This window comes from Agathobaculum sp. TL06 (genome assembly GCF_054658635.1).
This window is the reverse complement of sequence record NZ_BAAGGY010000008.1, coordinates 1-57,080: the sequence shown is the minus strand read 5'-3', so window position 1 is coordinate 57,080 and position 57,080 is coordinate 1. Positions and strand designations below refer to the sequence as shown.

57 protein-coding genes, 1 pseudogene and 1 other annotated feature (1 of these 59 running past the window's edge) are annotated in these 57,080 nt (G+C 57.8%); of the genes and pseudogenes, 46 read left to right on the top strand and 12 right to left on the bottom strand.

The genetic code is table 11. The features are described from left to right. The 4 genes from ACYQ3S_RS06240 to ACYQ3S_RS06225 all read left to right on the top strand — a co-directional run. Positions 1–379 carry the final stretch of a M42 family metallopeptidase gene (locus tag ACYQ3S_RS06240; RefSeq protein ID WP_459687872.1) on the top strand. The gene continues 620 nt to the left of window position 1, outside the view, so only the last 379 of its 999 coding nucleotides appear in the window; its start codon lies beyond the left edge, outside the window; the stop codon is at positions 377–379. Positions 380–588: 209 nt separating this feature from the next. After that, entirely contained in the window at positions 589–1,428 is an 840-nt protein-coding gene (locus ACYQ3S_RS06235; protein ID WP_459687870.1) for a sigma-E processing peptidase SpoIIGA, read from the top strand. A 13-nt stretch (positions 1,429–1,441) separates the two neighbouring features. Then, positions 1,442–2,140, top strand: coding sequence for an RNA polymerase sporulation sigma factor SigE (gene sigE / locus ACYQ3S_RS06230; RefSeq protein ID WP_459687868.1), 699 nt, complete (start codon positions 1,442–1,444; stop codon positions 2,138–2,140). A gap of 115 nt (positions 2,141–2,255) precedes the next feature. Beyond that, positions 2,256–2,519, top strand: coding sequence for a phage holin (locus tag ACYQ3S_RS06225; RefSeq protein WP_459687866.1), 264 nt, complete (start codon positions 2,256–2,258; stop codon positions 2,517–2,519). Positions 2,520–2,567: 48 nt separating this feature from the next. On the opposite strand, the gene ACYQ3S_RS06220 is transcribed toward ACYQ3S_RS06225, so the two are convergent. Further along, on the bottom strand, positions 2,568–3,140 hold the full coding sequence (locus tag ACYQ3S_RS06220) for an N-acetylmuramoyl-L-alanine amidase family protein (RefSeq protein WP_459687864.1): 573 nt from the start codon (positions 3,138–3,140) through the stop codon (positions 2,568–2,570). 235 nt (positions 3,141–3,375) lie between these two features. Here ACYQ3S_RS06220 and ACYQ3S_RS06215 point away from each other — a divergent pair, with 235 nt between their 5' ends. The 5 genes from ACYQ3S_RS06215 to ACYQ3S_RS06195 all read left to right on the top strand — a co-directional run bounded on the left by ACYQ3S_RS06215 (position 3,376) and on the right by ACYQ3S_RS06195 (position 7,139). Next, a complete protein-coding gene (locus ACYQ3S_RS06215) occupies positions 3,376–4,245 on the top strand; it encodes an NAD(P)H-hydrate dehydratase (protein ID WP_459687862.1) in 870 nt (289 codons plus the stop codon). Between the two features lie 82 nt (positions 4,246–4,327). Then, on the top strand, positions 4,328–4,825 hold the full coding sequence (locus ACYQ3S_RS06210) for a hypothetical protein (protein ID WP_459687860.1): 498 nt from the start codon (positions 4,328–4,330) through the stop codon (positions 4,823–4,825). 19 nt (positions 4,826–4,844) lie between these two features. Beyond that, positions 4,845–5,966 carry an alanine racemase gene (gene alr, locus ACYQ3S_RS06205; RefSeq protein WP_459687858.1) on the top strand — a complete coding sequence of 374 codons (1,122 nt, stop codon included), beginning with the start codon at positions 4,845–4,847 and terminating at the stop codon, positions 5,964–5,966. A gap of 151 nt (positions 5,967–6,117) precedes the next feature. Further along, complete coding sequence (locus tag ACYQ3S_RS06200) at positions 6,118–6,480, top strand: type II toxin-antitoxin system PemK/MazF family toxin (RefSeq protein ID WP_054325835.1); 363 nt, start codon at positions 6,118–6,120, stop codon at positions 6,478–6,480. Between the two features lie 74 nt (positions 6,481–6,554). Beyond that, entirely contained in the window at positions 6,555–7,139 is a 585-nt protein-coding gene (locus ACYQ3S_RS06195; protein ID WP_459687856.1) for a hypothetical protein, read from the top strand. Here the strand turns inward: ACYQ3S_RS06195 and ACYQ3S_RS06190 are convergent. Beyond that, entirely contained in the window at positions 7,132–8,442 is a 1,311-nt protein-coding gene (locus tag ACYQ3S_RS06190) for a DUF1015 domain-containing protein (protein ID WP_459687854.1), read from the bottom strand. The two genes, ACYQ3S_RS06195 and ACYQ3S_RS06190, sit on opposite strands and share 8 nt — an antisense overlap. Before the next feature lie 387 nt (positions 8,443–8,829). Between ACYQ3S_RS06190 and ACYQ3S_RS06185 the strand changes: the two genes are divergently transcribed. Both ACYQ3S_RS06185 and ptsP read left to right on the top strand, forming a co-directional pair. Beyond that, complete coding sequence (locus tag ACYQ3S_RS06185) at positions 8,830–9,147, top strand: hypothetical protein (RefSeq protein WP_459687852.1); 318 nt, start codon at positions 8,830–8,832, stop codon at positions 9,145–9,147. A gap of 165 nt (positions 9,148–9,312) precedes the next feature. Next, the gene (gene ptsP, locus ACYQ3S_RS06180) at positions 9,313–11,025 is read left to right on the top strand and encodes a phosphoenolpyruvate--protein phosphotransferase (protein ID WP_459687850.1); all 1,713 of its coding nucleotides are present in this window, start codon (positions 9,313–9,315) and stop codon (positions 11,023–11,025) included. Between the two features lie 64 nt (positions 11,026–11,089). Here the strand turns inward: ptsP and ACYQ3S_RS06175 are convergent, their stop codons facing one another. The 4 genes from ACYQ3S_RS06175 to ACYQ3S_RS06160 form a co-directional block, all read right to left on the bottom strand. After that, on the bottom strand, positions 11,090–11,305 hold the full coding sequence (locus ACYQ3S_RS06175; RefSeq protein ID WP_054325839.1) for an alpha/beta-type small acid-soluble spore protein: 216 nt from the start codon (positions 11,303–11,305) through the stop codon (positions 11,090–11,092). A 350-nt stretch (positions 11,306–11,655) separates the two neighbouring features. Next, the gene (locus ACYQ3S_RS06170; RefSeq protein ID WP_459687848.1) at positions 11,656–12,114 is read right to left on the bottom strand and encodes a hypothetical protein; all 459 of its coding nucleotides are present in this window, start codon (positions 12,112–12,114) and stop codon (positions 11,656–11,658) included. Further along, a complete protein-coding gene (locus ACYQ3S_RS06165; protein ID WP_459687846.1) occupies positions 12,111–13,649 on the bottom strand; it encodes a Y-family DNA polymerase in 1,539 nt (512 codons plus the stop codon). Before ACYQ3S_RS06165 ends, ACYQ3S_RS06170 begins: the two co-directional genes overlap by 4 nt. Before the next feature lie 59 nt (positions 13,650–13,708). Continuing rightward, positions 13,709–15,862, bottom strand: coding sequence for an ATP-dependent helicase (locus tag ACYQ3S_RS06160; protein WP_459687844.1), 2,154 nt, complete (start codon positions 15,860–15,862; stop codon positions 13,709–13,711). 216 nt (positions 15,863–16,078) lie between these two features. Between ACYQ3S_RS06160 and ACYQ3S_RS06155 the strand changes: the two genes are divergently transcribed. Together ACYQ3S_RS06155 and ACYQ3S_RS06150 are read left to right on the top strand one after the other, a co-directional pair. Beyond that, positions 16,079–18,661: an NYN domain-containing protein gene (locus ACYQ3S_RS06155; RefSeq protein ID WP_459687842.1), complete on the top strand. Its 2,583-nt coding sequence runs from the start codon at positions 16,079–16,081 to the stop codon at positions 18,659–18,661. Between the two features lie 75 nt (positions 18,662–18,736). Further along, on the top strand, positions 18,737–19,165 hold the full coding sequence (locus ACYQ3S_RS06150) for an RrF2 family transcriptional regulator (protein ID WP_459687840.1): 429 nt from the start codon (positions 18,737–18,739) through the stop codon (positions 19,163–19,165). A gap of 35 nt (positions 19,166–19,200) precedes the next feature. On the opposite strand, the gene ACYQ3S_RS06145 is transcribed toward ACYQ3S_RS06150, so the two are convergent. Continuing rightward, a complete protein-coding gene (locus tag ACYQ3S_RS06145; RefSeq protein ID WP_459687838.1) occupies positions 19,201–20,619 on the bottom strand; it encodes a lipopolysaccharide biosynthesis protein in 1,419 nt (472 codons plus the stop codon). Next, positions 20,616–21,191 carry a phosphatase PAP2 family protein gene (locus ACYQ3S_RS06140; protein ID WP_459687836.1) on the bottom strand — a complete coding sequence of 192 codons (576 nt, stop codon included), beginning with the start codon at positions 21,189–21,191 and terminating at the stop codon, positions 20,616–20,618. The genes ACYQ3S_RS06145 and ACYQ3S_RS06140 overlap by 4 nt, the downstream gene beginning before the upstream one ends. 16 nt (positions 21,192–21,207) lie before the next feature. On the opposite strand from ACYQ3S_RS06140, the gene ACYQ3S_RS06135 reads away from it, so the two are divergent. The 15 genes from ACYQ3S_RS06135 (at position 21,208) to ACYQ3S_RS06065 (ending at position 34,310) form a co-directional block, all read left to right on the top strand. After that, entirely contained in the window at positions 21,208–21,399 is a 192-nt protein-coding gene (locus ACYQ3S_RS06135; RefSeq protein WP_459687834.1) for a hypothetical protein, read from the top strand. 15 nt (positions 21,400–21,414) lie between these two features. Further along, positions 21,415–21,654, top strand: a binding site (T-box leader). A 41-nt stretch (positions 21,655–21,695) separates the two neighbouring features. After that, the gene (locus ACYQ3S_RS06130; protein WP_459687988.1) at positions 21,696–23,231 is read left to right on the top strand and encodes a 2-isopropylmalate synthase; all 1,536 of its coding nucleotides are present in this window, start codon (positions 21,696–21,698) and stop codon (positions 23,229–23,231) included. A 19-nt stretch (positions 23,232–23,250) separates the two neighbouring features. Next, complete coding sequence (gene leuC / locus ACYQ3S_RS06125) at positions 23,251–24,513, top strand: 3-isopropylmalate dehydratase large subunit (RefSeq protein WP_459687832.1); 1,263 nt, start codon at positions 23,251–23,253, stop codon at positions 24,511–24,513. A 16-nt stretch (positions 24,514–24,529) separates the two neighbouring features. Next, positions 24,530–25,021 (top strand): 3-isopropylmalate dehydratase small subunit, encoded by a 492-nt coding sequence (gene leuD / locus ACYQ3S_RS06120; RefSeq protein ID WP_459687830.1) that lies wholly within the window; start codon positions 24,530–24,532, stop codon positions 25,019–25,021. A gap of 5 nt (positions 25,022–25,026) precedes the next feature. Continuing rightward, positions 25,027–26,103, top strand: a complete 1,077-nt coding sequence (leuB, locus tag ACYQ3S_RS06115) for a 3-isopropylmalate dehydrogenase (RefSeq protein WP_459687828.1) — start codon at positions 25,027–25,029, stop codon at positions 26,101–26,103. Between the two features lie 84 nt (positions 26,104–26,187). Next, positions 26,188–26,502 carry a phage holin family protein gene (locus tag ACYQ3S_RS06110; RefSeq protein WP_459687826.1) on the top strand — a complete coding sequence of 105 codons (315 nt, stop codon included), beginning with the start codon at positions 26,188–26,190 and terminating at the stop codon, positions 26,500–26,502. A 165-nt stretch (positions 26,503–26,667) separates the two neighbouring features. Then, positions 26,668–27,405 (top strand): WecB/TagA/CpsF family glycosyltransferase, encoded by a 738-nt coding sequence (locus ACYQ3S_RS06105; protein WP_459687824.1) that lies wholly within the window; start codon positions 26,668–26,670, stop codon positions 27,403–27,405. Between the two features lie 3 nt (positions 27,406–27,408). Next, entirely contained in the window at positions 27,409–28,185 is a 777-nt protein-coding gene (gene thyX / locus ACYQ3S_RS06100) for an FAD-dependent thymidylate synthase (protein ID WP_459687822.1), read from the top strand. A gap of 16 nt (positions 28,186–28,201) precedes the next feature. After that, positions 28,202–29,116: a DUF2156 domain-containing protein gene (locus tag ACYQ3S_RS06095; protein ID WP_459687820.1), complete on the top strand. Its 915-nt coding sequence runs from the start codon at positions 28,202–28,204 to the stop codon at positions 29,114–29,116. Continuing rightward, the gene (locus ACYQ3S_RS06090; RefSeq protein WP_459687818.1) at positions 29,113–29,910 is read left to right on the top strand and encodes a GNAT family N-acetyltransferase; all 798 of its coding nucleotides are present in this window, start codon (positions 29,113–29,115) and stop codon (positions 29,908–29,910) included. The genes ACYQ3S_RS06095 and ACYQ3S_RS06090 overlap by 4 nt, the downstream gene beginning before the upstream one ends. Before the next feature lie 16 nt (positions 29,911–29,926). Continuing rightward, positions 29,927–30,478 carry a DJ-1 family glyoxalase III gene (locus tag ACYQ3S_RS06085; RefSeq protein ID WP_459687816.1) on the top strand — a complete coding sequence of 184 codons (552 nt, stop codon included), beginning with the start codon at positions 29,927–29,929 and terminating at the stop codon, positions 30,476–30,478. Next, a complete protein-coding gene (locus tag ACYQ3S_RS06080; protein WP_459687814.1) occupies positions 30,462–31,037 on the top strand; it encodes a 5-formyltetrahydrofolate cyclo-ligase in 576 nt (191 codons plus the stop codon). The genes ACYQ3S_RS06085 and ACYQ3S_RS06080 overlap by 17 nt, the downstream gene beginning before the upstream one ends. After that, the gene (locus tag ACYQ3S_RS06075) at positions 31,024–31,911 is read left to right on the top strand and encodes a CPBP family intramembrane glutamic endopeptidase (RefSeq protein WP_459687812.1); all 888 of its coding nucleotides are present in this window, start codon (positions 31,024–31,026) and stop codon (positions 31,909–31,911) included. Before ACYQ3S_RS06080 ends, ACYQ3S_RS06075 begins: the two co-directional genes overlap by 14 nt. Before the next feature lie 31 nt (positions 31,912–31,942). Next, the gene (gene mltG, locus ACYQ3S_RS06070; protein WP_459687810.1) at positions 31,943–33,085 is read left to right on the top strand and encodes an endolytic transglycosylase MltG; all 1,143 of its coding nucleotides are present in this window, start codon (positions 31,943–31,945) and stop codon (positions 33,083–33,085) included. Beyond that, positions 33,078–34,310, top strand: coding sequence for a peptidase U32 family protein (locus ACYQ3S_RS06065; protein WP_459687808.1), 1,233 nt, complete (start codon positions 33,078–33,080; stop codon positions 34,308–34,310). The genes mltG and ACYQ3S_RS06065 overlap by 8 nt, the downstream gene beginning before the upstream one ends. Before the next feature lie 25 nt (positions 34,311–34,335). Here the strand turns inward: ACYQ3S_RS06065 and glpK are convergent, their stop codons facing one another. After that, complete coding sequence (gene glpK, locus ACYQ3S_RS06060; RefSeq protein WP_459687806.1) at positions 34,336–35,826, bottom strand: glycerol kinase GlpK; 1,491 nt, start codon at positions 35,824–35,826, stop codon at positions 34,336–34,338. A 185-nt stretch (positions 35,827–36,011) separates the two neighbouring features. Here glpK and trpS point away from each other — a divergent pair, with 185 nt between their 5' ends. From trpS to dcd, 17 genes are all read left to right on the top strand, one after another. Beyond that, positions 36,012–37,022: a tryptophan--tRNA ligase gene (gene trpS / locus ACYQ3S_RS06055; RefSeq protein WP_459687804.1), complete on the top strand. Its 1,011-nt coding sequence runs from the start codon at positions 36,012–36,014 to the stop codon at positions 37,020–37,022. A gap of 26 nt (positions 37,023–37,048) precedes the next feature. Further along, positions 37,049–38,182 carry an MraY family glycosyltransferase gene (locus ACYQ3S_RS06050; RefSeq protein WP_459687802.1) on the top strand — a complete coding sequence of 378 codons (1,134 nt, stop codon included), beginning with the start codon at positions 37,049–37,051 and terminating at the stop codon, positions 38,180–38,182. Further along, a complete protein-coding gene (gene wecB, locus ACYQ3S_RS06045; RefSeq protein ID WP_459687800.1) occupies positions 38,169–39,317 on the top strand; it encodes a non-hydrolyzing UDP-N-acetylglucosamine 2-epimerase in 1,149 nt (382 codons plus the stop codon). The genes ACYQ3S_RS06050 and wecB overlap by 14 nt, the downstream gene beginning before the upstream one ends. Next, a complete protein-coding gene (locus ACYQ3S_RS06040) occupies positions 39,314–40,087 on the top strand; it encodes a hypothetical protein (protein ID WP_459687798.1) in 774 nt (257 codons plus the stop codon). Before wecB ends, ACYQ3S_RS06040 begins: the two co-directional genes overlap by 4 nt. 2 nt (positions 40,088–40,089) lie before the next feature. Next, a complete protein-coding gene (locus ACYQ3S_RS06035) occupies positions 40,090–41,343 on the top strand; it encodes a methionine gamma-lyase family protein (protein WP_459687796.1) in 1,254 nt (417 codons plus the stop codon). Between the two features lie 105 nt (positions 41,344–41,448). Then, positions 41,449–41,940, top strand: coding sequence for a crossover junction endodeoxyribonuclease RuvC (gene ruvC, locus ACYQ3S_RS06030; RefSeq protein ID WP_459687794.1), 492 nt, complete (start codon positions 41,449–41,451; stop codon positions 41,938–41,940). Next, entirely contained in the window at positions 41,940–42,548 is a 609-nt protein-coding gene (gene ruvA / locus ACYQ3S_RS06025; RefSeq protein ID WP_459687792.1) for a Holliday junction branch migration protein RuvA, read from the top strand. The genes ruvC and ruvA overlap by 1 nt, the downstream gene beginning before the upstream one ends. 12 nt (positions 42,549–42,560) lie before the next feature. Then, on the top strand, positions 42,561–43,601 hold the full coding sequence (gene ruvB, locus ACYQ3S_RS06020) for a Holliday junction branch migration DNA helicase RuvB (protein WP_459687790.1): 1,041 nt from the start codon (positions 42,561–42,563) through the stop codon (positions 43,599–43,601). A 37-nt stretch (positions 43,602–43,638) separates the two neighbouring features. Next, positions 43,639–44,991 (top strand): phosphoglucosamine mutase, encoded by a 1,353-nt coding sequence (gene glmM / locus ACYQ3S_RS06015; RefSeq protein WP_459687788.1) that lies wholly within the window; start codon positions 43,639–43,641, stop codon positions 44,989–44,991. A gap of 314 nt (positions 44,992–45,305) precedes the next feature. Further along, complete coding sequence (gene glmS / locus ACYQ3S_RS06010; protein WP_459687786.1) at positions 45,306–47,150, top strand: glutamine--fructose-6-phosphate transaminase (isomerizing); 1,845 nt, start codon at positions 45,306–45,308, stop codon at positions 47,148–47,150. Positions 47,151–47,272: 122 nt separating this feature from the next. Then, entirely contained in the window at positions 47,273–47,890 is a 618-nt protein-coding gene (locus tag ACYQ3S_RS06005) for a sigma-70 family RNA polymerase sigma factor (protein ID WP_459687784.1), read from the top strand. A gap of 75 nt (positions 47,891–47,965) precedes the next feature. Then, positions 47,966–48,244 (top strand): zinc-ribbon domain containing protein, encoded by a 279-nt coding sequence (locus tag ACYQ3S_RS06000; RefSeq protein ID WP_054325859.1) that lies wholly within the window; start codon positions 47,966–47,968, stop codon positions 48,242–48,244. Positions 48,245–48,488: 244 nt separating this feature from the next. After that, positions 48,489–48,689 (top strand): DUF1858 domain-containing protein, encoded by a 201-nt coding sequence (locus ACYQ3S_RS05995; protein ID WP_054325860.1) that lies wholly within the window; start codon positions 48,489–48,491, stop codon positions 48,687–48,689. 52 nt (positions 48,690–48,741) lie between these two features. Beyond that, the gene (locus ACYQ3S_RS05990; protein WP_459687781.1) at positions 48,742–49,431 is read left to right on the top strand and encodes a tRNA (adenine(22)-N(1))-methyltransferase; all 690 of its coding nucleotides are present in this window, start codon (positions 48,742–48,744) and stop codon (positions 49,429–49,431) included. Next, positions 49,428–50,204 (top strand): Nif3-like dinuclear metal center hexameric protein, encoded by a 777-nt coding sequence (locus ACYQ3S_RS05985; RefSeq protein ID WP_459687780.1) that lies wholly within the window; start codon positions 49,428–49,430, stop codon positions 50,202–50,204. The genes ACYQ3S_RS05990 and ACYQ3S_RS05985 overlap by 4 nt, the downstream gene beginning before the upstream one ends. Positions 50,205–50,216: 12 nt before the next feature. Then, positions 50,217–51,992 carry an Rqc2 family fibronectin-binding protein gene (locus ACYQ3S_RS05980; protein WP_459687778.1) on the top strand — a complete coding sequence of 592 codons (1,776 nt, stop codon included), beginning with the start codon at positions 50,217–50,219 and terminating at the stop codon, positions 51,990–51,992. A gap of 44 nt (positions 51,993–52,036) precedes the next feature. Next, on the top strand, positions 52,037–52,567 hold the full coding sequence (gene dcd, locus ACYQ3S_RS05975; RefSeq protein WP_459687777.1) for a dCTP deaminase: 531 nt from the start codon (positions 52,037–52,039) through the stop codon (positions 52,565–52,567). A gap of 26 nt (positions 52,568–52,593) precedes the next feature. Here dcd and ACYQ3S_RS05970 read toward each other — a convergent pair whose 3' ends face one another. Next, positions 52,594–53,532: an Ig-like domain-containing protein gene (locus tag ACYQ3S_RS05970; RefSeq protein ID WP_459687775.1), complete on the bottom strand. Its 939-nt coding sequence runs from the start codon at positions 53,530–53,532 to the stop codon at positions 52,594–52,596. A 207-nt stretch (positions 53,533–53,739) separates the two neighbouring features. Here ACYQ3S_RS05970 and guaA point away from each other — a divergent pair, with 207 nt between their 5' ends. Further along, entirely contained in the window at positions 53,740–55,284 is a 1,545-nt protein-coding gene (gene guaA, locus ACYQ3S_RS05965; protein ID WP_459687774.1) for a glutamine-hydrolyzing GMP synthase, read from the top strand. An 86-nt stretch (positions 55,285–55,370) separates the two neighbouring features. Here guaA and ACYQ3S_RS05960 read toward each other — a convergent pair. Together ACYQ3S_RS05960 and ACYQ3S_RS05955 are read right to left on the bottom strand one after the other, a co-directional pair. Then, a pseudogene (locus ACYQ3S_RS05960) lies at positions 55,371–56,456 on the bottom strand (site-specific integrase). Between the two features lie 80 nt (positions 56,457–56,536). Continuing rightward, on the bottom strand, positions 56,537–56,737 hold the full coding sequence (locus tag ACYQ3S_RS05955; protein WP_459687772.1) for a helix-turn-helix domain-containing protein: 201 nt from the start codon (positions 56,735–56,737) through the stop codon (positions 56,537–56,539). Positions 56,738–57,080 lie beyond the last annotated feature (343 nt).

Here is a 57,080-nt window from a genome sequence, read left to right as displayed (position 1 = left end):
GGCGTTCGCGGTGGAACCGGATATCGCCGTTGCGGTCGATGTGACGGACACAGGCGACCTGCCCGAGCGGAAAACACCCATGGCGGTCGATATGGGCAGGGGGCCGGCGGTCAAGGTCATGGACCGGTCGGTGATCTGCACGCCGGAGGTCTGCGCGGCGCTCGAACAGGCGGCCGCAGCCTGCGGTATCGACGTCCAGCGGGAGATACTGCAGTTCGGCGGCACGGACACGGCCGCGCTGCAAAAGACGCGCGCCGGCGTGCAGGCGGGCGCGGTATCCATCCCGACGCGGTATATCCACTCGCCGAGCGAGATGTGCGCGGTGTCCGACGTGGAGGCGGCCGCAAGACTGCTGGAAAAATTTGCGCTGCAAAAATAAACGGCAATTCCGCCGTGTAAAAGGAACCGCAGGGGAGCCGGCTGTATCGAGCCGGCCCCCTGCTTTTTACGCCCAACGTTTGGTTATTCGGCTGCTCTCTGCCCATAACCGGCAGGGCGGGTCGGTTTTTCGACAGGAAACAGCCGCCCTCCATTCGGCAAATATTGTACAGGGTATGTGATAAGATAGTCCCCGAACGGAGGTGGAGCATGGTCGTCTATCTGGATGTCCTGTTTGGGGTAAACGCACTGATGGATTATACGACGCTGCTCGCCGCGGCCAGGCTGGGCGGGATATCCGTCAAACGGAGGCGGCTGCTGGGGGCGGCAGCGGCGGGCGGCGCCTATTCGGTTGCGGCGATTCTGCTCCCTGCGCTGGCGCTGGCTCCACTGCGGATTTTGTCCGGAATCGGCCTGTGCGCCGCGGCCTTTGCCGGACAGCGCGCGTTCGCGCGCCTGTGCGCGCTGTACTTTGTCGTCGCGGCCTCTTTCGCGGGGCTTGCGGCGGCGCTCGGTGCGGCGTCCGGCCGGCAGCTTTTGACAGGGGCGGGATACTATGCCGCTGTTCCGCTGCGCGTTCTGGTTTTAGCCGCCGCAGCCGGTTACGCGGTCAGCGGAATCCTTCTGCGCGGGGATGCGCTGCATGGGCCGATCCGGCGGGAGGTGGAGACGCTGCGGATCTGCTTTGCGGGAAAGGCGTGCGAGCTGCGTGTCCTGCATGACACCGGAAACGGGCTGTTTGAACCGGTTTCGGGAAAACCGGTGGTCGTGCTGGATCGAGCGGCCGCTGTGGAACTGCTGGGAGAGGCAGGGCGGCCGCTGCGGGATGACACAATGGCCGCATCGGAGGCGCTTGCCAGACTCCCGCCCAGGCTGGCAGGCCGGTTTGGGCTGCTGCCGTACCGCGCGGTGGGTACGGAGAGCGGCCTGCTGCTGTATTTCCGTCCGGACAACGTGTGCCGTGCAGATGGGAAACCGCTGGATTGCGTCTGTGCGGTTGGGCCGGATCAGATCGGACAGGGTGCGTATGACGGATTGATCGGTGTATGAAAGGGAGAGAAGCATGATATTCCAATGGATCATCAGAAAGCTGAAGAGCCTGTTTGCAAAGCAGCCGGTTTACTACATCGGCGGCAGCGAAGTGTTGCCTCCGCCGCTTTCCGCAGAGGAGGAGGCCGCCGCGGTGCTGGCCTGCCAATCCGGAGACGAGCAGGCCAGAAATACGCTGATCGAACACAACCTGCGGCTTGTCGTGTTTTTGGCGCGCAAATTTGAATCCAGCGGCGTGGGGACGGAGGACCTGATTTCGATCGGGACAATCGGGCTGATCAAGGCGGTCAGCACCTACCGGAGCGATAAAAACGTCAAGCTGGCGACCTATGCGTCCCGCTGCATCGAGAATGAGATATTGATGTATCTCCGCAAAATCGCGGGCCGCCGGACAGAGGTTTCGTTTGATGAGCCGCTTTCCTCGGACTGGGATGGCAACGAGCTGCTGCTGTCGGATATCCTGGGTACCGAGCCGGACAGCGTGATGCGGCCGCTGGAGGACGATGTAGACCGTACGCTGCTGCTGCGCGCGCTGGAACGCCTGCCGGCGCGGGAGCGGCAGATCATCTCCATGCGGTTTGGCATCAATATGCCGGAGGCCATGACGCAGAAGGAGGTCGCGGACCTGCTGGGCATTTCGCAGAGCTACATATCAAGGCTGGAAAAACGGATTATCGCGCGGATGCGGAAAGACATCCTGAAATGGGTCTGATGCGGGTGCTTGATTTCCCGTTTATCCGAAATTGGACAATGCGCGGCGCATAGAGATAAAAGCAGGAGGGCCGCCGCAGGGCGGTGTCTCAATATATACGGATGGGAGGCGGCATATGAATCTGAAAGTGCGGCTCAGGAACCCGATATTCTGGATACAGCTTCTGCTGGGGCTATTCGCCACGGCGTTGGCCTATGCGGGGCTGACAGCCTCGGATATGACGACATGGGGCGCGGTCTGGGAGGTGCTGAAAGGAGCGTTCACCAATCCCTACTGCCTGTTCCTGATGGCGTCCAATATTTGGGCGGCGCTCAACGACCCGACAACCGCGGGGATAACGGACAGCGCGCGGGCGAAAAACTACAAAAAACCGTCATAGGGCGGCGGTAAAAAAGCAGGCGGTCGTTAGACCGCCTGCTTTTTCCTGTCAAAGTGGGGCAAAGCCGAAATAGCTGAGCAGGCCGTTGTAGATCCCCTGGGCAAAGCCGTAAGGATCGTCGCGCAGCTTTTGGGCGTCCTCGGCGTTGCTGAGGTAGGCAAGCTCGACCAGGATCGCGGGCATGGAGGTGCGCCGCAGCACGAACAGACTGGGATTCAGCCGGACGCCGTTATCCTTGGTGCCGACGCGCTCGACAATGCCGATCAGGACATGCTGTGCAAGCCAGTAGGACTGCGTATTCTGCTGAAAAACATAGACCTCCGTGCCGTTGATGGCCGGATTGACGTTGGAATTGCAGTGGATGCTGATAAAATAATCGGCAGGCCAGCTGTTTGCCATGCGCACGCGCGCGGCAAGGCTGCTGGCGTTGCTGGTGCCAAGTATTTCGTCAGGGGAATTGCGGCTCAGGCGCACCTCGAAGCGAGGATCGGCGCGGAGCAGGTCGGCCAGATATACGCCGACGATAAAATTGACGTCCTGCTCGCGCAGGCCGTTGCCCTCCGCTCCGGTGTTGGGGCCGCTGGGATTATGCCCCTGGTCTATAAAAATGCGAATAGCCAATTGATCACACTCCTTCGGTTCAGTTTATTCCAGCACGGTGGCCGTCGGTGCCGGAAAAGAAAGAATGCCGCCGGATTCCTTGACGGGGGTCCGGTAAAAATGCTATGCTGTAGGGGGGAGCAGGAAAGGTTTGGATAGCGGGAAGCCCGTTTTTTCATAAACCAAGGGATATTGCGGATCCGGAAGACAAAATTATGACCATACCCGCAGGAGCGGGATAAAGGAGCCTTATAAAATGATGACAGAACTGGATCAGAGCTATGTGGACCGCATCATACCGGCGCGGGCTGCGGAGGCGAACAAGAATGATTTTGGCCGTGTGCTGTGCGTCTGCGGCTGTGCGGGATATACCGGAGCGGCTTATTTTGCCGCGCAGGGAGCGGTGCGTATGGGAAGCGGCGTGGTGACGCTGGCGACGCCGGAGCGCGCCTGGCCCGTGCTCGCGGTCAAGCTCAATGAGCCGGTCGTCCGGCCGATGCCGTGCGGCGCGGATGGGATGCTGTCGCGCGAGGCGCTGCCGGCGCTGCTGTCGCTCGCGGAAAAGGCGGACGCGCTGCTGATCGGCTGCGGCCTGGGGCGGTCTTACGCGGTTGCGGAAATTGTCGTGACATTGATCGAAAATGCAAAATGCCAGATTGTTCTGGACGCGGATGGCATAAATGCGCTGACCGCGCATAAGGATATACTGCGGCAGGCGGCACAGCCGGTCATCCTTACGCCGCACGCGGGGGAATTCGCCCGCCTGTCCGGCCTGGAAAATCCGCAGCCGGGCGAGTTGACGCTGTTTGCCCGCAAGATGGGCTGCATACTGCTGTACAAGGGACACCGCACGCTGATCGCGGCGCCGGATGGCAGGCTGTACCGGAACCATTCGGGAAATCCCGGCATGGCGAAAGGGGGCAGCGGGGATGTGCTTGCGGGTATGCTGGTTTCCCTGTGCGGACAAGGGCTGGATCCTGTGGACGCCGCCTGTGCGGCGGCCTGGCTGCATGGACGCGCAGGGGACATGGCGGCCAACGCGCGCTCGGAGTACGGCATGACGCCGGACGATTTGCTGCGCTTCCTGCCCGATTTGCTCAAACGGTATAATACGAGGGAGTGGTGATCTGAAACAAAGGCTATGTGCGGCTGCGCTGGCCCTGTGCCTGCTTTCCGGCTGCGGCGCGCCTGCGGCGGATGGGGAAAGTGTGCGCGAATATTTCAGCGCGCTGACGGGATTTGAGGCGCATATCAAAGTTTTATCCGATTTAGAGGATTCCGTGCTGGAATATGAGATGGATTATGTTTATAATAAAGAAGATGCGGACACGTTCACGATCACCGCGCCGGAATCCCTGGCGGGGATTGGAGGGCGCATTGCCGGAACGGACAGCGGGGAGTTTTCCCTGCAGTACGACGGCATGGTGCTGGACGACGCGATGCCGCAGCGCACCGGACTGACGCCTGCGGACGGGTTGTTCTGCCTGCTGTCCGATCTGCGCAGCAACGAGCCAGAGCAGCAATGGACAGAACAGGCTTCGGGGACCGAGCTGCTCGTTCTCCGGTATGCGGAGGACGGTACGGATGGCAAAATAGAAAAACAGGTATGGCTGACCGAAAACGGACGGCAGCTCGTCTGCGCGGAGCTGTATGCGGACGGAGAACGGGTGCTGACCATCCAGGTCATGTCGTATCAGGAAACATAAATTTGGGGATGAGCAAAGAATGGAACCGAGCAAGCACCGCACCTGGGCGGAAGTAGACCTGGGTGCGATCGAACGTAATTACCGTGTAATCTGTGCGCAGGCAAAAGCGCCGGTGCTGTGTGTGGTAAAAGCGGATGCGTATGGGCATGGCGCGGTGCAGGTCGCGACACGTTTACAGGAGATCGGCGCGCCGTATTTCGCCGCCGCGACCGTGCCGGAGGCGGTGGAGCTGCGCGAAAACGGTATCCACAAGCCAATTTTGATTCTGGGATATGTGGATGAGGCCGATATGGATACCATTGCCCGCTGCCATATCACGGCGCCGGTCTATGATACCGAAACCGCGCGCCTGTTGTCAGAGGCCGCCGTGCGCACGGGGGAGAGGATCGCGGTACACTACAAGCTGGATACCGGCATGACGCGCCTGGGTTTTTCGGCATGGGACACGGAGCGGACAATAGAGCAGATTTTGCGGTGTTCCAATCTGGCTGGGCTGGATTCCGAGGGGATTTTTACACACTTTGCGGTTTCCGACGTACCGGAGGGCAGGGTGTACACGGCGCTCCAATACCAGCGATTTAAAGCGGTATGCGACGGCCTGCGACAGGCCGGACTCGACCTGCCTCTGCGGCATTGCGCCAACAGCGGCGCGATCCAGAATTATGAGCAGACGCACTGCAGCATGACGCGGGCGGGCATCATCCTGTATGGATACCGGCCGGACGCCTCTGTGCTGCCGGTGCTCGATCTCAGGCCGGCCATGACGGTCAAGGCGCGCGTAGTGCAGGTCCGCGATATCCCCGCGCATACGACGGTCAGCTATGGCCGCACCTTTGAAACGGATGCGCCGGCACGCATTGCGGTCGTTTCGATCGGCTATGCGGATGGATTCCTGCGCACCGGCTCCGGCAAGGCGCGGGTGGTCATCAATGGACGGAGCACGCCCGTGCTGGGACGCATCTGCATGGATATGTGCATGGCGCTCGTCCCAGAGGGAGAAAGCGTGCGGCGCGGGGACGAGGTCGTCGTATGGGGCGCGGATACCTGGACGGCGGAGGACGCGGCTGCGGCGGCCGGCACGATCTCCTACGAGGTGGTGTGCGGCATCAGCCGGCGGGTACCGCGTTTTTACAGGGGCTGACAATCCGCCTGCGGTCCGCATAGGATGAATCGGGGAAAATTCCCTGACCTTATGCCATAGTTTTTTACACGACTGTTATATTTTCTTGTGGCGTGGGGAAAATAGGTTTGCGGACAAACCGCAAATCTATTTCATCGGAGAGTGAACCAAAGTGGATACCAGCATCAAACGGGGAGATATTTACTATGCCGATCTCAGCCCGGTGGTCGGCAGCGAACAGGGGGGCATCCGTCCAGTACTTATTGTCCAGAATAATGTGGGCAATCGGTACAGCCCGACGGTGATTGCCGCCGCTATCACATCGCAGGTCAACAAGGCCAAGATGCCGACCCACATCACGCTTGGTGCGCCCAACTACGGACTGACCAAGGATTCCATCATCCTGACCGAACAGATCCGGACGCTGGATAAAAAGCGCCTGCGCGAAAAGATGGGCTCGCTCGATGAAAATGCGATGCGCCATGTGGATGAGGCTCTGGCCGTCAGCTTCGGCTTGGGATCTGTACAGGGCTGAACGTCATATTTGCAGGCAAAAGCGCGTATCCTATTATTGGATACGCGCTTTTTTACGGGAGGGGGGGAGCGGCGGTGCAGGCAGAGGTTCGGTTCCGCGGCAGTGCGGTAGGCAGGCTGGAATGGCTGCCCGACGCTTACGGGGTGCGGATTGTTTTGGACTGTGCGATTCCCTGCGGCCTGCTGCTGCGCTGCTATGCGGCGGCGGATGGAGCGAAGCCGCTGCTGGTCGGCCTGCCGGAACCGGTCGGAGGACGGCTGCGGTTGACGCGGCATTTATCCAGAGAAACACTGAAGGCGGCCGGATATGCGGACCGGCTGCCATCCGACTTTTATCTTTCCGCCGGAGGGGAAGAGGAGGGCGGCCGGCAGTCCGTGTCTCAACAGGACGCTTCAGAACAGGCGCCGCCTCCGGACGCACGGCAGACAGAAAGGCAGTTATGGACAGGGGATGTGGTGCTGGATAGCCTGGTGGAGCGCGGCGAGCTGAAAGCGGAGGCTGCGGAGGGGACGCTCTGCCTGCGCTGTCCCTTTGCGCCGGACCGGCCGTTCCTGCTGGCGCCGGCATTCGTGCTTTGCACGGTGGAAAACGGGGAGGCGGTGCTTCGCTGGACGAAAAAGGACGCAGCCGGAAAGGCTGCGTCCGAAGAGATCACTTGACGATCGTTTTGGCTTCCATGTAGTAGCGCTTTTCGTGCGCCTCTCCCATGGAGAAAGTTTTGCGGGGAAGCACACCGTCGAAAATAACGCCGCGGAACAAATCGTTTTTGGCAATATCGGGCAGGATAAAGCCAAGATTGCCGGATTTTTCGGCGAGGGCGGTCACAACATCCGCGCCGTGGATGTAGTCGATCTTGGCCGAGGGATGCGCGTCCAGATATGCGTCAAGGCCGGTCTGGATGGTCGCGACAGGGATGGACCATTTGGGATTCTCGACAACGAATACGCCGGAGCGGTTTTCCGCGCGGAAGGGATAATAGTGCGCGGCGGCATCTGCCGGCGCCTGCTCGGCGACATAGGCCTTGCAGCCCTGGGATTCGTAAAATGCTGTGAGACTGCCGAACAGCTCGTCGGCCTCCACACCGAACAGGATGCGGTGGATCGGTTCGATAATCAGGCTTTCGTCGTGGATATTGACCACTTCGACCAGGGCGTAACGCGCGGGGTGGTTCTGCTGCTCCTCGGTGGACAGGCCCTTTTTCGTTTCCTCCCAGTATGCCTTTGCGGTCGCCATGGAGTGGTTGCCGTCGCCGACCGCATAGGGCAGGAGCGCCTGTGCGTCCGTACAGCCATACTTTTGATTGAAAGTGGCTCGGTCGCAGAGCGCTTCAAGCCCGGCCTCGACCGCGTCGGTTTCCGCGCCCTTGGGAATGAACCAGCCGGTGATATGGCCGCCGTTCTGCATCAGATCGGTGTCGTAAATTCTGTCAAACGAAGCGGTTTTCTCAAAGAGCGGTTCGATGATCGCGCGGTCGGGATCGTCGATCAGGATCATGATGTGCGGCAGCTCCATGCAGGCGCCCTGGCGTACCTTGAGACGCGGCGGGATGCGCTCGACAACGGTTTTTTCCGTGGGACGGATCAGGGAAGCGGAGCCGGGCGTGTATTCATACGCCTCAAGATCCATGGCAAGCACGATTCCGCGCCGCGGGCAGGCGCCGCCGGACCAGCGTTCGGTCAGGATAATGCCGGCGGGAAGCGTTTGCAGCGTTCCCTTCTCAATGTAGCGGCGCATGGTCTTATGAATGGTTTCGGTGCGCGCTGCAACGTCCGCCTCTTCCAGATAGACTTCCGGCAGGGTCAGACGCAGCGTGGAGGGGGCGTCTCCGACGATGCGGTCGGTCTCCGCCCAATATTCGGGCTGCGAGGTATATTGATCACAGGCGATGACCGCCCACTTGGAAAGGTCGGTCCCTTTTTGGGGCAGCATGATTTCGGGAATACGGGTGCAACGGTTTGCCATGTTTTGTCGTTCCTCCTCACAAAATGTTGGAATGATTCCAGTATAGCAGAAAAACGGTGTGCAGGCACGTCTTTTTGCAAATTTATTCCGGAGTTTTTGCAAATCGATAAAGCGGGTTTCGCATAATGGATAAATCCGTGTGGATCGGAAAAGCAAAACAGGATAAACTGTACAAACAACCGACACAGCGGATACCCTATTGACAAGGTAGGGATATGTGGTAAACTAAAATAAATAAGCAAAGGCTAACTGTAAAAGGGAGGCCTGCGGCAAATGCAAATGGACGGGGCGGAAGCCCCGATGGTAAGACAGGACGGTTAAGAGAGGAGTTGCCATACGGGAAACTGCAAAGGATGCCAGGGCTGCTGCGGCGGCTGCGGAAACGGTTTGTCCCTGTTTCGGGAGGAGCTGGAGCTGCTGCGCTGCTTTGCGCAGAGTCCGTTTCTGCCGGTCGCGTGCGCGGCAGGGACGGCGGAGCCGGTCTACCTGGAAAACGGGCGGGACAAGACGGGAAAATATGCGGCGGCGATCGCATTGCTGCAGCGAAAGGGGCTGATACGGGTGGATTATGACATCCCCTTAAAAAATTTTTCTTATGACGGGTACGAGGCGTATCCCTGCAAGGGCAGCATGGCGCTGACGGCAAATGGGATACGGGTGCTGGAGGTGCTCGAAACACAGGGGGTTACGGGAGAAGAACTGTGAAAAATAAGCGCGGACAGACGCGTTTTGACCACGCTGCCGGACTGCGGGGCGCGCTTGCGGAAAATGGAGGAAAGACAAGGATTTGCTTGACGAAAGCACCAAGATACCGTACAATAGTATTGAAATATTTGTTAGGATTTACAATCCACAGGAGGAAAACGGCTCATGTTGAAATTCAAAGCGATTGGTGTCTCGGAAGGTCTTGCGCACGCGAAAGCGCTCGTTATCAAAGAGGCGGATTTAACGGTCGTAAAAAACAGCATTACGGATGCTGCCGCTGAGCAGAAACGGGTAATGGATGCCGTGGAGCATGCGAAAAAGCAGATAGAGCTTCTGCGGGATGAGGCGGAGAAGAATATCGGCGCGGCCGAGGCGGAAATCTTTGACGCGCATCTGCTCATGCTGGACGACCCTGATTTTGTGGAAGGCATCACCAATCTGATTGCAGATGAAATGGTTTGCGCAGAATATGCCTGCTTTGTCAACTGCGAGAATTTCCAGGCCATGTTTCGGGCGATGGACGATGAATATATGCAGGCGCGCGCGGCGGATATCGGCGATATCTCCCAGCGCATCCTGAAAAACCTGAAGGGGATCGCGGACAACGCGATTGACTCGATCTCCGAGCCGTGCATCATTATTGCCAACGACCTGACGCCGTCGGATACGGCAAAGATCGGCTCCAAGCCCGTGGTGGGCTTCGTTACGCGTATCGGCGGACGGACCAGCCATTCCGCGATTATGGCGCGCTCCATGGGCATCCCTGCCGTAGCCGGCGCCGGTGACAAGGCGGATGAAATAAAGGATGGCGACGAGCTTTTGCTGGACGGCGCGACGGGCGAGATCGTCGTGTCGCCCGACGCGGAAACACTGTCCCAGTTTGAACAGAAGAAAAAGGCAGAGGATGAGCGCCGGGCGATGCTGGCGCAGTTTAAAGACCGTTCGGGCGAAACGAGCGATGGCCGCCGTGTGATCGTGGAAGGGAATATCGGCACACCGGAGGATGCGGTGCGCGTTGCCGAGCTGGGCGGCGAGGGCGTCGGCCTGTTCCGTTCGGAGTTCCTGTTTATGGACCGCGACGACCTGCCGAGCGAGGAGGAGCAGTTTGAAGCCTACAAAAAGGCTTGCGAGACGATGGCGGGCAAGCCGGTCATCATCCGCACTTTGGATATTGGCGGCGATAAGGAAGTTCCCGCGCTGAACCTGGAAAAAGAGCAGAATCCGTTTTTGGGCTACCGCGCGATTCGCATTTGCCTGAACCAGACCGATCTGTTTGTGACCCAGCTTCGCGCGCTGCTGCGCGCCGCGCAATACGGCGACCTGCGCATCATGTTCCCCATGATCTCCTCCATTGAGGAGATACGCAACGCCAAGCAGGTGCTCCAGCAGGCCAAGGACCTGTTGGATGCGGAGGGTGTCGCCTATAACCCGAATGTCAAGGTCGGCATCATGGTTGAAATTCCGGTAGCGGCTGTTTGTGCGGATATGCTGGCAAAAGAAGTGGATTTCTTCTCCATCGGCACAAACGACCTGATTCAGTATTCCTGCGCGGTGGACCGTATCAATGAAAAAATATCCTACCTGTACCGCCCCCTGCATCCGGGCGTGCTGCGGCTGATTCATATGACTGCGAAAGCGGCAAATGAAAACGGCATCGAGGTGGGCGTCTGCGGCGAGATGGCCGGTACGCCGGGGATGGCGCCCGTTCTCTGCGGACTCGGCGTGACCAACCTTTCGATGTCGGCATCGGCGATGCTGGCGGCGAAAGCCGATCTTGCGGCGCATTCCTTTGCGGAATGCAAGGAATTTGCCGAGCGCCTGCTGCGCGCCGCGAGCGCTACGGAAGCAGAGCAACTGTTTGCCGAGTGGCGCGCATGATCCAATAAGCAAAGAGCGCTGTTTCCTTCACCAAAGGAAACAGCGCTCTTATTATTTTCAGGACTTAGCCCTGGTTAGCCAGATTCTGCTCGTAGGATTCGATCATCTTCTTGACCATCTGGCCGCCGATCGAGCCCGCCTGGCGGGAGGTCAGGTCGCCGTTGTAGCCCTGCTTCAGGTTGACGCCAACCTCTGCTGCCGCCTCCATCTTAAAGCGGTCCATTGCAGCGCGGGCTTCCGGTACCATACCCTGATTAGAACCATTTTTTGTGTTAGTCATGATTGTTCTCTCCTTTTCGATTTGGTTTTTTGTTTAGTGGGTTTTGCTGATAGTATCTTGTGCGGCAAAACGCATGATATGACTTGAAATTGCTGCTCTGCATGGAAAAAGCTGAGTGATTTGAACGAAAAAACGGAAAAAAACAGTTTTAATGTGCGAATTATCCGTTTGTGTTTTGCCATGCCGTCCGTATGAATATGTGTGAAACGCCGCACCGGATACCGGTGCGGCGGCAAAATGCAGCAGGTTCGACGGAAAAGCGGCGGGCGTATCCACAACAGCGGTCGGGGCTGTGGTAATGGAAAAACGGGACAGAAAAAGCTTGGCTGTTGGGGAGAAGGCGTTTCCGTCTATATATCGACACCGCGGAATAAGGGGCTTTCAATTGCGAGGAGGTCGTCGATCGCAATGACAGTGCCGTCCATCAATAGCAGCTTTCTTTCATGCTCGTTAAACCTTTTGATTGTGCCGGATACGGTGGCGCAAGCGCCGCCCTCTTTTTTTCTGTCTGGGATGAAATAGGTGGCGGCGATATGCGGATGCTGACCGGCACGCTCCCGCAGGAACCGTAGCCGCCTGTCGATCACGGCTTTTTCGTTTTCGTCCAGATCAATCTTCCGGTCGGTGAGCCGCGCGGTTTCCTTGAGCGCATCGCCATGCCCTGTCAGCGCGGCGAACGGGGCGAACTGCGCGGCACGGTCCAGCATTGGCATGGAGGGATGCTTCAAAGACCTGTGATGCGGCCGTTTGAGGATATCGTCATACCGGCGGCTTTTGTCCGACTGCCCATAACGGTTTACGCCTTTCACGCCCGATGCCCTCCAATCTGGCAGTTGCGCTCCCTCGCGGTAGCGGATTCCTGCAGGCTGGCGCCTTTCAGGATCGCGTTTTTGCCATGCTTGCTTTTGATGGATAACACAGCCTGCTGCATTTTTCTCTCCCGCGCCAACAGGGCGTTTTGCTGCCGGCGCCGCTGCGACAATACGCTATAATCGGTGAAAAGGTCGAGCTGCTCGAAAGCCGGCCGGTGCGCCGCCGCGTCTTCTTCAAGCACATGGTTTGCGGACAGGCAGATTCGCCGTATGGTAAGCGTTTTGTTTACAATGCGGTCGTACAGCTCCAGAACGGCATTGGCGATAAGCTGCGCGGAGGAGGTATGCCGGTCCAGGTTGGCAGTTCCGTGCGCATGCTTGGGGATTGCCCGTCCATAGCGGTCTGCGGTGACTGCGCCGTGATACGCCTGACGCGTTTCAGGGCGGGCAAGATTTTCCCGATCATATCCGACGGTCAGGACGATCTGGTCGATGACGAGCCTGCGCCCGACCAGGTCGAGCGCGAGCAGGTCGGCCATTTCCTGCACCACCAACCTGGCCTGTGAAAAGCTGTAGGGGGATTTCAATACCTGCCCCGAAGAAATGCTTTTTGAGGAGGGGCGGTACCTTTTGATATCCGCGATGGTGCAGGGCTCCCAGCCCCATGCGTGGTCGATCAGCAGCTCCGCGTTGATGCCGAACATCTGGTAGAGCAGGTCTTCGTTATAATAATCATTCGGCTTGCCGAGGGAGCAGCGCGCGATATCGCCCATGGTGTATATCCCGTGCTGCGCCAGCTTTTTGGCGTAGCCCCGTCCCACACGCCAGAAATCGGTCAGCGGCTGATGCCGCCATAGCAGGCGGCGGTAAGTGATCTCATTCAGGCGCGCGATGCGCACCCCCTTGCTGTCCGGCTTGATATGTTTTGCAACGATATCCATGGCGACCTTGGACAGATAAAGGTTGGTTCCGATTCCGGCAGTCACGGTAATACCGGTCGTCTGCAGCACGTCGCGGGCGATCATGGACGCAAGCTCACGCGCGGAAAGCCCGTAATAGGGCAGGTAGTCTGTGGCGTCGATAAACACCTCGTCTATGGAATAAACATGGATGTCTTCGGGTGCGATATATTTCAAATAGAGCTGGTAGATTCGGGCGCTCCATTCAATATAGTGCGCCATTTGAGGCGGCGCCGTGATAAACCCAACCGCCAGGGACGGGCAGGCCTTCAGTACGGTATCGTCGCAGGATTCGCCGGACAGGATATGGTTGGGCGCGTTTTGTCTCCGGCTACGGTTGACCTCCCTGACCCGCTGCAGCACTTCAAACAGGCGCGCCCTGCCGGCGATCCCGTAAGCCTTGAGGGAGGGGGATACCGCAAGGCAGATCGTTTTTGCCGTCCGGCTGGTATCCGCTACGACGAGATTGGTTGTCAGCGGGTCAAGGCCGCGCTCCACACATTCGACCGCGGCGTAAAATGATTTCAAGTCGATCGCGATATAGGTGCGTTCTTGAGGGGTATCTGTCGACATATTCTCACCTCACAGGCAAAGGGGGATGGGGATAAAAAGGCGTCTGCGTTCCCAGCGCGCTAAAGCGGTGTGATCCGGACGCGGAAAGAGATGCTGCGCGGCGTCGGGATATCGTCGAACTGAACGGTGTAGGTGGAAGCTTCCCGATCGATGGCAAGGATGGTGCCGTCGCCAAAAATAGCATGCGAGATCCGCTGCCCCGCAGAAAAAGAAGGGCCGGCCGCCAGGGCGCTGAGCTGACGCTGGTGAAAACGGATATGGTCCGAGGCTTCGGCCACAAGGCTTTCCGGAAGCTCGGCGGTATACTGCAGCAGCGGGCGGCCGATATCGAAAACGAAGCGGGAGGGGATGCGGGAGGAGCCGTCTATGTTGCGGCCCGCATTGTCCGACAGGAACAGCCCGCTTTCCGCGCGGGTCATGGCGACAAAGGCGAGCCGCCGCTCCTCCTCCATGGCCGGCAGGGTTTTCGTTTTGACAGAGGGGAACACGCCCTCGCAAAGCGAACAGAGGAAAACATACGGGAATTCCAGCCCCTTTGCCGTATGGACGGTCATCATTTTAACGGCGTTGCGCCGCTCCGACGTATCGCTGTTGGAAAAAAGCGCGACATGGGAAAGATAATCCTCCAAGGTACATTCTTCGCCGCAGGCGGCTTCATATTCATAGATGGACTGCTTCAGCTCCGCCAAATTATCCAGCCGGTCCTGATTGCCCTCCGTCCGCAGCATTTCCTCATAGCCGCTCCGGTTGAGCAGCATGCCGAGAACCTCGGAAACCGGCTTGCCGGCATATCCGGCCGAGGTTTCCTCAATCAACTGGATAAACGGGCGCGCTTTTGTGTTTCGGAACAGCTCGTCTTCCAGACAGCGCTGCAGCGCTTCGTACAGCGAGCAGCCGTTTTGTTCCGCATAGAGCTTCAGCAAGCGCATCCGCTTTTCACCGAGGTTTCGCTTGGGGGTGTTGGCAATACGCTGGAAAGAAAGGTCGTCCCGATAGGCCGCCATGCGGAGGTAAGAGAGTGCGTCCTTGATTTCTTTTCGGTCAAAAAACTGCGCGCCGCTGTATATGACATAGGGAAGCTCGCGCCTGCGGAAGACTTCTTCCAGGGTGCGCGTTACATAATGCGCCCGGTAAAGGATTGCAATATCCCGATAAGGAACGCCCTGCTGCTCCAGCTCCGCGATTTTTGCGGCGATCCATTCCGCCTCCTGCTCTGCGGATTCCGCATGGTGGAAAACCACCGGACTGCTGTCCGGCAAAGTCGCGAGGAGGTCCTTTTTGATGCGGTGGACGTTTTTGGAGATCAGGGAATTGGCTGCCCGCAGGATTTGCGGGGAGGAACGGTAGTTCTGCATCATCAGGATGGTTTTGCAGTCCGGAAACGCTTTGTCAAAATCCAGCAGGTATTTTACATTGGCGCCGCGCCAGGTATAGATCGTCTGATCGGGGTCCCCGACGATGAACAGGTTCTTGTGATAGCCGCAGAGTGCGCACATCAGCTTATACTGCAGCTCGTCGATATCCTGGAATTCATCGATCATGATATATTCCAGACGCTTTTGCCATTTCAGACGGATAGCGGCGTCCCGCTCAAAAAGATACAGCGTAAATTTGATCAGATCGTTGTAATCCAGGCCGAAGCACTTTTTTTCCTGATACAGATAGCCGTAAAAAATGATATCCTCCGCAGCGGCGGCAGAGAGATATTTCTCCCGCAGCCCCTCCAGCGGCATGGCCAGCATATCCTGGTAATAGTCCGGCTCCTGAAACAGCTTGCGTATTTCGATCATATCTCGCGCCTTGCTGAACGTCATATGACGCAGGGTGAGGCCGCGTTCCTCATAAACGGTTTGCAGCATGGCGTCGATATCCGAATTATCCAGCACGAGGAAGCGCTTGGGGTACTGCACGGCATGGCTGTCCTCCTGCAAAACGGATACGCAAAAGCTGTGAAAGGTGCAGATATAGCCTGCGTCGTTATCGCCGGTAAGCTGGTGGATGCGCTGACGCATTTCACCCGCTGATTTATTCGTAAAGGTAACGCACAGAATATTGCAGGGCAGGATGCCGGCCTCGTTTACCAGATAGGCAAACCGGTGCGCGAGCGCGCGCGTCTTTCCGGAGCCGGCGCCCGCAACGACGCGGATCATGCCCTCGGTCGTTGCGACCGCCTCGCGCTGTGCGGCGTTTAAGTTTTTCAGAACATCCTGCATAGCGATCCCACCTTTTCTGTTGCGTGCGCGGGCGTCCGGCGGCTTCCGCACCCGTTGTTTACAGTATAACATAAAGATTTGAGATATGCAAACATTTGTTCGTGTTTGCGGCCGCCGACAGCACGGCCCGCTTTGCGAGAGGATTCGGCTTGTCCGAACACCGTGTTTTTGCTATAATAATCTATAATACAACGAATTACAGCAAATGAGGAAATTATGAAACGAATTGTCGTCGGAATTCTGGCACATGTGGATGCCGGTAAAACCACGCTGGCCGAAGCGATGCTGTACCAGGCGGGCGCGCTGCGCAGGCTTGGCAGGGTGGATCACAGGGATGCTTTTCTCGATACGGCCGCGCTGGAACGGGAGCGCGGCATCACGATTTTTTCCAAGCAGGCGGTGTTTGAGCTGGCGGGGACCTCTGTCACCCTGCTGGATACGCCGGGACATGTGGATTTCTCTGCGGAGATGGAGCGCACGCTTCAGGTGCTCGACTATGCGGTTCTGGTAATCAGCGGTACGGACGGCGTACAGGCGCATACCCATACGCTTTGGCGCCTGCTTGCGCGGCATCAGATTCCGGCGGTGGTTTTTGTCAACAAGATGGACCTCGCCGGTACGGAGCGGACAGGACTGCTCGCTGAGCTGAAAAAGCAGCTGGGGGAGGGCTGCGTTGATTTCAACGGAAACGCCGCGCGGCAGGCGTTTGAAGAAAGCCTGGCGGTATGCGATGAAACGCTGCTGGAGCGGTATCTGGACGGACAGGCCGTGCAGGACAAGGATATTGCCGCACTGATTCGGACAAGAAAGGTTTTCCCTTGCTATTTCGGCTCCGCCCTGCATCTGCAGGGTGTGGAGGACCTGCTGGACGGATTGGACCGCTATACGGACATGCCGGCGGGGGACGCGGCTTTTGGGGCGAGGGTGTTCAAGGTCGCGCGGGATGAGCAGGGAAACCGGCTGACCTATCTCAAGCTGACCGGCGGTACGCTGCGCGTGCGCGAGGCGGTCAGCGGCAGCGAGGACGGCGGCTGGCAGGAAAAAGTCAGCCAGCTTCGGATCTATTCTGGCGCGAAGTACCGGACGGTGGAAACAGCGGAATGCGGCATGGTCTGCGCGGCGACAGGGCTGACGCATACCATGCCGGGCATGGGGCTTGGGAGCGCGGCGGGCGCGCTGTCACCGGCGCTGGAACCGGTGCTGACCTATCGGATGCGGCTGCCGGATGGCTGCGACCCACATGCGATGCTCCAAAACATGCGGCTGCTGGAGGAGGAGGACCCGCAGCTTCGGGTATCGTGGAATGAAGCGTCCGCGGAGATCCACCTGCAACTGATGGGCGAGGTTCAACTGGAAATACTGGCACGGCTGATTGAGGAGCGTTTTGGGGCAGCCGTGCAGTTTGACACGGGCAGGATCGTTTATAAAGAGACGATCGCTTCGCCGGCTGTTGGTATCGGTCATTTTGAGCCGCTGCGCCACTATGCGGAGGTGCATTTGCTGCTCGAACCGGGCGAGCGGAGCAGCGGCCTTGTGTTTGCTTCCGCCTGCCCGACCGATGTGCTGGACCTGAACTGGCAGCGGCTCATCCTGACCCACCTGGGAGAGAAAACGCATATCGGCGTGTTGACCGGCGCGCCGGTCACGGATATGAAGATCACGCTGCTCACCGGTCGGGCGCACGTCAAGCATACCGAGGGCGGCGATTTTCGGGAAGCGACCTACCGCGCGGTGCGGCAGGGCTTGATGCAGGCGGACAGCATGCTTTTGGAGCCGTATTATGCTTTTCGGCTTGAGGTGCCGGAAGGCTGTGTCGGGCGGGCGATGAGCGATATCCAGCGGTTGGACGGTTCGTTTGAGATACCGGAAAGCAAAGACGGCCGCGCGGTACTGACCGGAAAGGCGCCGGTGTCCACCCTGCGCGATTACTGGACGGAGGTTGCGGCGTATACGCGCGGGGAGGGGCGGCTTTCCTGTGAGCTGTCCGGCTACGAGCCGTGCCATAATGCGGCGGAAGTGATCGCGGCGGCGGCATACGACGCCGCGCATGACGTGGAAAACACGCCGGATTCGGTTTTTTGCTCGCATGGCGCAGGGCATGTCGTCAAATGGGACGAAGTACCCGCGCAGGCGCATCTGGACAGCGGCCTCCGGCTGGACGGCGGAAAAGAACAGCCGGATACGCCGCCGGCACGGCAGACACGTTCCCGAGCGGGTTCGGGCCTGGAGGAGGACGCGGAGCTTCGCGCGTTGTTTGAACGCACCTATGGCCCGATCAAGGACCGGGGGTTCGAGGCGTTCCAGCAAAGCCGCAGGAAAAGCGCCACGCTCGAGCAGCTGTATGTGACCCGCATCCGCGCGGAGGATTACCTGCTGGTGGACGGCTACAACATCATATTCTCCTGGGACGAGCTGCACGACATCGCGGCGGGGGACATCAATGCCGCGCGGGAAGCGCTGCTCAACCTGCTCAGCGATTATCAAAGCGTGCGCAAGTGCCATTTGATCGTGGTGTTTGACGCGTATAAGGTCAAAGGCGGCGTCGGCTCGGTCGAGAAGCTGCACGGTCTGGATGTCGTTTACACCAAGGAGGCGGAGACTGCGGATATGTATATCGAGCAGGCGTCCTATGACCTGTCCCGCAAGCATCGGGTGCGGGTCGCGACCTCGGACGGTATGGAGCAGATGATTATTCTGGGGCATGGGGCGGAACGCATGTCTGCGACCGAGCTGAAATGGGAGGTGCAGCAGGCAAGCGAGCATATCCAAAGCGTTTTGCGGGAGCTGAAAAACCGGTGAATGGGCAGCTCTGCGCTTTACTGCTTGAATTCATAGTAATTCTGTGGCATAATAGTGGAAAGAGGGGAATGCCATATGAAGATTTCTACAAAAGGCAGGTATGCGCTGCGCCTGATGATCGACCTTGCGCAGCATGACGCAGGGGGCTTTATCCCGCTGCGGGATATTTCCAGGCGCCAGGAGATATCGGCAAAATATCTGGAGCAGATTGTTGTGCAGCTTTCGCGGGCGGGCTTTGTCCGGTCGATCCGCGGTGCGCAGGGTGGGTACCAGCTTTCCCGACCGCCGGCGGAATATACGGTCGGCGATATCCTGCGCATCACGGAAGGGTCGCTCGCTCCGGTCGCGTGTTTGGAAAGCGAGCCGGTCGCGTGTTCGCGCGCGGGCGACTGTATCACATTGGATTTCTGGCGCGGTTTATTCGATACGATCAACCGGTATGTCGATTCTGTGACGCTCGAGGATTTGATCCGCAGGGGACAGTCGCTGGATTTTTCCATTTAAAAAGCCGCAGGCTTAGGCCTGCGGCTTTTATTTGCTTACGCGCGGTGCAAAAGCTTTTTTACGCCGAGAAGCAGTTCCTTGCAGTTGAGCAGGAATACACAACCGAACAGAAGCAGCTGCCAGACGATCCAGAACGGCGGCTCCGTGAGCATGAGCGCGGTCTGGACGGCGAGCAGGAGCACGGTGCCTCCCAGACGCCTGACATTCCAGTGGATCGGCATGAACCGGCGGCTGTCAATCGCGCGATAGAGGAACAGGCCGATATAGCTGACCATGGAGGCGGTGGCGGCGCCCATGCCGCCGTACCGCGGGATCAGCAGCACGTTGAGCAGGATATTGACGACCGCGGAAAACGCGGTGGACAGGAAAGAGGGGATCGTGCGTTTTTCCAGAAGATAGACGCTCTTCTGGAAGCTGGAAAGACAGTTGAACCCCGCGCCGACCGCCAGCAGGGGAATAAACATCCAGCCGACAAAGTAGCTGGGAACAGCGAGGATCATCATAGCCAGCTTGGCGCACATGATGCCGCCCGAAGCGATAATGAAAACGATCGAACTGTAGGTGTTTCCAACGTTGGAAAAGAAGCGGATCTGCTCCTGACGGGAATTGTCATTGACCATGGAGAGCTGCCAGGCATCGACAAATATGGACGCTACCAGCGCGATCAATGTGGGGACGCGGTAGGCGACCGAGTAGATGCCGCTGACCGCGGCGCTCTGCATGCCGGCCAGAAAGGTCTGCCCGAAAAAGCCGACGATATAAACAAAAATCGCATCGGGTACAAGGGGCAGGGAATAGGCGAGCATACCCCGCCAGAGGTGGAAATTGATCTGCAGCGGCTTGACATATTTCCACAGTCCGGCAATCAGGAACAGGCATACCGTGGAGAGAGCGTCCGCACAGATAATGGAAAATACATAGCCGAATATGTTCCACTCAAATACCTTCAGGTAGAGGATGTTGAGCAGAATGGTCATCAGCGTGCGGAAGATGCCGTCGACCGCATAGAGGCGGACAAAGCCGAGCGCGCGGATGAACTGGCTGCATACATTCTGCGTGCAGGAGGTCAGCACATACAGGTAAATCAGCCATTGGTAATCCAACAGGGAGCCGCTTGTGCCGAAAGAGGTTTTATAATGGATCAGACTGAGCGCGGGGTGGAACGGCAGGGAGATCAGGAAGCCGCAGAGTATGGTAATCAGCCCGATGGTAAACACATCGGGCTTGCGCTGCCTGCGCTCCAGCCCATAGCGGATGACCGCCTGCCCGATGGACAGGGACACGACCGGATAAAGGATGCTTGTGGTTTTGACGATCAGGTCCGCCACGCCCATTTCGTCCTGCGTGAGGATGCCCGTGTAAAAACGGAGCATCAGAATCACAAGGATTTTGGAACTGAATGTGCCGACCGCAAAAATAAACGTGTTGCTCAAAAGGCGCTTATACTGATTCATTGGACACCCTTTCTCAGACGAACGGCATGGATGCGGTCAAAAAGACGGTCGACAAGCCAGGCGGCAAGCAGGCCGCAAAGAATACCGATCAGCAGGCCGGCGAGCACATCGGTCGGATAGTGTACACAGGCGTAAAGACGGGAAAAACCGATCAGGGCAGCGACCGCATAAGCGACGGCGCCGGCTTTCCGGTGGAAAAAGCAGAGCGCTGTCGCGGCGGCAAACGAGGACAGCGTATGGCCGGAGGGGAACGACCACTGATCGCCCGGGTCGAGCAGCGCGGTCAGCTCCGGATGCGTGACAAAGGGACGCGGTCGCATGACCCATTCCTTCAGGAAAACATTGCCCACCAGCAGGCCGATCAACAGGGCCGCGAGCATCGCGGCCCCCGCGCGTCGGGTTTTCCTAAAAAAGAGCAGGATGACCGCCAGCGCAATCCATAGTGCGCCGCCGTTGCCCAGAGTGGAGAATACGGTCCAGACCGTGTCGGACACGCCGCCGCGCCAATGCTGGAAAAGCTGCAGCAGGATTTCATAATCAAACGTATGGACAATATCCCAGAAAACTTCCACAGCGGAACTCCTCTCAGTGGAATTTGCGGCGGAGGGGGCGAGCGCGTGGGCGCTCCCTCCGCCAAATGCCGGTTTTTTGAAAATCGGATTTGCTATATCAGTAACTATACCAGATAAAGCGCTGTTTAGCAAGATTTATCAAAATGCAGCAAGCGGCACAAAGAAAAATCCGAAAAAGCACTTGACAAAGCCGCAGGGCAGAGAGTAATATATTCACATACTGAAAAAAGTGATGAACGGGTAAAGTAACCGCGTCCCTGTCCGCAGAGAGCTGCCGGCCGGTGTAAGGCAGCGTCAGAAAACGGTGAAACTCGCCCGGGAGCTGTCCGCTGAAAGCCTTTGGCCGGTAGGCGGGAACGGAGGCCCTCCGTTACAGGGGCGGCGTATTGTTAGATGCGCGCTGAGTGGTCGCAGGAATGCGGCAACAAGAGTGGTACCGCGGAGCTTTCGCTTCGTCTCTTAATTTTGGATTAAGGGACGAAGCTTTTTTTGTCCCTGTACACCCTGAAACAAGAAAGTGAGGACAAGAAAATGGGAAGAACAATTCGAATATTTGACACAACACTGCGCGACGGCGAGCAGTCCCCCGGCTGCAGCATGAACCTGAACGAAAAAATCGAGGTAGCCAAGCAGCTCGAAATGCTCAAGGTTGATATCATAGAGGCCGGCTTTGCGGCCGCCTCCCCGGGCGACGCGGCCGCGATCGCCGCGATCGCGGATATCGTTCGCGGCTCGACGATCTGTTCGCTGGCACGCTGCAACGAAACGGACATCGATGCAGCGTGGAATTCCATCCGCCGCGCAGAGAACGCCCGCATCCATACGTTTCTGGCCACCTCTCCGGTGCATATGCAGTATAAGCTGAAAATGACGCCGGACGAAGTGGTGGAATCGGTCGCGCACAATGTTGCCTATGCGAAAAAATACTGCGACGATATCGAGTTCTCCGCGGAGGACGCCTGCCGCTCGGATCTGGATTTCCTGTGCCGCGTGTTTGAAACCGCGATCAAGGCGGGCGCGACCACAATCAATATTCCGGATACGGTCGGATATATGATCCCTGAGGAATATGCGGCGCGGATCCGTTATCTGCGCGAGCATACGCCGGGCATTGAAAATATTGTCCTCTCCTGCCACATGCATAACGACCTGGGCATGGCAGTCGCAAATTCGCTGGCCGGCGTGGAAGCGGGCATCGACCAGATCGAATGCACGATCAACGGCATTGGAGAGCGCGCGGGCAACGCCTCCATGGAGGAATGCGTTATGGCCCTCAAAACGCGCGCGGATATTTTCGGCATTGCCTGCAACATTGATACGACGCAGATCTACCGCGCCAGCCGCATGATTCAGACCATCACGGGCGTTTCCGTGGCGCCGACCAAGCCGATCGTCGGCGCGAACGCGTTTGCGCATGAGGCCGGCATCCATCAGCACGGCGTGATGGAAAACAAGGAAACTTACGAAATTATGACGCCGGAGTCGGTCGGCATCCCGAAGAACGCAATCGTGCTGGGCAAGCATTCCGGCCGCCATGCGTTCGAGGAGCGGCTGCGTGAGCTGGGCTATACGCTGGATCAGGAGAAGCTCAACAAGACGTTTGAAAAGTTCAAAGCGCTGGCGGACAAGAAAAAGGTCATCAAGGACCGCGACCTGGAAGCGCTGGTCGGCGCGGTGCCGGTTTCCGGTGAGGAGCGCTACACGTTGGACCGCTTTGTCATCAACTCAGGCAACACCATCACCTCGACCGCGGTCATCCGCGTCAAGAAGGGCGACGAGACCTTCGAGCGTGCGGCCGTGTCGGACGGCCCGATCAACGCGGCGTTCCGCGCAATCAATAAGATCGTTGACAAGGATGTGGAGCTGGAGGATTACTCGCTGCGCTCCATGACCGACGGTGAGGACGCGCAGGCGGAAGCGATCGCCAAGATCAGCGTTGACGGGGGAGAGATCGTCACCGGCCGAGGCGTTTCGACCGACGTGATCGAGGCCTCTATCAAGGCCTATATCAACGGCATCAATAAGTACTTTATCGATTAAAGCAGGGGGAAGCACTGTTATGGGCATGACAATGACGCAGAAAATACTCGCAAAGCATGCGGGGCTGGAAAGCGTGGAAGCCGGACAGTTGATCGAGGCGAACGTCGACCTGACGCTTGCCAACGATATCACCGGTCCGGTCGCGATCCGTGAAATGGAGAAAGCCGGCTTTGACAAGGTGTTTGACCGCACCAAGATCGCGCTGGTGATGGACCACTTCGCGCCGAATAAGGATATCAAGTCCGCGGAGCAATGTCTGGAATGCCGCGAGTTTGCCAAAAAACATCAGATTGTCAACTTCTATGACGTGGGCGCGATGGGCATTGAGCATGCGCTGCTGCCGGAAAAAGGGCTCACCGCCCCGGGCGAGCTGATTATCGGCGCGGACAGCCACACCTGTACTTACGGCGCGCTGGGCGCGTTCTCGACCGGCGTGGGCTCGACCGACCTCGCCGCCGGCATGGCGACGGGCAAGGCCTGGTTCAAGGTGCCGGGCGCGATCCGGTTCGTGCTCAAGGGGCAGCTCCGCCCGTGGGTGTCCGGCAAGGACGTGATCCTGCACATCATCGGCCAGATCGGCGTGGACGGCGCGCTGTACCAGTCCATGGAGTTCGTGGGCGAGGGCGTGGCCTCGCTGTCCATGGACGACCGCTTCACCATCTGCAACATGGCGATCGAGGCGGGCGCGAAGAACGGCATCTTCCCGGTGGATGAAAAGACCATGGCGTATATCCAGGGGCGCGTGGACCGTGAGGTCACGGCGTTCGAGGCCGATCCGGACGCGGTATATGAGCGGGAGATCGAGATCGACCTGTCCGCCCTCAAGCCCACGGTCGCGTGTCCGCACCTGCCCGAGAACACCAAGACCATCGACGAGCTGGGCCATATCGAGGTGCAGCAGTCGGTCATCGGCTCGTGTACCAACGGCCGCATCGACGATATGCGCGCGGCGGCGGCCATCCTCAAGGGCCGCAAGGTGCATCCGGACGTGCGCACCATCGTCATTCCCGCTACACAGGAGGTCTACCTCCAGTGCATCGAGGAGGGGCTGACCAAAATCTTCATCCAGGCGGGCGCAATCGTTTCCACCCCGACCTGCGGCCCGTGCCTGGGCGGCCATATGGGCATCCTGGCGCACGGCGAACGGTCGGTTTCGACCACCAACCGCAATTTCGTCGGCCGCATGGGCCATATCACCTCGGAGATTTATCTGGCAAGCCCGGCCGTTGCGGCGGCGAGTGCGGTCGCAGGCTATATCTGCGCGCCCGACGAGCTGAAGTAAGGGAGGAAACAGTACCATGAATGCAAAAGGCAGAGTTTTCAAATATGGGGATAACGTCGATACCGACGTTATCATCCCCGCGCGCTACCTGAACATCGCGGACGCCAAGGAGCTGGCGACCCACGCGATGGAGGATATCGACGCGGATTTCGTCAAAAAGATGCAACCGGGCGATATCGTCGTGGCGACGCGCAACTTCGGCTGCGGCTCTTCGCGCGAGCATGCGCCCCTTGTCCTCAAGGAAAACGGCGTGTCCTGCGTGATCGCGTCCTCGTTCGCGCGCATCTTCTACCGCAACGCCATCAACATCGGCCTGCCCATCCTCGAGTGTGAGGCGGCGGCGAACGGCATCGATGCGGGCGACACGGTTTCGGTCGATTTCGACACCGGCGTGATTACCAATGAAACCAAGGGCGAGACTTATCAGGCGGCGGCTTTCCCGCCGTTCATCCAGAGCATCATCCAGGCGGGCGGCCTTTTGAAGTCGCTCAAAGAGAGAGGGGAGTAAGTCCGATGGAATACAATATCGCAGTCGTCAAGGGCGACGGTATTGGTCCGGAGATCGTGACCGAGGCCATGCAGGTGCTCGACAAGGTGGGTGAGCGGTTCGGACACACCTTCCACTATCAGGAGGTGCTCGCGGGCGGCTGCTCGATCGACGCGAACGGCATCCCGTTGACTGAGGAGACCATCGAGATCTGCAAAAACGCGGACTCCGTGCTGCTTGGCGCGGTCGGCGGTCCCAAGTGGGACGAGGTACCCTCGGAAAAGCGTCCGGAGAAAGCGCTGCTCGGCCTGCGTTCGGCGCTCGGCCTGTTCGTCAACCTGCGTCCGGCGCAGATGCACAAGGCGCTGTCCGACGCGTGTCCGATCAAGCCCGAGATCATCGGCGGCGGCTTTGACATCCTGGTCTGCCGCGAGCTGACCGGCGACGTATACTTCGGCCAGCACTACCGCCGCGAGAGCGACAAGGGCTGGGGCGAGACCGGCGCGGACGATATGAACTACTCGGTCTACGAGGTCGAGCGCATCGGCCGCCGCGCGTTTGAGATGGCGATGAAGCGGAATAAGAAGGTCTGCTCGGTCGATAAGGCGAACGTGCTCGAAACCAGCCGCGTCTGGCGCGAAACCATGCACCGCATCAAGGACGAGTACCCCGAGGTAGCGTATTCGGATATGTATGTGGACAACTGCGCGATGCAGCTTGTCCGCAATCCCGGCCAGTTTGACGTGATTGTGACCGGCAACCTGTTCGGCGATATCCTGTCGGACGAGGCCTCCATGATCACCGGCTCGATCGGCATGCTGCCCTCCGCCTCGATGAACGAGAGCGGCAAGGGCATGTACGAGCCGATCCACGGCTCCGCGCCGGACATCGCGGGCAAGGGCATCGCCAACCCGATCGCGACTATCCTGTCCTGCGCGATGATGCTGCGCTACTCCTTTGGCCTCATGGCCGAGGCGGACGCGGTCGAGAACGCGGTCGAGGCCGTGCTCGACGCGGGCCACCGCACGGCGGATATCGCCGCGCCGGGGGAAAAGGCGCTCTCCACCAGCGAGATGGGGGCGCTCATCCGCGCACAGCTTTGATTGTTGACAGAGAAGAACGCCGGCCGCTGGCCGGCGTTCCTTTTTTTCGCTTCCTTTCATAAAATGGATGGGAGGTGAATGAATTTGGAGCAGATCTCGCAATATATCAAGGCGGATTATGCCATTCTGGTGGCAGTCCTGTATTGCCTGGGGCGCGCTTTCAGGGCAATCAGAAAATTCCCCAATCAATTTATTCCGCTCGCCCTTACCGGCTGCGGCGTTGTGCTGGCCTGTCTGTCGGTTGTTTCCCGCTACGGGGAGTATGCAAACTGGGCGGCCGCTCTGTTCGATGGCATGGTGCAGGGAATCCTCTGCACCGGAATGTCCGTTTACCTCAATGAAGTGATCTCGCACTGCGGCCCGGGCGGCTGTTCGTGCCGGAAAGACAAAAAAGATTGAAAAACACCAAAAGTCAGGCGCTTTGCCTGGCTTTTTGCATCAATTTTCCGAATCATCCAGTTTTATACCTTGCAGGCTTGAGATTTTGAAACAACTGCGCTATAATAAAATAGATTTGGAATGTGTATTATGCAGCAATGATGTGAAAATATGGGAGACAAAGAGATGAAAACCGCTTCAATTCTGGGCGTGCATTTTCATGCCGTAACGTTGCAGCAGGCGGTGGAGCTGGCCATGAGCCGGATCCGCGCGCGGCAAAAGGGGTATGTGGTGACGCCAAATCCGGAAATAGTGGATCTTTGCCGGAAGGACAGCGATTTTATGGGGGTGGTGAATCATGCCGCCCTGGTATTGCCGGATGGCATCGGCATCATCTACGCCGCAAAAATCCTGGGCGAAGAGCTGTGCGGCAAGGTCGCCGGCATAGACTTTGCCGAAAACCTTGCCGCCGCCATGGCAAAGGAAGGGATGCGCCTTTACCTGCTCGGCGCAAAGCCGGGCGTGGCAGAAAAGGCGGGCAGAAACCTCTGCGCAAAATACCCCGGGCTGGTCCTTGCGGGAACGCACGACGGCTATTTTTCTGATGAACAGGAAGCGGTCGAGGCCATCAATGCCTGCGGCGGCGCGGACGTTGTATTCGTATGCCTGGGGGCGCCGAAGCAGGAGAAGTTCATTTCCGCGCATATTGAGGAAATCCATGCCACGCTGTACTGCGGCCTGGGCGGCTCGCTCGATGTTTTCGCAGGCGAAGTAAAGCGCGCGCCGGATATTTTTATCCGGCTGGGGCTGGAATGGTTTTACCGCCTGCTCAAGCAGCCCAGCCGGATCGGCCGTATGATGAAGCTGCCCAAATTCCTGCTTATCGTGTTTCGGGAGCGCCTTTTGGGACGGAAAGGAAAATAAAAAATGAAAGTGAAACTGTTGGCGCATACGCCCGAACCGGAAAAGCTGGTGGCGGCGGCGGCCAAGAACTGCTATTCCTCCACGGATGTGGACAGCGTGCTGGACGGATTGACGGAGGAAAAAATCCAAAGCTTTGTCCATATGCTTTCAGAGATCGGGCATGAAAGCCCGATCGAGCATGTGTCGTTCACATTCGCGATCGAGGGCGTGTCGCGTTCGCTGCTCGCGCAGATCACGCGGCACCGCATGGCCTCGTTTTCCGTGCAGTCCCAGCGGTATGTGAGGGAACGCGGGTTTGAGTATGTCGTACCGCCGGAGATCGATAAAATCCCAGCGGCGCGGGAACAATTTATTCGGGCGATGGAGGATGACCAGCGCACCTACGAGGCGCTGACCGCCGCGCTGATGGAGGGCTACGTTGAGGAGTTGCTCGCGCAGGGCGTTCCGGAGAAGCAGGCGCGCCGCCAGGCGGAAAAGCACGCGATCGAGGACGCTCGATATGTGCTGCCGAATGCCTGCGCCACCCGCATTGTGATGACTGCCAATGCGCGCAGCCTGAAAAACTTTTTTAAGCTGCGCTGCTGCAACCGCGCGCAGTGGGAGATCCGCGCGCTTGCGGAGGAAATGTACCGCCTGGTATACGCGGTCGCGCCGACGCTGTTCGCGCACTGCGGGCCTGCGTGCGTGGACGGCGCCTGCACTGAGGGCAAAATGTCCTGTGGGAAAGCGGCTGCGGTGCGCGCGCATTATCAAAAGCTGCGAGAGACAGCGGGACTATAAGGAAAAGGATTTTTTTATGTTACCATTTCGCGAAATCACACTGGAGGACAAGCAGGCGGTCGAGGCCTGCGGCTCCCATTACAATTACCATCTGTGCGAGCGCTGCTTTGTCGACCTGTTTATGTGGCGCAGCCATTATGGCACGCAGATCTGCTTCCGCGACGGCTTTTTGCTGGTCAAGATGACGCCGCTTGACGGCGGGCATGACTGTTACCTGGCGCCGATTGGAGAGGGGGATCTGGGCGGCGCGCTCGACGCGCTGGAAGCCGACGCCGCGGAGCGGGGGATCCCGTTCCAGCTGGTATCCATAGCGGAGCCTATGATCGAACGGATCGAAGCGGTCCGGCCGGAAAAGTATTCCTTCTCCCACGACACCGAGGATGGGGATGACTACATTTACCTTGCGGAAAAGCTGCGCACCCTGTCCGGAAAGAAGCTGCAGTCCAAGCGCAATCTGGTCAACCGGTTCAAAACCGCGTATGAGGGCAGATGGAGCTATGAGGATATGACGACGGAAAACGTCAAGGACGCGTTTGGATACCATATCCGCTGGTGCAACCAGAACGGCTGCGCGCAGAATCGGGACTTTCAGGGGGAAACCTGTGCGATTGTGCAGGCGCTGCACAATTTTTCCGCGCTTGCGCTCAAGGGCGGGCTTCTGCGTCTGGATGGCGAAGTGATCGCCTTCACGTTCGGGTGCCGGGCAACGCCGGATATGTATGTGGTACAGATCGAAAAGGCCGACCACACGATTCCGGGCGCTTACCAAATGATCAACCAGCAGTTCGTTTTGCGGAACTGCGATGATGTGGAATACGTCAACAGAGAGGAAGACCTCGGCATAGAGGGGCTTCGAAAAGCCAAAAAATCCTATTATCCGGTGATGCGCGGCGTGAAATACACAGCCGTGCCAAAGGAGCGTGCGGAATGATCCGCTTTGCCGGACCGGAGGATGTCGGCGCGGTTCGGGCGCTTTGGGAGCGCTGCTTTCCGGATGAGGGCGGTTTCAATCCGTATTTTTTCGCCCATTTTTTCGATATCGGGAAAACGCTGCTCTCGGTTGAGGGAAGCACGCTGTGCGCGATGGTGCAAATGCTGCCGTACCGTCTGGACTGCGGGGGCGATGTGTGCGAAGCGACCTATATTTACGGGGCATGCACCCATCCGGACCATCGCCGGCAGGGACATATGGCGCGGCTTCTGGAGCATTCCTTTGCGCTTGACCGCGCGGCGGGACGGGCTGCCTCCACGCTTATCCCTGCGGAGGAGTGGCTGTTCGGCTTTTACCGGCCGTTTGGCTATGAGCCGTTTTTCCGCATAGCGCGCCGCGAGATTGTGAAAAAGACGCGGGGGACCGTTCCGCAGCGCCTTTCCGAACAGGATATCCCGCAGCTTGCGGCGCTGTATGACCGGCTTGCCGCACCCTGCCGTATCGCGCGCAGCCCATCTTACTGGGCGGGGCAGATAGCGCTGTTCGACGCTCTGGGAAGGGGCGTGTACGGCTGGCGGGAGGATGGCAGGCTGGCTGCCTATGCGTTCTGCTGGGAGGATACCGCGCAGGAAGCGTTCGGCATGACGCCGGAGCGGGAGCAGGGCTTGCTGGAGGTATTGCGGAAAGATGCGTTCACCTATACCGCATGCGGTCGGGAAACGGCCCTGGGCTGTATCAAATGGCATGTATCCAGGGCGGTTTCCTGCGGCTATATGAATTTAATGCTCAATTGAAAGGTGTGTGACAACAATGGTATATGTGTTGCTGGCAGAGGGCTTTGAAGAGCTGGAAGCGCTGTCGCCGGTCGATCTCCTGCGCCGTTCGAGCGTGGAGGTAAAGCTGGTGGGCGTGACCGGAAAAACCGTACACGGTTCTCACGGCATCGGCGTGGAAACCGAGCTTTCCATGGACGAAGCGGATTGGGACGCGGCGGAAGCGGTGATACTGCCGGGCGGAATGCCGGGTACGACCAACCTGTATGCGGACAAGCGTGTGACGGATGCCGTGCGGAAATGCTATGACGATGGCAAATTCGTCGCGGCGATCTGCGCCGCGCCCTCGGTCATCCTGGGCGGCATGGGGCTGCTGCAGGGACGCCGGGCGACCTGCTATCCCGGCATGGAGGATGGAATGAAAGGCGCGACCGCGGTCCAGCAAACCTGCGTGCGGGATGGAAAGATCATCACGGCGTGCGGCGTGGGCGGCGCGCTGGATTTCGCTTGTACGCTCGTCTCCGCGCTCTGCGGCGAAGCGGAGGCCCGCCGTGTAGCGGATTCCGCGCTGTATGCGTTTGGAAAATAAACCGGAGCTGCGCCGCTTTTTCCTGAAGCAGCGGAGGGAGCAGCCGCGGGCGGAAAAAGCCGCGGCCGATCGGGGTATCTCCGAGCGGTTGCTGACCAGTGCGGTTTTTGCCCGCGCACAATGCGTGTTCTGTTATGTATCCACGCCGGATGAGATCGATACGCATGGTATCCTGCGTCAGGCGCTTGCCGAGGGGAAAACCGTCTGCGTGCCGCGCTGTATCCGCGCGGGGGAGATGCGGGCGTACTATATCGCGTCGCTGGACGGCCTGCAGACGGGACGCTTCGGCATTTTAGAGCCGGATGCGTCCGCGCCGGAGGTGCCGCCGGAGCGTATAGACCTGATTGTCGCACCGGCGCTGGCCTGCGACAGGGCGGGGTACCGCCTGGGCTACGGCGGCGGATATTACGACCGCTTTATGATACGGACGCCAGCCGTTCGGGCTGCCCTGTGCGCGGAGGGACGTTTGTTGGAACGGCTGCCGTGCATGGCGTACGATCAGCGCTGCGGCTGGATTTTTACCGAAAGGCGGGTGCTGCACACGGATGAAAAACAATAAGATCGCGCTGCTGCCCGGCCTGTCATTGTTTCTGTGCTTTTGCCTGCTGACCGGCATGGGGCGGCTGGCAGGACGGCTCGGCGGCGGCGCGCCGCTGACCGCGCTGTCGGAGGCAGCGGCTTTTCTGCTGCCGATGGTTTTGGCAGTCGTCTCTCTGCGCGACCAGAAGGCGGTCCGCCGGCGTCTGCGGCCCAGGCGGCTCCCCAAAGGGGCGCTCGGCGTAACGGTCAAGCTCGGCGTAACGGTGGCGGTGCTGTCGCTTTTCCTGAACCTGCTGATATACCAGATCGCCGGCCTTGCCGGAGCGGACCTGACTGCCACCGCGCTGGACGCGCCGCAGACCGGCATGACGCTGCCGGGGAAGCTGCTGGTGATTGTAGCGCTGAGCGCGGTCGTGGAGGAGATGTATCTGCGCGGCGCGCTGATGGCCGCGCAGGAGCAAAGCGTCGGCACCGGCGCATGCCTGGTGTTCAGCGGCTTTGCGTTTGCAATGCTGCACGGCAGCCTGATGAATTTTTTCGGCCCGCTGCTGGCGGGTATCGCCTATGCGTATCTGACATATGCGTTCGGAAGCGTTTGGCCGGCCGTGCTTGCGCACGCGGTCAATAACCTGTATTATGTTTTTGTCCTTTGGATCACGGATACTTATGCCGCCTTTGGCATTTGGAATCATTTCGCGGCGATCAATGCGATCGTATTGCTGCTGTTTTTGTATCTGACGCTGCGCGGGGCGGAAGGACTGCTGGCAAAGGGGTATATCCCGCATCTGGAAAAGGGCGCGGGGCTGTACGACCTGCTCCTGCTCGTGCGCAATCCCGGTGTTATAGCTTTTATCGCGGCGTTTCTCGTCAAAGTAGTGCTGCACTGGATCTGAAAAAACCTTGAGAAATGGATGAGGTGAAAACATGGAAAACATGGAGAATCAGCAAACCCAACCGGTACAGCAAACGCGCCGCCGGAGCAGGCGGCGCAAGAACAGCGGGTGCGCGGGTACGGTTGTGTATATGATCGCTGTGCTGGGCATTTCGATCGTCCTGTCGCTGGTGGCGATTTTTGTCGCAAATGACGTGTTTGCGTTTGTCAAGGACGACGCGGTAAAAGAAATAACCGTTGCGGAGAATACGGACGTGCTCTCCCTTGCCAAACAGCTTGACGATGAGGGCGTTATCAATTACGGCACGATTTTCAAACTGTATGTCCGCCTGAAAGGGGATAACGAGAGCGTTTTGGCCGGCGCCTACGCGCTCAACCCCAATATGGATTACGGGCAGATCATCGACACGCTGGCGAACTCCACCAGTACGGAGACGATCCAGATAACCGTACCGGAAGGCTATTCGACCATGCAGATCAAGCAGCTGCTGCTGGATGAGCACGTCTGCACGGAGGAAGCGATCGACGAAGCGCTCAACGAGTACGAGTTCAAGCATGAGTTTTTGCAGGAGGAAAAGCCGGCGAAACAGGGCTGGCTGGAGGGATATCTGTTCCCAGACACCTATGAGATATACAAGGGGAACTCCACGGTCGTTTCCAGCCTCAACAAGATGCTCAACAACTTTGATGAAAAGTATGACGACGAGATCCAGGCAGGGGCGGAGAACCTTGGCATGTCGATGCACGATATCGTAACGATTGCGTCCCTGATCGAACGCGAGGCGCAGCAGGACGGGGAGCGCGCGACGATCGCGGGTGTTATTTATAACCGTCTGAACAATCAGGATTCGTTCCCCTACCTGCAGGTGGACGCCTCGGTGCTGTACGGCCTGGGACGGACGAGCGGAAGGCTGAGCGAGGAGGATCTGAAATCCGATACGCCGTATAACCTGTATACCAAGCAGGGCCTGCCCCCTGGACCCATCTGCAATCCCGGCTATGCTTCGCTGTATGCGGCAAGCCATCCCGAGCAGCATAACTATTTCTACTATGTTGCCATGCCGGATGGCAGCCACCTGTTTGCCAACAGCTATGCGGAGCATGAGGCGAATATCGCTACCTCCAACGCGGCGCAGGCCGCGGCGGCCGCCAGCGCGGAGGGAAGCGGTGAATAAGCGGCCGGAACTGCTCGCGCCGGCAGGGGATATGGAAAAGCTGCGCTTTGCCATTGCGTATGGAGCGGACGCCGTGTATTGCGCCGGGCAGCAATTCGGCATGCGGGCCGCTGCCGCCAATTTTGACGAAGAAGCGCTTCGTTCCGGCATCGCTTATGCGCATGGGAAGCACGTCAAGTGCTATGTAACGGTCAATATCATGCCCTCCAACCGCGACCTGCCTGCCCTTCCGTCCTATCTGGAGCTGTTGGAGGATGCGGGCGCGGACGCGCTGATCGTGGCGGACGTGGGCGTGCTTCGGCTGGCACAGAAATACGCGCCGCATGTGCCGCTGCATATCAGCACCCAGACTAGCATCCTGAACCATGAGGCGGCGAATTTCTGGGCGGACCTTGGGGCGGAGCGGATTGTGCTGGCGCGTGAGCTTTCCCTGGACGAGATCGCGGAAATACGGGAAAAGACCCCCAAGACGCTGGAAATCGAAGCGTTTGTCCATGGCGCAATGTGTATCTCCTATTCGGGCCGCTGCCTGATTTCGCAATATATGACAGGGCGGGACGCCAACCGCGGCGCGTGCGCGCAGCCGTGCCGGTGGAATTACGCGCTGATGGAGGAAAAACGGCCGGGGGAATATTTTCCGGTCGAGGAGGACGCGCGCGGCACCTATCTGTATAACTCCAAGGATATGTGCATGATCGGGCATATTCCAGAGCTGATCCGCGCGGGAGTGGATTCCTTTAAGATCGAGGGCCGCAACAAAACGGCTTATTACGCCGCCTGCGTGACCGGAGCTTACCGCGCGGCGATCGACGCGTACCGCGCCTCTCCGGAGACATTCGTGCTGCCGGAGTTCTGCACGGAGGAGGTCAATAAAGTAAGCCATCGGGAATATTACACCGGCTTTTACTTTGGAAGCGGGGAGAACGGCCAGCATTATGGCGACAGCCAGTATATCCGCGATTACGAGGTCGTGGGGATGCCGGTCCGCTGCGGTGCGGACGGACAGGCGGTATTTGCGCTGAAAAACCGCTTTTTCCGAGGGGAGGAGCTGGAGCTGCTGCAGCCCGACAGGGAACCGTATGTGTTCCGCGCGGAAAACGCGGTGAATGAAGAGGGGGAAGCGCTGGCGCTTTTCAATGTGCCGCAAATGAAAGTACAGTTTGCGTTCCCATTCCCTGTGAGTGAATACGCGATTCTCAGAAAGAAAAAGGAACGGCCGGATTAGGCCGTTCCTTTTCGTTTGTATCGATTCAGCTGTGCGGCGCCCAGTCCAAGCTCCGGCCCACCGCTTTATTCCAGCCGGTCAGCAGCCGGCCGCGCTCCTGCGTCTCCATATGAGGGGCATACAGCGTGTCGCAGCGCCAGAGACGTTTCAGCTCCTGCCGGTCTTTCCAAACACCGGTGGCAAGGCCGGCCAGATAGCATGCGCCGAGCGCGGTCGTTTCACGGATGACCGGCCGCCGGATGGTGCAGTTCGAGATATCCGCCTGGAACTGCATCAGGAAGCTGTCCCTGCTCGCGCCGCCGTCAACAGAAAGGGAGGCGAGGGGGACGCCGGTATCGCGCGCCATTGCGTCAAGCAGGTCGTTGACCTGATAAGCGATGGATTCCTGCGCGGCGCGGATGATATGCTCACGGCTGGTGCCGCGCGTCAGGCCGATCAGGCAGCCGCGCGCGTACATGTCCCAGTGCGGCGCGCCGAGGCCGGTGAACGCGGGAACAAGGTATACGCCGCCGGTATCCGGCACCTTTTTGGCGTAGTATTCCGCATCGCGGCTTTCGGAGAAAAAGCGCATTTCATCGCGCAGCCATTGGATCACCGCGCCGCCGATAAATACGCTGCCCTCCAGAGCATACTGGGTTTTTCCCGCAATGTGGATGCCGATTGTGGTGAGCAGGCCGTTTTTGCTTTCGCAAGCCTGTTCTCCGGTATTCATCAGCAAAAAGCAGCCTGTCCCGTAAGTGTTTTTCGCATCCCCTGCTTCAAAGCAGGTCTGGCCAAACAGCGCAGCCTGTTGGTCGCCCGCAATACCGGCGATCGGCACGTCGCCGCCGGGAAGGGAGACATAGCCGTAAATTTCGCTAGAGGAGCACACGCGCGGCAGCATGGCGCGCGGGATGTCGAGTGCGCGGAGCAGGGTATCGTCCCAGTCGAGCTTATGGATATCAAAGATCATGGTGCGGGCGGCGTTGGTCATGTCGGTGATATGCGCTTTCCCGCCGGTCAGCTTCCATACCAGCCAGGAATCCACCGTGCCGAACAGAATCTCGCCGCGCGCGGCCTTTTCCCGCGCGCCTTCGACGTGGTCCAGAATCCACTTGATTTTTGTTCCGGAAAAATAAGCGTCCGGCACGAGTCCGGTCGTATTGCGTATGTGCTCGGTCAGTCCCTGCCGCACGAGGCTGTCCACAATATCGGCGGTGCGCCGGCACTGCCATACAATTGCGTTATAAATAGGACGGCCGGTGGCCTTGTCCCACAGGATCGTTGTTTCGCGCTGGTTGGTGATGCCGATCGCGGAAACATCAGCGGGAGAAACGTCCGCCGCAGCGAGCGCCTCCAGCATAGCGGCGTATTGCGTTGACCAGATTTCCATTGGGTCCTCCTCGACCCAGCCCTCGCGGGGATAGTGCTGCGACAGTTCGTGCTGCCGGATGGAAAGGATGTTTTGTTCGTTGTCGAATAAAATGGCGCGCGAGCTGGTTGTCCCCTGATCGAGCGCCAATACATAGTTTGCCATTGGATCGCCGCCTCTCTTTTTCTGCTATTATCATACCCCGCGGCCCCTGCTGCTGTCAATATTCCGCAAATGCGCGAAAACACATTGCAAAAGTGGGCAAAATATGATACTATTACAATCGAGTATAGCCTTTTAGTGCAAACCTGTCACAGAGTAAATTCTAATTTGTAAGGGAAGTTTTCTATATGAGCGACAATCAGAAGCAAACCATTTTTTCCGGTGTCCAGCCGTCCGGCAAGCTGACGCTGGGCAATTACCTGGGCGCGATTCGCAACTTTCCGCTGCTGCAGGAGGATTATAACTGCATCTACTGCGTGGTTGACATGCATGCGATCACGGTGCGTCAGGATCCGGCAGCGCTGCGGCGCCAGACGTTGGAGGTGCTTGCGCAGTATATCGCCTGCGGCCTTGATCCGGAAAAGAGCGTCCTGTTTATCCAGAGCCATGTGCCGGCGCATGCCGAGCTGGCTTGGGTGCTCAACTGCTTTACCATGTTTGGAGAGGCTTCCCGCATGACGCAGTTTAAGGATAAGTCCGCCAAGCATTCGGATAATGTGAATGTCGGCCTGTTTACCTATCCGGTTTTGATGGCGGCGGATATCCTGCTGTACCAGACCAATATTGTGCCGGTCGGCGTGGACCAGAGCCAGCATATCGAGATCTGCCGCGATATCGCAAACCGCTTTAACGGCGTTTTTCCGGATACCTTCACAATTCCGGAGGGACGCTATCCCAAGGCGGGCGAGGGCGCGAAGATCATGAGCCTGTCCGATCCGGAAAAGAAAATGAGCAAGTCGGATGAAAATGAAAACGGATATATCCTGCTGATGGATCAGCCGGATGTGATTATGCGCAAGTTCAAGCGCGCGGTGACCGATTCGGACGCCCGCATCGTCATGGACCCGCAGGGCAAGCCCGGCATTTCCAACCTGCTGCAGATTTATGCGCTTGCGACCGGCAAGACGGTTGCCGAAGCGGAAGCGGAATTTGCGGGCAAGGGCTATGGGGAGTTCAAGCCGGCAGTGGGCGAGGCGGTCGTCGAGCTGCTGCGCCCGATCCGCGAAAAGACGGAGGATCTGCTGCGCAACAAGGATTACCTGCAGCAGGTATATACCGAGGGCGCGCAGAAAGCGTCCTACCTGGCGCGGAAAACGCTGGACAAGGTTTACCGGAAGCTGGGGTTTGTCAAGCGCTGAACATCTGCTTTTGAAAGGAATAAAAAATGCCTGAATATATCGTGATCGGTATGGTTGTCGCCGCGTTTGCCGCGGCGGGCGTGCTGTCGTATTTCTTTACGCCGCCGGTCAAAAAGTTCGCGCACAAGGTCGGCGCGATCGATGTTCCCAAGGATAACCGCCGCATGCACAAGGAACCCATCCCGCGGCTGGGCGGGCTGGCCATTTTCGGCGGCTTCCTCTGCTCGATTCTGATTTTCGGGCAACTGGACAAAACCATGCTGTGCGTGCTGCTGGGAGCGATCATCATTGTTTCGCTGGGCATTTTTGACGATGTCCTGGCGCTTGGCGCAAAACTCAAATTCGTTGTGCAGATCGTCGCGGCGGCGATACCGGTATGCGTGGGGGACCTGCAGATCAAGCTGTTCACCAATTTGAACCCGTTTTCCGACGATGCGTACTTCCACCTGGGGATTTTTGCGATTCCGGTGACGATCCTCTGGATTGTAGGTATTACCAACGCCGTGAACCTGATCGACGGCCTGGACGGTCTGGCGGTCGGCGTTTCGTCCATCGCCGCGATCACCATGCTGGCGGTCGCGCTGCTGACGGAGAACATGATGATCGCTGTCACCATGGCGGCGCTCGCAGGCGCATGCGTCGGCTTTATGCCGTATAACCTGAACCCCGCAAAGATATTCATGGGGGATACTGGCTCGACCTTCCTTGGCTATATGCTGGCGACGGTATCCATCATGGGTCTGTTCAAATTTTACGCGGTCATTTCGTTTGCCGTTCCGTTCTTGATACTGGGGCTGCCGATCTTTGACACGGCCAATGCGATCATCCGCCGCGTGGCGGCGGGGCGCAGCCCGATGAGTCCGGACCGCGGCCATGTCCATCACAAGCTGATCGATATGGGCTTCAACCAGAAGCAGGCGGTCGCGATCCTGTACGCGATCAGCGCGACTCTTGGCCTGACAGCGGTCGTATTGACCTCGTCGGGGGAAGTAAAGGCCATTATCCTGCTGCTGGCGGTATTGGTCGCAATTATCGTCGGCGCATGCGTCATCTACGGCGCGGAACACTGGGGCAGGCATCCGCAGGATGACCCCCCAGAGGCAGAAGACAGGGATGATGGGGACGCACAAAAGGAGAAAACAGACGATGAACAAAATTAAAGTGATGACTGTGTTCGGAACGCGGCCGGAGGCGATCAAAATGGCGCCGCTGGTGCATGCGCTGAAAAAGAATGCCCATACCGAGCCGATCGTCTGCGTCACCGCGCAGCACCGCGAGATGCTGGATCAGGTGCTGGATATTTTTCAGATCAGGCCGGATTATGACCTGAACATCATGCAGCCGCGGCAGACGCTGGCCCTGATTACAGAGAAAAGCCTGCATGGGCTGGATGATGTGCTTGAGCAGGCGCAGCCCGATATGGTGCTGGTGCATGGAGACACCTCGACGACGTTCGCCGGCGCGCTTGCCGCGTTTTATCATAAAATACCGGTCGGGCATGTAGAGGCCGGACTGCGCACCTATGACAAGTACTCTCCGTTCCCAGAGGAGATGAACCGTAAGCTGACCGGCCAGATCGCGACGCTGCATTTTGCGCCGACCCCGCGCAATCGGGATAATCTGGCGCGCGAAAGCATCACGGATGGGGTTTCGGTGGTCGGCAATACCGTCGTCGATGCGATCCACATGACGGTCCGGCCGGATTTTGCTTTCCGCGACGAGCAGCTGAAAACGCTTGATTTTCAGAATAACCGCGTGGTGCTGGTCACCGCGCACCGGCGGGAGAATTATGGCGAGCCGATGGAAAATATCTGCCGCGCGATCGCCGCGCTGTCGGCGGCCTATCCGGATGTGCATTTCGTGTATCCGGTTCACCTCAGCCCGTATGTGCGTGAAACGGCGGAGAAATTCCTGGGCGGGAACGACCGCGTCCATCTGATCCATCCGCTCGCGGTGGACGAGATGCACAACCTGATGGCGCGCTGCTACCTGATTATGACGGATTCCGGCGGTCTGCAGGAAGAGGCGCCCAGCCTTGGCAAGCCGGTGCTGGTGCTGCGCCGCGAAACCGAGCGGCCCGAGGCTATCGAGGCCGGCACGGTCAAGCTGGCTGGGGTGGAGCAGGAGAACATCGTCCGTCTGGCGCGCGAGCTGCTGGACGACGCGCAGGCCTATGGAGCAATGGCGCATGCGGTCAACCCATATGGCGACGGCCGGACCTCTGAACGCATCGTACAGGCGATTGAGCATTATTTTGGCCTGCGGGAAGGCGGCCCCGCGCCGTTTACACCGTGAAAATGAAGAAAAAGCTGTCCGCCCCCCTGATTGCGGCCATTGGCGCCGGCGTATTCGTCGCTCTGCTGGCGCTGGCATATCTGTTTGCTTCCGGCCTGCTGCATGAACGGGATACCGGCATCGTGCTGTCCGATGGCGCGCAAAACGCGCCGGTCGTCAGCTCGGGAAGCCAGATGCTGACCGCGCAAAGTGTCGCGGATATCGAGATCGGCCCTGCGAACGCGCAAAAGGTCGTTGCGTCCCTGGTACGTCCGGCCGCCTATAGCTGCAGCATACAAAATACGCTGTACTATGCGGGCGGTTCGTCCACGCTGTCCTGCCGCCAATATGTCAAGGACGGCGTGGTGCGGACCGATACCCTGCAGGCGTCGGGGAGCGTGGGAAGCACCCTGCTGCGCAGGGGCGATACGGTTTACGCCTGGGAGAACGGCGCTTCCAGCGCTTATGAGGGAAACTGGGGCGATTTTACGGACGACGCGGCTGCCATGCTGCCCACTTACGAGGACGTATTGGGAGAAGAAGTGCAGCTTTTGGACGCGGGGCGGCAGGACGTGGACTATGAGCCGTGTATCCGCGTGGAATTTGAGCAGGGCGGCTACCGCTGTGTATATTACATATCGGCAGCCTCCGGCCTGTTGAAAACGGCGTCGTTTTACAGCGGCGATACGCTGGTCCGCCAGGTGACGGTCAGCGAACTGAAAACCGAAGCGCCGGAGGAGCGGTTTTTTGATTTGCCGGATGGGCGCTCGGCGTTGGGAGAGAATCACTGAAAATGTCTGAATTTTTATCAATATCGGAAGAAATACGCGCGCTCGGCCGTCAGGCTGAGCGCGAAATCATGCCGTGCTTTTCGCGTATCGAAGAGATCTGCGACCGGAATACGGAAAAGGTGCTGGCGGCGTTTGCGAAAAACCGCGTGTCGGATAATCTGTTTGCCGGCACGACCGGATATGGATATGACGATCACGGGCGGGACACCCTGGACCGCATTTATGCCGATATCTTCGGGACGGAGGCCGCGCTGGTGCGCATCGGCTTTGTCAACGGCACGCACGCGCTTTCCTGCGCGATGTTTTCCGCGGTCAAAACAGGGGATACGGTGCTTTCGGTCACCGGTCCGGCGTATGACACGCTGCAAAACACAATCACCGGAGATTACTGCGGCAGCATGAAGCGCTATGGCATCGGTTACAAGCAGGTGGACCTCAAGGACGGCGCGCCCGATTTGCCGGCGATTGCCGCAGCCGTGCGGGACCGCGCGGTCAAGCTGGTGTTCATCCAGCGCAGCCGCGGCTATGCCGTGCGTAAAACGCTGTCCTGCGAGGAGATCGGGGAAATCTGCCGGACGGTGCGCGCCGCAGGCTCCGAAGCCGTGATTATGGTGGATAACTGCTACGGCGAATTTGTGGAGGAGACTGAGCCGACCCAGGTTGGCGCGGATCTGATCGCGGGTTCGCTGATTAAAAACCCGGGCGGGGGACTTGCGCCCACCGGCGGCTACATCGCAGGCCGCTCGGATCTGGTGGAGAATGCCTCCTATAAGCTGACCGCGCCCGGCATCGGCGGGGAGTGCGGCTGCACCATGGGACAGAACCGGTTGCTGTATCAGGGGCTGTTCATGGCGCCGCATATCACGGCGCAGGCGCTGAAAACGGCCATTTTCTGCGCCAAGGTCATGGAGCTGATGGGATACGAGGTCAGCCCGAAAGCGGAAGAGACGCGGTATGACATCATCCAGACGATCGCGTTCGGCGCGCCGGAGCCGCTGCGCCGGTTCTGCGAAGGGATTCAGGCGGGCGCGCCGGTCGATTCCTTTGTGACGCCGGAGCCGTGGGCCATGCCGGGCTATGACGATCCGGTCATCATGGCGGCGGGCGCTTTCGTGCAGGGCGCTTCCATTGAGCTGTCGGCGGACGCCCCGATGCGGGAGCCGTATGTGTGCTATATGCAGGGCGGCCTGACCTACGCTTCAGGCAAAGCCGGTATTTTGCTCGCGGCTGAGCGCATCCGCAACGCTAAATCGTGAAAGTGGGGGAAGAGCGGCGGGGCCGCTCTTTTTTCACGGGTATGGTTGCGCGAAAAGCGGTTTCGTGGTACAATATTTGGGTTGAGAGGGCAGAGGTTTGCAGCTATGACGATTCTTGGTATCGACCCCGGCTATGGCACGATCGGCTATGGGGTCGTGCGGTTTGAAAACTTCAAGTTCACGCCCGTGCAGTACGGCGCGGCAACAACAAAGGCCGGCATGCCGATGCACCTGCGCCTGTGTGAGATTTATGAGGATATCGGCACGCTGGTCGATACGTTCCATCCGGACGAGGTTGCGATTGAAGAGCTGTTTTTCTCCAAAAACATTACGACCGGCATCCAGGTCGCGCAGGCAAGAGGCGTGATCCTGCTTGCGCTCGCGCAAAAGGGTCTGCATCCGGTTTCGTATACGCCGAACCAGGTCAAAATGGCGGTGGTCGGCTATGGCAACGCGGAAAAAAAGCAGATGATGGAAATGACGAAAAGCATCCTGCATCTGACAAAGCTTCCGCGGCCGGATGACGCGGCGGACGCGCTTGCGCTTGCGATCTGCCACGGCCATTCCAGAAATGCAATACGGTATGAGGGTATTTGATGTTTTATTATGTAGAGGGTACGGTCGCGCTGCTCAAGCAAGGGCTTGCCGTGATCGACTGCGGCGGCGTGGGATATGCCTGCCACGCTTCGCAGAACACGATCGGCAAGCTGAAAATCGGCGCCCGCGCGCGTTTGCTGACATATCTGAATGTCCGCGAGGATATTTTTGAATTATACGGGTTTATCGACGAGGAGGAGCAGTCCTGCTTCGAAATGATGATCGGCGTATCCGGCGTGGGGCCGAAAGCCGCGCTTTCCATCCTGTCGGTCGCGCCGCCGGACCGGCTTGCGCTGTCCATCATCACAGGGGATGAAAAAATGCTGATGCAGGCGCCGGGCATTGGCAAAAAAATCGCGCAGCGCATTGTTTTGGAGCTGCGGGACAAGATGAGCAAGGAACAGTTGGAGACTGCGTCCAGCGTATCGCCCGTTGCCATGGCCGCGGCGTCCGGCGGGGTCAACCATACGCAGGAGGCTGTCGCGGCGCTCATGGTGCTCGGGTACAGCCAGGCGGAGGCGCTTCAGGCGATGGAGGGGCTGGACGCCGCGCAGATGGAAGCGGAGGAGATCATCCGCCAATGCCTGAAAAAGCTGGTCAAACAGTAAAGGGGTGTCGCTTTGAGCATTGAATTTTCCGGCGGCATGGCCGACGATGAACGCATTATTTCCACCAGGCAGTTGGCGGAGGATGAAACTGAAAATTCCCTGCGGCCGAAATCCATGGCGGATTATGTCGGCCAGGCAAAGGTAAAGGAAAACCTCAGCGTCTATATCGAAGCCGCAAAGCAGCGGGGCGAGGCGCTGGACCATACCCTGCTGTACGGCCCGCCGGGCTTGGGAAAAACCACGCTGGCCGGCATCATTGCAAATGAGATGGGGGTCAATATCCGCGTCACCAGCGGTCCTGCGATCGAAAAAGCGGGAGATTTGGCGGCTTTATTGACAAACCTTTCGGAAAATGATATTTTGTTTATCGATGAGATCCACCGTTTGGACCGTGCGGTCGAAGAGATCCTCTATCCGGCGATGGAGGACTACGCGCTCGATATCATTATCGGCAAGGGGCCTTCCGCACGTTCGATCCGGCTCGACCTGCCGCGCTTCACCCTGATCGGGGCGACGACGCGCGCCGGACAGATGACCAGCCCGCTGCGCGACCGCTTCGGCGTGATGCTCCGTCTGGAGCTTTATTCCGCGGAGGAGCTTTGCCATATCGTGGAACGCTCGGCAAGCATACTGAACGTGCCGTGCGAGCACGAGGGCGCTTTGGAAATCGCACGCCGCAGCCGCGGCACGCCGCGTATTGCCAACCGCCTGCTGCGCCGTGTGCGCGATTTTGCGCAGGTGCGCGGCACGGGTACGATCGACAAGGCCAGCGCGGACATGGCGCTGCGCGCGCAGGAGATCGATGAACTGGGGCTGGACGCGGTTGACCGGCGCATGCTCAAAAGCATCATGCTCAATTACGGCGGCGGTCCGGTCGGACTGGAAACGCTGGCCGCGACCATTGGTGAAGAAGCCATCACATTGGAGGATGTATACGAGCCGTATCTGATGCAGATCGGCTTTCTCAGCCGTACGCCGCGCGGACGCTGCGTAACAATGCAGGCTTACCGGCACATGAATATGGAACCGGCGGACGGGCAGCAAATGCTGTGACGGCGCTGTTATCAATAAGAAAGTTAGGTGTTTGATATTGGGTAGATATTTTGGGACGGACGGTGTCCGCGGCGTGGCAAATTCCGAGCTGGACGCGCTGCTTGCATTCAAAATCGGCGCGGCGGCGGCGTTTGTGCTGACGCAGGAAGCGACCCACAGCGGAAAAGCCAAGCTGCTGATCGGCAAGGATACGCGCATCTCCTCGGATATGCTGGAAAACGCGCTGGTGGCGGGCATCTGCTCGGTCGGCGCGGATGTGGAGCTGTTGGGCGTTATCCCGACGCCGGCGGTGGCTTTTTTGACGATCAAGCATAAGGCGGATGCCGGCATCGTGATCTCGGCAAGCCACAACTCGTTTGAATATAACGGCATCAAGATATTTGCGGGCAACGGCTACAAGCTGCCCGACGAAACCGAGGCCAAAATCGAGGACCTGATCGACGATTTTGAAGCCATCCCCAAAATGACCCATGAAAAGCTGGGCCGCGTGCTGAAAAGTGCGATCGATCCGGTGGTGGAGTACACCGACCACCTTGCGGAAACGATCAAGGGCGACCTGTCCGGCCTGCGCGTCGCAGTGGACTGCGCAAACGGCGCATCCTCTACCACGGTCGAGCGATTGATGCGTTTGGTTGAGTGCAGGGCGGAGATCCGGTTTTACGAGCCGGATGGAATCAATATCAACGCGGGCTGCGGCTCGACGCATCTGGAACAGCTCAAGGAGCGCGTCCGGAAAGGCAGCTTTGATTTGGGCGTCGCATTCGATGGCGACGCGGACCGCTGCCTGATCGTGGATGAAACCGGCGAAGAGCTGGACGGGGACCGCATCATGGCCGTATGCGCCGCCCATATGAAAAAGGAAGGCAAGCTGCGCGGCGGGGCGTTTGTCGCCACCGTGCTGTCTAACATGGGTCTGCACGCCTATGCCCAAAAAAACAACATGCGGATCGAATGCTCCAATGTGGGAGACCGGTATGTGCTGGAAATGATGCTGAACAAGGGGTATATCCTCGGCGGCGAGCAGTCCGGCCATGTCATCTTCCTGGAATATGCCTCGACCGGAGACGGGGAGCTGACCGCGCTGCAGTTCATGTCCATCCTGAAAAGCAGCGGCAAAAAATGCTCGGAGATCGCCGCGGAGGTTGTGCCGTGGCCGCAGGTCATGATTAATGTCAAGGTGCCGAACGATAAAAAGGCCGCCCTGCAGGAGCTGCCGGAGGTAAAGGCCTCGATCGACGAGGCGGGCGCGGCTCTGGGGGAAAACGGCCGGATTTTGGTGCGTCCCTCCGGTACAGAGGCTTTGGTGCGCGTTATGGTCGAAGGAAAGGACAGCAATCAGGTCGATACTTTGGCAAAAAGGGTTGCCAAAGTGATAGAGTCTGTCGTATAATAGGAAAGAGCCAACATAAGGTGGATGTGGTTTTCGCATCCACCTTGTTTTGTGAAAGAGAGGGGTGAGAAGCAGCGGTACAACAGAATAGCAAGTCAAGCGCCAGAACTGCGGTGCAGCCGGTATCGCAGTTGACGAGGGAAGGGTTAATCGAAGTTTTCGGCGGATGCCCTTCGGCCATGAGTGGGTTGGTCGTGAGCAGACTGTTAAATCGCGCGGGCGACTGTGCGGACAGAGCAGATTCTGCGTAACGCACTATTTTTATACCCAAAATTAAAAAACTGCCATCCTTTCTATTGGAGGAATTTATTCTTATGTGTGGAATCGTTGGATTTACGGGCCGCGAAAACGCGCTGCCCATTCTGATTAAGGGATTATACAGCCTCGAGTACCGTGGGTATGATTCCGCTGGCATCGCCGCCTTTACGCGGGACGGCCTGCGCGTTGTGAAAACACAGGGCCGCATTGCGAGCCTGGAAGAGAAAATCCAGTCCGAGGGCGGCTTGTCCTGCACCTGCGGCATCGGCCATACCCGCTGGGCGACGCATGGTGAGCCGTCCGACCGCAATTCCCATCCCCATCTGGGCGGTCGGAACGGTCAGGGCAAGGTCGCGGTCGTCCATAACGGGATCATAGAAAACTATAAGGAGCTGCGGGAGCGGCTGGAGGCGCATGGGTACACGTTCTGCTCCGAGACGGATACGGAGACCGTCGCGCATCTGGTCGACTACCTGCATACCGGCAAGCAGGAGGACCTGGCGAAGACCGTGCTCGCCGCAGTGCAGCGCATCCGCGGCTCCTACGCGCTGGGCGTGGTTTCCATGGATAATCCGGAGGAGATCGTCGCCGCGCGGCGGGATAACCCGCTGATCATCGGGCTCGGCCAGGGGGAAAATATGATTGCCTCGGATCTCACGGCGATTATCGGCCGGACCCGCGATTACATCATTCTGGATGACAACGAGGTGGCGATCATCCGGCCGGACAGCGTGACCGTGATGAACGAATTCGGCGACGTGGTGGAGAAAGCGGTCCAGACCGTCACCTGGGATATGTCGGCCGCGGAAAAGGGCGGCTATCAGCATTTCATGCTGAAAGAGATCATGGAGCAGCCGAAAGCGGTCGCGGATACGGTCAACCCGCGAATTCAGAACAATGCTGTTGTATTTGAGGAAAACGGCCTGACCGATGAACGGCTGCGCGAGATCGAAAATATCCATATCGTAGGCTGCGGCTCCGCCCTGCACGCGGGCATGGTCGGCAAACGTGTGATCGAGGCCATGTGCCGCATCCACTGTACGGCAGAGGTTGCCAGTGAGTTCCGGTATGAAAACCCGATCATCGGGAAAAAGGACCTCTGCATCGTAATCAGTCAGTCGGGCGAGACCGCCGATACGCTGGCGGCGATGCGGCTGGCCAAGCAGGCGGGCGCATTCACGGTCGCGATCGTCAATGTGGTATCCTCGACCATCGCGCGCGAGGCGGACGGGGTGCTGTATACCTGGGCGGGGCCGGAGATCTCGGTTGCGACCACAAAAGCATATTCCGCGCAGCTTTCCGCCCTGTACCTGATCTCCGTGAAAATCGCACGCACGAGGGGCCTGATCTCGATCGGGGATGAGCGCGCGCTTTGCGCCGAGCTGCAGCGTCTGCCTGCCTGCATTGAGAAAGCGTTGGAAAGCCAGCAGGATATGCAGCGCATCGCCACGCGGTACGCCAACCGGCCGAGCGTGTTTTTCCTGGGGCGCGGCCTGGACTATGCCGCGGCACTCGAGGCCTCGCTCAAGCTCAAGGAAATATCGTATATCCATTCCGAGGCATATGCGGCGGGCGAGCTCAAGCACGGTACGATCTCGCTGATCGAGGAGGGGACGCTGGTGGTGGCGTTGGCAACGCAGCCGGCGCTGTTTGAAAAAACCGTCTCCAACATCCGAGAGGTGGTTTCCCGCGGCGCGGTCGTCGTATTGGTCACCACGGACGACTTCACAGGGGATGAATCGGTGTGCCAGCATATCATCCGGCTGCCGAAATGCCTTTACGAATTTTCCGCGTCTCTTTCGATTATTCCCATGCAGCTTTTGGCATACTATATTGCGGTGGAGCGCAACTGCGATGTGGATAAACCGCGCAATCTCGCCAAGTCGGTGACTGTCGAATAAGGAAAAATGTTGTTTATTGTTCAATCGGCACAAAAAAATAAATCTATTTTTGCCATCAAAACAGTAGTTTTCACAAAAATTCCTTGACATTATCCTTTTTTTCGCATATAATAAATCTTGACATGAGACACGGTATAGAAAATATTCCATCGCAGCCGCTATCCGATGAAGCGCTGTGCCGGCTGGCGCAGCAGGGCGGCGGCGATGCGGCGGAAGCTTTGGTAAAACGGTATTCCAGACTGGTAAAGACCTGTGCGCGCCCGTATTTTTTAGTGGGTGCGGATGAAGAGGATCTGCTTCAGGAGGGGATGCTCGGTTTGATGAAAGCGATCCGCGAATATGATGAAGAGAAAGGCGCACCGTTCAGCGCGTTTGCGAAGATCTGCGTTATGCGGAAAATTTTTTCCGCGGTGCGGTCTGCCGCCGCAATGAAGCACGACCCGCTCAATCGTTCCATGTCAATCGATCGACCTCTGTTTGAAGACCTTGCGGAATCGCACACCCGGGTTACGGCACCGATTGGTGACCCTGAATCGCTGGTGATCGGCAATGAGGAGAGGGCAGAACTGATCCGTCGGCTCTACTCGCTTCTGTCTGAATTCGAGGCAAAGGTTTTAACATTGTTTTTGGATGGCCTATCGTTTGAGGAAATGTCCAAAACGCTGCGTAAACCGATCAAGTCTGTGGATAATGCCATCCAGCGCATCAAGCGGAAATCGGCAAATATCAAACCCCAATAGGCGATTGCAGGCATGCAGCCTGTACGCATAAATTTCAGGTTCCCGAGGGAACGGTATCAAAGAGAGGTAAAAACCATGTACGAAGACAAGACTTTAGTATGCAAGGAATGCGGTCAGGAATTTGTGTTTACTGCCGGCGAGCAGGAATTCTATGCAGAGCGCGGTTTCCAGAACGAGCCGCAGCGCTGCAAGGCCTGCCGTGACGCCCGCAAGAACGCGGCCCGCGGCCCGCGCGAATATTTCACCGCTACCTGTGCTGCTTGCGGCGGCGAGGCTCGTGTTCCGTTCGAACCCAAGTCCGACCGTCCGGTATATTGCAGCGAATGCTTCGCCAAAATGCGCGAGCAGGGCTGATCAGTGAATGGAAAATGTCCGGCTGACGCCGGACATTTTTTTGCTTTTACGGAGCGCGGCTCAGGGGGCTGGCCGCTGCGGTGACGGATGGTAGGAAAGAAGAAACCGGCCGCGCGGTCGGCAGTTTATGGTAAAAAGGGCGCGTATTTTTTTGTTGATTTCTGATAAAACGCGATAAGGTGATTGAAATTTGTATATTTTTGCGGTATACTAAAGACAACAAAAAACAAACAGGAGGTCCATCATGGCGGCTATCACGAAAAAGACCACGATTGGCGAGGTGCTGAACCGCAATCTGGAAACGGCAAAGTTCTTTATGGAAATCGGTATGCATTGCTTGGGCTGCCCGGCATCGCAGGGCGAAAGCATTGAGGAGGCCTGCATGGTGCATGGCACCAATGCGGACGAACTGGTTGCCAAGCTCAACGCATTCCTGGGCGAATAAGGATGAAAGACAAGGGCCGGCAAAGCATGCCGGCCCATTTTTTAGGTGAGAAATGGAACGGATGATTTTAACGCCCCGCCTGGCCTGCATCGCAGCGCTTGTCCCGCGTGGGGCGCGGCTGGCGGATGTCGGAACGGATCATGGAAAACTGCCGGTTTCCCTGCTGCTTTCCGGCCGTGTCGCTGCCGCGATCGGGTCGGATATCCGGCAGGGGCCGCTGGATCACGCGGCGCGTAATGCTGCGGAGTATGGCGTGGCGCTGCCGCTGCGCCTCGCGGCGGGACTGGAGGCCGTGCGGCCGGAGGAGTGCGACACGGTCAGCATCGCCGGTATGGGAGGCCGGACGATTGCGGATATCCTGGCGGCCGCGCCGTGGACGGGAGCTGGCGAGCATCTGCTGCTTTTACAGCCAATGACGATGGTCTATGAGCTTCGACAGTGGCTTTGGGCGCATGGTTATACGATCGAGTGTGAAACGGTCTGTCGGGAGGACCGCCGGTATTATGTTGTGCTTTCCGTGCGCGGCGGCGGACCGGTGCGCGCGGTCCCGCTTTCCGGCTGCGCGTTTTCTCCGGCGCTGCTGCGGGCGGAGGGTGCGCGCGACTATCTGGAAAAGCTGCTTCATCGGGAAATACGCGCGCTGGAGGGCATGCAAAGCGGAAGCGCGGTCGACCGCGCCGTCCTTGACGGACAGCGTGAAACCGTTCGCGCGATCAAACAGGCATGGGAGGAATTGGCATGATTACGGTTCAGGATATTGTAACGCTGCTGGAAGGGCTGGCGCCGCCCGCGCTGGCGGAAAGCTGGGATAATGTGGGGCTGCTTTGCGGGGATCGGGCGCGCGAAGTGACCGATGTGCTTTGCTCGCTCGATATCACCGAACAGGTCGTTGCGGAAGCGGCGGAACGCGGCGCACAGATGATCGTCGCGCATCATCCGGTGATCTTTACCTCGGTCAGCCGGATAACCGAGGACGATGCGACCGGACGTATCCTGCGTGCCGCGGTCCGGCATGATATCGCCCTTGTTTGTATGCATACCAACGCGGACTGTGCGCAGGGAGGCGTTAACGACGCCCTGGCCGCTGCGCTGTTCCTCACCAACGTGGGGAATCTGGAAGCGGGGGAAAACGGGATGTTGGGACGCGTTGGCGATCTGCCAAAGGAAATGGCGCCGCGGGAGTTCGCGCTTTATGTCAAAGAGTGTCTGCGCGCGGGCGGCGTTCGTTTTTGTGACGGCGGCCGGCCGATCCGTCGGGTGGCGGTCGGCGGCGGCGCCTGCGGCAAAATGATGGATTTTGCAATCGCAAAAGGAGCAGACGCGTTCGTGATCGGAGACTGCAGCTATGACCTGATGCAGCGCGCGCAGACGCTTGGGCTGACGCTTGCGGACGCGGGCCATTTCCCAACCGAAAATCCGGTGACAGCCGTGTTCGCGGAGCAGATCGGCGGGGCGTTTCCCGCGTTGCGCGTCAGCGTTTCCGAGCGGCACGCGGACTGCATCCAATTTGTATAAGGAAGATCGATCATGCCATTAGATGCTATCTGCCTTGGGGCAGTAACGGAAGAATTGAATCATGTGCTCACGGGTTGCCGCGTGGAAAAGGTGTACCAGCCCGATCGGGATGAGATCGTGCTGCAGACGAGAGGCCAGGGCGGCGCAAGGCGCTTGCTGGTGTCGATCGCCGCCGGCGCGCCGCGGGTGCATTTTATTGACGCCGCGCGGGAGAATCCGGCGACGCCGCCCATGTTCTGCATGCTCCTGCGCAAGCATGTGCAGGGGGCGAAAATCGCGGCGGTCGTACAGCCGGCCGTGGAACGGATGCTGACCATCGAACTGGATACGACGGACGAAATGGGTGTGGCCTGCAAAAAACATCTGGTCTGCGAGCTGATGGGGAAGCACTCCAACGTCATCCTGTGCGGGGAGGATAACCGCATCATTGACGCGATGCGCCGTGTGGACGGAGACCTTTCCGGCAAGCGGCAGGTATTGCCCGGCCTGTTTTACCGGCTGCCGCCGGCGCAGGAGAAGCATGACCCCTTTGCCCTGTCGGGGGCGGGGCTTTCGGCCGCCCTGCAATCCGCGGATGGAGAGATGGGGCTTGACCGGTACCTGCTCAGCCAATTGCTTGGTTTTTCGCCGCTGCTGTGCCGCGAGCTGTCCTATCGGGCGACGGGAGACGCCGCGAAGCCGGTCGGCAAGCTGACCGCAGAGGAGCAACTTCGTCTGGCGCAGGTGTTTGAGGACCTGAAAAGCTATCTCACAGAAAAACGGTGGAAGCCGTTCCTGCTTACGAAAACGGAGGATCATGCGGTTTTTGACTTTTCCTTTCTGCCGATCACGCAATATGAAGGTCTGATGACCGTATCGCAGGAGCAAAGCTTCTCGGACCTGCTGGCCGCGTTTTTTGAGAAAAAAGGGAAAGCGGAACGCATGGCGCGGCGCTCGGCCGATTTGCATAAGACCGTTGTCAACGCGCGCGACCGCCTGGCAAGAAAGCTGGCTGCGCAGCAAAAGGAGCTGGACGCCACGCAAAACCGCGAACAGTATAAACGGCTGGGCGATCTGATTACAGCCAACCTGTACCAGCTTGAAAAAGGGATGAACAAGGCGGTGGTCGTGGACTATTACGACGAGGCCTGTCCCGAGGTGGAGGTCGCTTTGGATGTTCGCTTGACGCCGCAGCAAAACGCGCAGAAGTATTTCAAGCTGTACAACAAAGCCAAGACCGCGGAGGAAGTGCTGACGCAGCAGCTCGCACAGGGCCGTGCAGATCTGGATTATCTGGAAAGCGTACTGGTCGCGCTGGGCGAGGCGGAGAGTGAACGGGACCTTGCCCAGCTGCGGGAGGAGCTGACACAGGCGGGCGTCCTGTCCAGCAAGCAGGCGCGCAACAAAAAGCAACGTGTGAAGCCGGTGGCCGCGAAGCCATTCCATTATCGCTCGAGCGACGGGTTTGATATCTTTGCGGGAAAAAACAACCTGCAAAACGATCTGCTGACGCTGAAGACCGCGTTTAAAAGCGATATCTGGTTCCACACACAGAAGATTCACGGCTCGCATGTGATTCTGGTGGCCGATGGGCGCGAACCAACCGATCAGGCTATGACGGAAGCGGCCATGATCGCGGCGTACCATTCCAAAGCGCGGCAGTCCTCGCTTGTGCCAGTGGATTATACGCCGGTACGGCAGGTCAAAAAGCCGGCGGGGGCCAAGCCGGGCATGGTGATCTATCATGTGTACCAAACAGCCTACGTCACGCCGGATGAGGCGGCGGTGGAAAGGCTTCGCATCGAGTAAAAAATAGGCTGAGGGATACTGTGAATGCGGAAAGAGGGAAGTATATGATTCTGTCCGGCAAGGAGATTGTAAAGCATATCGGCAAGGAAATTATCATCGAGCCATTCGATCCAAAGCGGGTCAATCCGAACAGCTATAACCTGTCGCTGGCGAACGAGCTGCTTGTTTATGATAACGATGTACTTGACATGAAAACCCCGAATACGGCGCACCGTATCGAGATACCGGAGGAAGGCCTGCTCTTACAGCCCAACCGCCTGTATCTGGGGCGCACAAACGAATATACAGTGACAGACCGGTATATCCCCATGCTGGAAGGGCGGTCGTCGACCGGACGCTTGGGTCTGTTCATCCATGTTACCGCCGGCTTCGGGGATGTGGGGTTTGCGGGCTACTGGACGCTGGAGATATTCTGTGTGCAGCCGATTCGGATTTACCCCAATGTGGAGATCTGTCAGATCTACTATCACGATATCGATGGAGAGTATGATCCGTATACCAGCGGAAAATACCAGAACAATACGGGGATCCAGCCGAGCCTGTTGTACCGCGACTTTGAAAAGCATGAAACCTGAAAGGAGGGGCGCATAGCGCCCCTCCTTTAATTTTCCATTAGCAGCATTGCGCGGTACAGCATTTCACAGGCGACCTGACGGGTGATCGGCTCGTCGCTGTCCAGCATCGAGGCAAGGGGAGAGAGCACATCCAACCGAGACATGCTGCTGACCGCGCTTTGCGCCCAGTCCATTTCTGCGGTATGCTCGGAGGCGATAACATATTCCGCGCCGTCGAGCGCCTCTCCCAGAAGATTACGGATCACAACGCTTGCTTCCGCCAATGTGATGGGGTTCTGTCCCCGTATCTCGGCCAGGCCGCCGGCGGTCTGGTAGCCGCTGACCAGCCCGTTTGCGGCAGCGGTGCTCACAAAGGGCTTGGCCCATAGAGAGAGGCCACGGTCGTCGGCAAAGTCGGTCTGCTGGGTCGGTTCAACCGGAAGCTTGGCGACCGTGGTTGCCATAGTGATGAATTCGCTGCGCGTCACGGTCTGGGCAGGGCGGAAGAAGGAACAGCCGCCGATATTTTCACCGGTCATAACGCCGTTTTCCGCCAGGCGGATCGCGGCATAGTGCGCGGGATTTCCTGTCATGTCAGAATAGGTGAGTCCGGCGCGGTTCTTTTTCACGGTGATCGTAACGTCGGCAGGCTCCGCCGTATTGCCATTGGCATCGACAACCGTGTAGGAGAATTTATCCTTTCCCGCTTTTTTCGCAGGGGAATAGGACAGCACATTTCCCTCGATCGACGCGGTGCCGAGGCGGGGCTGCTCGGTAAGCTGGTACAGAACGATATCGTTATCCGAATCCGCAGCGGTCAGTTCCACCTCAATCGGTATCTCCACGCAAGTCTCCGCCTCGACGGCATAGGCCGCGGGGATGCCCGCTGCCGGCGTTTCCGATGTCAGGCCGGCTGCAAGCGCCACGCCGGAAAAAAGGACTGTGGCGGGCAGCAGCAGTACCGCGATCAATAATTTTCGATCCATAAAATCATACACCCTTTCCAGAATGTTCTGCATCCCGCAGTATGCACCGCTCGGGAGGGCTTTATGCATAAATTTTCCGGAATATTTGCAAGCGAAACCATAATCTTGCCGAAAGGCAGGAAATAGGGGGAAAATGCTTGCCGAAATTCGCGCTTTGTGGCATAATTTTTATATAAGGAATACAGGAACAGGGAAAGGAGAATGAGAATGGAAAACCATCAGCTTGTTCTGGTGCTGGACTTTGGCGGGCAGTATAACCAGTTAATCGCGCGGCGCGTGCGTGAACATCATGTATATTGTGAGGTCAAGCCCTACAAAACCCCGCTGGAGGAGATCAGGGCGATGCATCCAATCGGCATCATATTTACCGGTGGACCGAACAGCGTTTATGATGAAAAATCTCCGAAGTGTGATCCGGCGCTTTTTGAACTGGGCATTCCGGTTTTAGGGATTTGCTACGGCTGTCAGCTTATGGCGCATACCCTGGGCGGCGAGGTAACTGCCGCGCAGGAGGATACAGCGCGCGAATATGGCAAAACGGATACATTTTATAATACGGGCTGCAAACTGTTCAAGGGGCTTCCGGAACAGGGAATATCCTGGATGAGCCACGGCGACTACATGGCGAAAGTACCGGAGGGCTTTTCGCTTGTCGCGCATACCGAAATGTGTCCGACGGCAGCGATCGCGGATGAGGCGCGCGGTTTTTACGGCGTGCAGTACCATCCGGAGGTCAATCACACGGAAAACGGTACGCTGATGCTGAAAAATTTCCTTTACGAGGTGTGCGGCGCCAAAGGCGACTGGACGATGGAGGATTATAAGAATTCGTCGATCAAGTCGATTCGGGAAAAGGTCAGCGACGGCAAGGTCCTGCTGGCACTGTCCGGCGGCGTGGATTCCTCCGTTGCGGCAGCTTTGCTGGCCGAAGCGGTCGGAAACCAGTTGACATGTGTTTTTGTCGACCATGGCCTTATGCGTAAGGATGAAGGCGACGAAGTCGAAGCTGCGTTTGCGAAATGGGACATTAACTTTATCCGTGTGGATGCGGAGAAGCGGTTCCTGGACAAGCTGGCCGGTATTTCCGATCCGGAAACAAAGCGCAAGATCATCGGTGAGGAATTTATCCGCGTTTTCGAGGAGGAAGGCAAAAAAATCGGCAAGGTCGATTATCTGGTCCAAGGAACGATTTACCCAGACGTGATTGAATCCGGTGCGGGCGACGCGGCGGTCATCAAGAGCCACCATAACGTCGGCGGCCTGCCGGATTTCGTGGACTTCAAGGAGATCATAGAACCGCTGCGCCTGCTGTTTAAGGATGAAGTGCGCCAGCTTGGCCGCGAGCTTGATTTGCCGGAATACTTAGTCATGCGCCAGCCGTTCCCAGGCCCGGGCCTTGCGATTCGCGTCATCGGTGAGATTACCAGGGAAAAACTGGATATCCTGCGTGAGGCAGACTTTATTTTCCGCGATGAGGTTGCAAAAGCTGGTTTGGAGCATACGATGAACCAGTATTTTGCAGTCCTGACCAATATGCGCTCGGTAGGCGTCATGGGAGACGGACGTACCTATGATTATACGGTTGCGCTGCGCTCGGTGACCACCACCGACTTTATGACAGCCGATTGGGCGCGGATTCCGTATGAGGTGCTCGACCGTGTGAGTGTGCGCATTGTCAACGAGGTTGGCCATATTAACCGGATTGTGTATGATGTCACGTCTAAGCCGCCGGCGACGATTGAGTGGGAATAAAATGAAAAAAGCTCGGAAGCCTTGCTATACAAAGGTTTCCGGGCTTTTATTTATGCTGTTCGTACCAAAATCGTACCAATTCTAATTCAGAGTACATATTCGGTCAGTACTTCCGCTATCTCACTTTGCTTATTCGGATACAGGTGCGAATAAGTGTTAAGCGTTGTTTTGATGTCTTCATGTCCCAAGCGTTCACTGATGGAAAGAGGAGATACCCCCAACTCAATCAATAGGCTTGCATGGCTGTGGCGAAGTTCATGCACTTTAATTTTCCGTATGCCTGATGCTTTGCAGTACTTTTACATGATTTTGTGTAACGAAGATTTATTTGTCTGGAAAAGTCTATCTGTAGGTTTGTACTTATAGAGTTTACTCACATATTCTCTTACCATTTTCATAATGGGTATCGGCAGCGCAATGACCCGATTACTTTTAGGTGTCTTTGTGCTTTTGGATACAGGTTTTCCGTTCACCACAGCAAGACTTTTGCTAATGGATACGGTATTCTTTTCGAAGTCAAAATCATCCAACGTGAGTGCAAGCAATTCGCCTTCACGCATACCACTATAGAAAAATAAACTGAATATTGTATATGCTACAATATCTTCTTTTGTGGATTGAATAAATGTTTGGAACTCATCATATGTCCAGAAATCAAAGGAGTCAGCATTTTGTTTGCCCATGCTGCCACATAACTGCGCTGGATTTCTGTTCAGGTTATAGTATTTAACAGCAAAATTGAAGATGGTCGATAGCTGATTATGTATCTGCCGTAGGTAAGTCTGTGCATAGGGCTTCCCCGTTTTAGGATTACGATAATTCATCAATTCTGTTTGCCATTTCATAACCGCTGCTGCATCAATAGCATTGATGGGCAACTTGCCAAAATAGGGCAACAGCTTTGTCTTAATCATGTGTCCCTTGGTAGCGAGTGTTGTCTGCCCTATTCTGACTGACCGATTTTCAAAATAGGCATTGACAAGATTTTCAAAGGTGATACTTGCGCCTGTCTGGTTGCTATCCAAAAATCGAATTTCAGCTTCTTTGGCGTCTTTTTGTGTTTTGAAGCCTTCCTGCTTTTTTCGCTTCCGCTTGCCTGTCCAATCTGTGTACCAAACAGAGAAGCGCCATTGCAGTTTGCCGTTTTTCGCTGTGTATTTCTGCACTGCCATTATAACGCCTCCTTTAATTCACTAAAAAGTGTATCATCCTCACAGTTATCCGCATACTTCAAAAATTAAATGTATGGTCTCTAACAGTAAAGCCGTTCAGTGAAATATTTAATAGGAACTTTCCCGCTTACAGTTATATAACCTTTGGCCTTCAATTCGTTGTTTAGGCGTTTAATTTCTCTATAAGCTGTTGATTTTGATACACCTAAAATAGAAATAACATCGTAAACAGTGTAGAAATATTTTTCATTTGAACTTTTGTTATTTTCGATAAATAGCACCTCTTTATGGCACTATTACCCTCTTGCCTTTGGCCAAGATGTGTCTGTTCTATTGCAGATGAAAATCGAAGTAACGTGCATATTTTTTTGCACCAGCCTTTGGCATGGCGGCTTTGCGCCCCGATAATGCGGGGGTTATAGATAAAGTCTCAAAAAGCCCTTAACCATCTGTATCTTTCTGGACAAAGACGTGATTTATCGATTCGATAAACGGTTGCGACACAATAGTTTTTTGTCCCAAAAAGAAAATGTTGACATGAATCGAGAACAATGACCACACACGCTTTTCTGAAAAACCTGTTTAAAACGGCATTTCATCTTCGGTTAGACTACTGTCCCATTG

Bases quoted from the DNA above. Each gene is read 5' to 3' on its own strand.
- thyX (WP_459687822.1), top strand. From the start codon at position 27,409: ATGAAAGTGAAACTGTTGGCGCATACGCCCGAACCGGAAAAGCTGGTG.
- mltG (WP_459687810.1), top strand. From the start codon at position 31,943: ATGGAAAACATGGAGAATCAGCAAACCCAACCGGTACAGCAAACGCGC.
- sigE (WP_459687868.1), top strand. From the start codon at position 1,442: ATGATATTCCAATGGATCATCAGAAAGCTGAAGAGCCTGTTTGCAAAG.
- ACYQ3S_RS06005 (WP_459687784.1), top strand. From the start codon at position 47,273: ATGAGACACGGTATAGAAAATATTCCATCGCAGCCGCTATCCGATGAA.
- ACYQ3S_RS05990 (WP_459687781.1), top strand. From the start codon at position 48,742: ATGGAACGGATGATTTTAACGCCCCGCCTGGCCTGCATCGCAGCGCTT.
- ACYQ3S_RS06235 (WP_459687870.1), top strand. From the start codon at position 589: ATGGTCGTCTATCTGGATGTCCTGTTTGGGGTAAACGCACTGATGGAT.
- leuD (WP_459687830.1), top strand. From the start codon at position 24,530: ATGAATGCAAAAGGCAGAGTTTTCAAATATGGGGATAACGTCGATACC.
- ACYQ3S_RS05970 (WP_459687775.1), bottom strand. From the start codon at position 53,532: ATGGATCGAAAATTATTGATCGCGGTACTGCTGCTGCCCGCCACAGTC.
- ruvC (WP_459687794.1), top strand. From the start codon at position 41,449: ATGACGATTCTTGGTATCGACCCCGGCTATGGCACGATCGGCTATGGG.
- ACYQ3S_RS06215 (WP_459687862.1), top strand. From the start codon at position 3,376: ATGATGACAGAACTGGATCAGAGCTATGTGGACCGCATCATACCGGCG.
- alr (WP_459687858.1), top strand. From the start codon at position 4,845: ATGGAACCGAGCAAGCACCGCACCTGGGCGGAAGTAGACCTGGGTGCG.
- ACYQ3S_RS06225 (WP_459687866.1), top strand. From the start codon at position 2,256: ATGAATCTGAAAGTGCGGCTCAGGAACCCGATATTCTGGATACAGCTT.
- ACYQ3S_RS06035 (WP_459687796.1), top strand. From the start codon at position 40,090: ATGTCTGAATTTTTATCAATATCGGAAGAAATACGCGCGCTCGGCCGT.
- ACYQ3S_RS06190 (WP_459687854.1), bottom strand. From the start codon at position 8,442: ATGGCAAACCGTTGCACCCGTATTCCCGAAATCATGCTGCCCCAAAAA.
- glmS (WP_459687786.1), top strand. From the start codon at position 45,306: ATGTGTGGAATCGTTGGATTTACGGGCCGCGAAAACGCGCTGCCCATT.
- ACYQ3S_RS06165 (WP_459687846.1), bottom strand. From the start codon at position 13,649: ATGTCGACAGATACCCCTCAAGAACGCACCTATATCGCGATCGACTTG.
- ACYQ3S_RS06050 (WP_459687802.1), top strand. From the start codon at position 37,049: ATGCCTGAATATATCGTGATCGGTATGGTTGTCGCCGCGTTTGCCGCG.
- ACYQ3S_RS06000 (WP_054325859.1), top strand. From the start codon at position 47,966: ATGTACGAAGACAAGACTTTAGTATGCAAGGAATGCGGTCAGGAATTT.
- ACYQ3S_RS06160 (WP_459687844.1), bottom strand. From the start codon at position 15,862: ATGCAGGATGTTCTGAAAAACTTAAACGCCGCACAGCGCGAGGCGGTC.
- leuB (WP_459687828.1), top strand. From the start codon at position 25,027: ATGGAATACAATATCGCAGTCGTCAAGGGCGACGGTATTGGTCCGGAG.
- ACYQ3S_RS06075 (WP_459687812.1), top strand. From the start codon at position 31,024: ATGAAAAACAATAAGATCGCGCTGCTGCCCGGCCTGTCATTGTTTCTG.
- trpS (WP_459687804.1), top strand. From the start codon at position 36,012: ATGAGCGACAATCAGAAGCAAACCATTTTTTCCGGTGTCCAGCCGTCC.
- ACYQ3S_RS05995 (WP_054325860.1), top strand. From the start codon at position 48,489: ATGGCGGCTATCACGAAAAAGACCACGATTGGCGAGGTGCTGAACCGC.
- wecB (WP_459687800.1), top strand. From the start codon at position 38,169: ATGAACAAAATTAAAGTGATGACTGTGTTCGGAACGCGGCCGGAGGCG.
- ruvA (WP_459687792.1), top strand. From the start codon at position 41,940: ATGTTTTATTATGTAGAGGGTACGGTCGCGCTGCTCAAGCAAGGGCTT.
- ACYQ3S_RS06175 (WP_054325839.1), bottom strand. From the start codon at position 11,305: ATGACTAACACAAAAAATGGTTCTAATCAGGGTATGGTACCGGAAGCC.
- ACYQ3S_RS05985 (WP_459687780.1), top strand. From the start codon at position 49,428: ATGATTACGGTTCAGGATATTGTAACGCTGCTGGAAGGGCTGGCGCCG.
- ACYQ3S_RS06105 (WP_459687824.1), top strand. From the start codon at position 26,668: ATGAAAACCGCTTCAATTCTGGGCGTGCATTTTCATGCCGTAACGTTG.
- ACYQ3S_RS06150 (WP_459687840.1), top strand. From the start codon at position 18,737: ATGAAGATTTCTACAAAAGGCAGGTATGCGCTGCGCCTGATGATCGAC.
- ACYQ3S_RS06145 (WP_459687838.1), bottom strand. From the start codon at position 20,619: ATGAATCAGTATAAGCGCCTTTTGAGCAACACGTTTATTTTTGCGGTC.
- ACYQ3S_RS06080 (WP_459687814.1), top strand. From the start codon at position 30,462: ATGCGTTTGGAAAATAAACCGGAGCTGCGCCGCTTTTTCCTGAAGCAG.
- leuC (WP_459687832.1), top strand. From the start codon at position 23,251: ATGGGCATGACAATGACGCAGAAAATACTCGCAAAGCATGCGGGGCTG.
- ACYQ3S_RS06155 (WP_459687842.1), top strand. From the start codon at position 16,079: ATGAAACGAATTGTCGTCGGAATTCTGGCACATGTGGATGCCGGTAAA.
- dcd (WP_459687777.1), top strand. From the start codon at position 52,037: ATGATTCTGTCCGGCAAGGAGATTGTAAAGCATATCGGCAAGGAAATT.
- guaA (WP_459687774.1), top strand. From the start codon at position 53,740: ATGGAAAACCATCAGCTTGTTCTGGTGCTGGACTTTGGCGGGCAGTAT.
- ACYQ3S_RS06085 (WP_459687816.1), top strand. From the start codon at position 29,927: ATGGTATATGTGTTGCTGGCAGAGGGCTTTGAAGAGCTGGAAGCGCTG.
- ACYQ3S_RS06090 (WP_459687818.1), top strand. From the start codon at position 29,113: ATGATCCGCTTTGCCGGACCGGAGGATGTCGGCGCGGTTCGGGCGCTT.
- ACYQ3S_RS06095 (WP_459687820.1), top strand. From the start codon at position 28,202: ATGTTACCATTTCGCGAAATCACACTGGAGGACAAGCAGGCGGTCGAG.
- ACYQ3S_RS05980 (WP_459687778.1), top strand. From the start codon at position 50,217: ATGCCATTAGATGCTATCTGCCTTGGGGCAGTAACGGAAGAATTGAAT.
- ptsP (WP_459687850.1), top strand. From the start codon at position 9,313: ATGTTGAAATTCAAAGCGATTGGTGTCTCGGAAGGTCTTGCGCACGCG.
- glpK (WP_459687806.1), bottom strand. From the start codon at position 35,826: ATGGCAAACTATGTATTGGCGCTCGATCAGGGGACAACCAGCTCGCGC.